General features: G+C 67.4%; 55 protein-coding genes (2 of these 55 cut by a window edge). 30 read left to right on the plus strand and 25 right to left on the minus strand.

Annotated elements, in window-relative coordinates; all coding sequences use genetic code 11:
• On the plus strand, positions 1-306 hold the end of the coding sequence (locus ATJ93_RS17245; RefSeq protein WP_120245887.1) for a S8 family peptidase. It extends 1,056 nt beyond the left edge of the window; only the last 306 of its 1,362 coding nucleotides appear in the window; the start codon falls outside the window, past its left edge; its stop codon occupies positions 304-306.
• 42 nt (positions 307-348) lie between these two features.
• Here ATJ93_RS17245 and ATJ93_RS17250 read toward each other — a convergent pair whose 3' ends face one another.
• The 4 genes from ATJ93_RS17250 to hisA form a co-directional block, all read right to left on the minus strand.
• Positions 349-1,461: a pyridoxal-phosphate-dependent aminotransferase family protein gene (locus tag ATJ93_RS17250; protein ID WP_120246044.1), complete on the minus strand. Its 1,113-nt coding sequence runs from the start codon at positions 1,459-1,461 to the stop codon at positions 349-351.
• Positions 1,462-1,737: 276 nt separating this feature from the next.
• Positions 1,738-2,241 carry a cupredoxin domain-containing protein gene (locus tag ATJ93_RS17255; protein WP_120245888.1) on the minus strand — a complete coding sequence of 168 codons (504 nt, stop codon included), beginning with the start codon at positions 2,239-2,241 and terminating at the stop codon, positions 1,738-1,740.
• Positions 2,242-2,410: 169 nt separating this feature from the next.
• The gene (locus tag ATJ93_RS17260) at positions 2,411-3,643 is read right to left on the minus strand and encodes an MFS transporter (RefSeq protein ID WP_120245889.1); all 1,233 of its coding nucleotides are present in this window, start codon (positions 3,641-3,643) and stop codon (positions 2,411-2,413) included.
• A 72-nt stretch (positions 3,644-3,715) separates the two neighbouring features.
• Positions 3,716-4,474 carry a 1-(5-phosphoribosyl)-5-[(5-phosphoribosylamino)methylideneamino]imidazole-4-carboxamide isomerase gene (gene hisA, locus ATJ93_RS17265; protein ID WP_120245890.1) on the minus strand — a complete coding sequence of 253 codons (759 nt, stop codon included), beginning with the start codon at positions 4,472-4,474 and terminating at the stop codon, positions 3,716-3,718.
• A gap of 173 nt (positions 4,475-4,647) precedes the next feature.
• Here hisA and ATJ93_RS17270 point away from each other — a divergent pair, with 173 nt between their 5' ends.
• The 4 genes from ATJ93_RS17270 to ATJ93_RS17285 all read left to right on the plus strand — a co-directional run bounded on the left by ATJ93_RS17270 (position 4,648) and on the right by ATJ93_RS17285 (position 9,339).
• The gene (locus ATJ93_RS17270; protein ID WP_120245891.1) at positions 4,648-6,498 is read left to right on the plus strand and encodes an SLC13 family permease; all 1,851 of its coding nucleotides are present in this window, start codon (positions 4,648-4,650) and stop codon (positions 6,496-6,498) included.
• 122 nt (positions 6,499-6,620) lie between these two features.
• A complete protein-coding gene (locus ATJ93_RS17275; protein WP_120245892.1) occupies positions 6,621-7,013 on the plus strand; it encodes a hypothetical protein in 393 nt (130 codons plus the stop codon).
• 161 nt (positions 7,014-7,174) lie between these two features.
• Positions 7,175-8,353 carry an inorganic phosphate transporter gene (locus ATJ93_RS17280; RefSeq protein ID WP_120245893.1) on the plus strand — a complete coding sequence of 393 codons (1,179 nt, stop codon included), beginning with the start codon at positions 7,175-7,177 and terminating at the stop codon, positions 8,351-8,353.
• A gap of 212 nt (positions 8,354-8,565) precedes the next feature.
• Entirely contained in the window at positions 8,566-9,339 is a 774-nt protein-coding gene (locus tag ATJ93_RS17285) for a universal stress protein (protein WP_120245894.1), read from the plus strand.
• A 22-nt stretch (positions 9,340-9,361) separates the two neighbouring features.
• Here ATJ93_RS17285 and ATJ93_RS17290 read toward each other — a convergent pair whose 3' ends face one another.
• Together ATJ93_RS17290 and ATJ93_RS17295 are read right to left on the minus strand one after the other, a co-directional pair.
• The gene (locus ATJ93_RS17290) at positions 9,362-10,096 is read right to left on the minus strand and encodes a universal stress protein (protein ID WP_120245895.1); all 735 of its coding nucleotides are present in this window, start codon (positions 10,094-10,096) and stop codon (positions 9,362-9,364) included.
• Positions 10,096-11,517: an APC family permease gene (locus ATJ93_RS17295; protein WP_120245896.1), complete on the minus strand. Its 1,422-nt coding sequence runs from the start codon at positions 11,515-11,517 to the stop codon at positions 10,096-10,098. Before ATJ93_RS17295 ends, ATJ93_RS17290 begins: the two co-directional genes overlap by 1 nt.
• A 131-nt stretch (positions 11,518-11,648) precedes the next feature.
• Between ATJ93_RS17295 and ATJ93_RS17300 the strand changes: the two genes are divergently transcribed.
• The 3 genes from ATJ93_RS17300 (at position 11,649) to fer (ending at position 14,143) form a co-directional block, all read left to right on the plus strand.
• On the plus strand, positions 11,649-12,074 hold the full coding sequence (locus ATJ93_RS17300) for a universal stress protein (protein ID WP_120245897.1): 426 nt from the start codon (positions 11,649-11,651) through the stop codon (positions 12,072-12,074).
• Positions 12,075-12,242: 168 nt separating this feature from the next.
• The gene (locus ATJ93_RS17305) at positions 12,243-13,424 is read left to right on the plus strand and encodes an inorganic phosphate transporter (RefSeq protein ID WP_120245898.1); all 1,182 of its coding nucleotides are present in this window, start codon (positions 12,243-12,245) and stop codon (positions 13,422-13,424) included.
• A gap of 329 nt (positions 13,425-13,753) precedes the next feature.
• A complete protein-coding gene (gene fer, locus ATJ93_RS17310; protein ID WP_120245899.1) occupies positions 13,754-14,143 on the plus strand; it encodes a ferredoxin Fer in 390 nt (129 codons plus the stop codon).
• 218 nt (positions 14,144-14,361) lie between these two features.
• Here fer and ATJ93_RS17315 read toward each other — a convergent pair whose 3' ends face one another.
• The gene (locus ATJ93_RS17315; RefSeq protein ID WP_120245900.1) at positions 14,362-14,763 is read right to left on the minus strand and encodes a hypothetical protein; all 402 of its coding nucleotides are present in this window, start codon (positions 14,761-14,763) and stop codon (positions 14,362-14,364) included.
• Positions 14,764-14,890: 127 nt separating this feature from the next.
• On the opposite strand from ATJ93_RS17315, the gene ATJ93_RS17320 reads away from it, so the two are divergent.
• The gene (locus ATJ93_RS17320; protein WP_211334079.1) at positions 14,891-15,769 is read left to right on the plus strand and encodes a methyl-accepting chemotaxis protein; all 879 of its coding nucleotides are present in this window, start codon (positions 14,891-14,893) and stop codon (positions 15,767-15,769) included.
• Positions 15,770-15,845: 76 nt separating this feature from the next.
• A complete protein-coding gene (locus tag ATJ93_RS17325; RefSeq protein ID WP_120246045.1) occupies positions 15,846-16,871 on the plus strand; it encodes a prepilin peptidase in 1,026 nt (341 codons plus the stop codon).
• A gap of 40 nt (positions 16,872-16,911) precedes the next feature.
• On the opposite strand, the gene ATJ93_RS17330 is transcribed toward ATJ93_RS17325, so the two are convergent.
• Both ATJ93_RS17330 and ATJ93_RS17335 read right to left on the minus strand, forming a co-directional pair.
• Positions 16,912-17,157, minus strand: coding sequence for a hypothetical protein (locus ATJ93_RS17330; protein ID WP_120245902.1), 246 nt, complete (start codon positions 17,155-17,157; stop codon positions 16,912-16,914).
• Positions 17,158-17,265: 108 nt separating this feature from the next.
• Positions 17,266-17,685 carry an HIT family protein gene (locus ATJ93_RS17335; RefSeq protein ID WP_120245903.1) on the minus strand — a complete coding sequence of 140 codons (420 nt, stop codon included), beginning with the start codon at positions 17,683-17,685 and terminating at the stop codon, positions 17,266-17,268.
• Positions 17,686-18,412: 727 nt separating this feature from the next.
• Here ATJ93_RS17335 and ATJ93_RS17340 point away from each other — a divergent pair.
• The 3 genes from ATJ93_RS17340 to ATJ93_RS17350 all read left to right on the plus strand — a co-directional run bounded on the left by ATJ93_RS17340 (position 18,413) and on the right by ATJ93_RS17350 (position 20,943).
• Complete coding sequence (locus ATJ93_RS17340; protein WP_120246046.1) at positions 18,413-19,408, plus strand: hypothetical protein; 996 nt, start codon at positions 18,413-18,415, stop codon at positions 19,406-19,408.
• Positions 19,396-20,076 carry an NTP transferase domain-containing protein gene (locus ATJ93_RS17345; protein ID WP_120245904.1) on the plus strand — a complete coding sequence of 227 codons (681 nt, stop codon included), beginning with the start codon at positions 19,396-19,398 and terminating at the stop codon, positions 20,074-20,076. Before ATJ93_RS17340 ends, ATJ93_RS17345 begins: the two co-directional genes overlap by 13 nt.
• A gap of 171 nt (positions 20,077-20,247) precedes the next feature.
• A complete protein-coding gene (locus ATJ93_RS17350; protein WP_120245905.1) occupies positions 20,248-20,943 on the plus strand; it encodes a glycerophosphodiester phosphodiesterase in 696 nt (231 codons plus the stop codon).
• 83 nt (positions 20,944-21,026) lie between these two features.
• On the opposite strand, the gene ATJ93_RS17355 is transcribed toward ATJ93_RS17350, so the two are convergent.
• On the minus strand, positions 21,027-21,638 hold the full coding sequence (locus ATJ93_RS17355; protein WP_394338801.1) for a uracil-DNA glycosylase: 612 nt from the start codon (positions 21,636-21,638) through the stop codon (positions 21,027-21,029).
• 270 nt (positions 21,639-21,908) lie between these two features.
• Between ATJ93_RS17355 and ATJ93_RS17360 the strand changes: the two genes are divergently transcribed.
• From ATJ93_RS17360 to ATJ93_RS17370, 3 genes are all read left to right on the plus strand, one after another.
• The gene (locus ATJ93_RS17360; protein WP_120245907.1) at positions 21,909-22,151 is read left to right on the plus strand and encodes a hypothetical protein; all 243 of its coding nucleotides are present in this window, start codon (positions 21,909-21,911) and stop codon (positions 22,149-22,151) included.
• Positions 22,152-22,344: 193 nt separating this feature from the next.
• A complete protein-coding gene (ileS, locus tag ATJ93_RS17365) occupies positions 22,345-25,551 on the plus strand; it encodes an isoleucine--tRNA ligase (RefSeq protein WP_120245908.1) in 3,207 nt (1,068 codons plus the stop codon).
• A gap of 151 nt (positions 25,552-25,702) precedes the next feature.
• On the plus strand, positions 25,703-27,898 hold the full coding sequence (locus tag ATJ93_RS17370; protein WP_120245909.1) for a CARDB domain-containing protein: 2,196 nt from the start codon (positions 25,703-25,705) through the stop codon (positions 27,896-27,898).
• Positions 27,899-27,920: 22 nt separating this feature from the next.
• Here ATJ93_RS17370 and ATJ93_RS17375 read toward each other — a convergent pair whose 3' ends face one another.
• From ATJ93_RS17375 to ATJ93_RS17390, 4 genes are all read right to left on the minus strand, one after another.
• Entirely contained in the window at positions 27,921-28,472 is a 552-nt protein-coding gene (locus tag ATJ93_RS17375) for a heme NO-binding domain-containing protein (RefSeq protein ID WP_120245910.1), read from the minus strand.
• 196 nt (positions 28,473-28,668) lie between these two features.
• Complete coding sequence (locus ATJ93_RS17380; RefSeq protein ID WP_120245911.1) at positions 28,669-29,532, minus strand: ribose-phosphate diphosphokinase; 864 nt, start codon at positions 29,530-29,532, stop codon at positions 28,669-28,671.
• A gap of 81 nt (positions 29,533-29,613) precedes the next feature.
• On the minus strand, positions 29,614-30,225 hold the full coding sequence (locus tag ATJ93_RS17385) for a hypothetical protein (RefSeq protein ID WP_120245912.1): 612 nt from the start codon (positions 30,223-30,225) through the stop codon (positions 29,614-29,616).
• Between the two features lie 88 nt (positions 30,226-30,313).
• Positions 30,314-31,222 (minus strand): HVO_0234 family beta-propeller protein, encoded by a 909-nt coding sequence (locus tag ATJ93_RS17390; RefSeq protein WP_120245913.1) that lies wholly within the window; start codon positions 31,220-31,222, stop codon positions 30,314-30,316.
• Between the two features lie 155 nt (positions 31,223-31,377).
• Here ATJ93_RS17390 and glmM point away from each other — a divergent pair, with 155 nt between their 5' ends.
• Entirely contained in the window at positions 31,378-32,742 is a 1,365-nt protein-coding gene (gene glmM / locus ATJ93_RS17395) for a phosphoglucosamine mutase (protein WP_120245914.1), read from the plus strand.
• A gap of 117 nt (positions 32,743-32,859) precedes the next feature.
• On the plus strand, positions 32,860-34,005 hold the full coding sequence (locus ATJ93_RS17400; protein ID WP_245977629.1) for a hypothetical protein: 1,146 nt from the start codon (positions 32,860-32,862) through the stop codon (positions 34,003-34,005).
• Positions 34,006-34,033: 28 nt separating this feature from the next.
• Here the strand turns inward: ATJ93_RS17400 and ATJ93_RS17405 are convergent, their stop codons facing one another.
• Together ATJ93_RS17405 and ATJ93_RS17410 are read right to left on the minus strand one after the other, a co-directional pair.
• The gene (locus ATJ93_RS17405; protein WP_120245915.1) at positions 34,034-34,543 is read right to left on the minus strand and encodes an HPP family protein; all 510 of its coding nucleotides are present in this window, start codon (positions 34,541-34,543) and stop codon (positions 34,034-34,036) included.
• 69 nt (positions 34,544-34,612) lie between these two features.
• Positions 34,613-35,026 carry a universal stress protein gene (locus tag ATJ93_RS17410; protein WP_120245916.1) on the minus strand — a complete coding sequence of 138 codons (414 nt, stop codon included), beginning with the start codon at positions 35,024-35,026 and terminating at the stop codon, positions 34,613-34,615.
• 137 nt (positions 35,027-35,163) lie between these two features.
• On the opposite strand from ATJ93_RS17410, the gene ATJ93_RS17415 reads away from it, so the two are divergent.
• Entirely contained in the window at positions 35,164-35,364 is a 201-nt protein-coding gene (locus ATJ93_RS17415) for a hypothetical protein (protein ID WP_120245917.1), read from the plus strand.
• A 57-nt stretch (positions 35,365-35,421) separates the two neighbouring features.
• Here ATJ93_RS17415 and ATJ93_RS17420 read toward each other — a convergent pair whose 3' ends face one another.
• Both ATJ93_RS17420 and hisI read right to left on the minus strand, forming a co-directional pair.
• Entirely contained in the window at positions 35,422-36,609 is a 1,188-nt protein-coding gene (locus ATJ93_RS17420; RefSeq protein ID WP_120246048.1) for a DUF7118 family protein, read from the minus strand.
• 6 nt (positions 36,610-36,615) lie between these two features.
• Positions 36,616-36,993, minus strand: a complete 378-nt coding sequence (hisI, locus tag ATJ93_RS17425; protein ID WP_120245918.1) for a phosphoribosyl-AMP cyclohydrolase — start codon at positions 36,991-36,993, stop codon at positions 36,616-36,618.
• A gap of 174 nt (positions 36,994-37,167) precedes the next feature.
• Between hisI and ATJ93_RS17430 the strand changes: the two genes are divergently transcribed.
• Positions 37,168-38,190 carry an SGNH/GDSL hydrolase family protein gene (locus ATJ93_RS17430; RefSeq protein WP_120245919.1) on the plus strand — a complete coding sequence of 341 codons (1,023 nt, stop codon included), beginning with the start codon at positions 37,168-37,170 and terminating at the stop codon, positions 38,188-38,190.
• Positions 38,191-38,355: 165 nt separating this feature from the next.
• Positions 38,356-39,306, plus strand: a complete 951-nt coding sequence (locus ATJ93_RS17435; protein ID WP_120245920.1) for a hypothetical protein — start codon at positions 38,356-38,358, stop codon at positions 39,304-39,306.
• Positions 39,307-39,434: 128 nt separating this feature from the next.
• Here the strand turns inward: ATJ93_RS17435 and serA are convergent, their stop codons facing one another.
• Positions 39,435-41,021, minus strand: a complete 1,587-nt coding sequence (gene serA / locus ATJ93_RS17440; protein WP_120245921.1) for a phosphoglycerate dehydrogenase — start codon at positions 41,019-41,021, stop codon at positions 39,435-39,437.
• 255 nt (positions 41,022-41,276) lie between these two features.
• Positions 41,277-42,905, minus strand: a complete 1,629-nt coding sequence (locus tag ATJ93_RS17450) for a PAS domain S-box protein (RefSeq protein ID WP_120245923.1) — start codon at positions 42,903-42,905, stop codon at positions 41,277-41,279.
• Positions 42,906-43,062: 157 nt separating this feature from the next.
• On the opposite strand from ATJ93_RS17450, the gene serB reads away from it, so the two are divergent.
• From serB to ATJ93_RS17470, 4 genes are all read left to right on the plus strand, one after another.
• A complete protein-coding gene (gene serB / locus ATJ93_RS17455; protein WP_120245924.1) occupies positions 43,063-43,710 on the plus strand; it encodes a phosphoserine phosphatase SerB in 648 nt (215 codons plus the stop codon).
• A gap of 108 nt (positions 43,711-43,818) precedes the next feature.
• Positions 43,819-44,580, plus strand: a complete 762-nt coding sequence (locus ATJ93_RS17460) for a helix-turn-helix domain-containing protein (protein ID WP_120245925.1) — start codon at positions 43,819-43,821, stop codon at positions 44,578-44,580.
• 227 nt (positions 44,581-44,807) lie between these two features.
• Positions 44,808-46,382, plus strand: a complete 1,575-nt coding sequence (locus ATJ93_RS17465) for an amidohydrolase family protein (RefSeq protein ID WP_120245926.1) — start codon at positions 44,808-44,810, stop codon at positions 46,380-46,382.
• 175 nt (positions 46,383-46,557) lie between these two features.
• On the plus strand, positions 46,558-46,902 hold the full coding sequence (locus ATJ93_RS17470; RefSeq protein WP_120245927.1) for a hypothetical protein: 345 nt from the start codon (positions 46,558-46,560) through the stop codon (positions 46,900-46,902).
• A 132-nt stretch (positions 46,903-47,034) separates the two neighbouring features.
• Here the strand turns inward: ATJ93_RS17470 and ATJ93_RS17475 are convergent, their stop codons facing one another.
• The 3 genes from ATJ93_RS17475 to ATJ93_RS17485 all read right to left on the minus strand — a co-directional run bounded on the left by ATJ93_RS17475 (position 47,035) and on the right by ATJ93_RS17485 (position 48,608).
• On the minus strand, positions 47,035-47,685 hold the full coding sequence (locus tag ATJ93_RS17475) for an L-threonylcarbamoyladenylate synthase (protein ID WP_245977638.1): 651 nt from the start codon (positions 47,683-47,685) through the stop codon (positions 47,035-47,037).
• A gap of 102 nt (positions 47,686-47,787) precedes the next feature.
• On the minus strand, positions 47,788-48,297 hold the full coding sequence (locus ATJ93_RS17480) for a redoxin domain-containing protein (RefSeq protein WP_120245928.1): 510 nt from the start codon (positions 48,295-48,297) through the stop codon (positions 47,788-47,790).
• Positions 48,297-48,608, minus strand: coding sequence for a glutaredoxin family protein (locus ATJ93_RS17485; RefSeq protein WP_120245929.1), 312 nt, complete (start codon positions 48,606-48,608; stop codon positions 48,297-48,299). Before ATJ93_RS17485 ends, ATJ93_RS17480 begins: the two co-directional genes overlap by 1 nt.
• A 110-nt stretch (positions 48,609-48,718) precedes the next feature.
• Here ATJ93_RS17485 and ATJ93_RS17490 point away from each other — a divergent pair, with 110 nt between their 5' ends.
• The gene (locus tag ATJ93_RS17490) at positions 48,719-50,161 is read left to right on the plus strand and encodes a hemolysin family protein (protein WP_120245930.1); all 1,443 of its coding nucleotides are present in this window, start codon (positions 48,719-48,721) and stop codon (positions 50,159-50,161) included.
• A 62-nt stretch (positions 50,162-50,223) separates the two neighbouring features.
• On the opposite strand, the gene ATJ93_RS17495 is transcribed toward ATJ93_RS17490, so the two are convergent.
• Positions 50,224-50,958: a hypothetical protein gene (locus ATJ93_RS17495; RefSeq protein ID WP_120245931.1), complete on the minus strand. Its 735-nt coding sequence runs from the start codon at positions 50,956-50,958 to the stop codon at positions 50,224-50,226.
• Positions 50,959-51,048: 90 nt separating this feature from the next.
• Entirely contained in the window at positions 51,049-52,242 is a 1,194-nt protein-coding gene (locus tag ATJ93_RS17500; RefSeq protein WP_120245932.1) for an inorganic phosphate transporter, read from the minus strand.
• A gap of 186 nt (positions 52,243-52,428) precedes the next feature.
• Between ATJ93_RS17500 and ATJ93_RS17505 the strand changes: the two genes are divergently transcribed.
• The 4 genes from ATJ93_RS17505 to ATJ93_RS17520 form a co-directional block, all read left to right on the plus strand.
• Entirely contained in the window at positions 52,429-53,352 is a 924-nt protein-coding gene (locus ATJ93_RS17505; RefSeq protein WP_120245933.1) for a transporter substrate-binding domain-containing protein, read from the plus strand.
• Positions 53,353-53,363: 11 nt separating this feature from the next.
• Positions 53,364-54,266 (plus strand): amino acid ABC transporter permease, encoded by a 903-nt coding sequence (locus ATJ93_RS17510; protein ID WP_120245934.1) that lies wholly within the window; start codon positions 53,364-53,366, stop codon positions 54,264-54,266.
• 131 nt (positions 54,267-54,397) lie between these two features.
• Entirely contained in the window at positions 54,398-55,126 is a 729-nt protein-coding gene (locus ATJ93_RS17515) for an amino acid ABC transporter ATP-binding protein (protein WP_120246050.1), read from the plus strand.
• A 21-nt stretch (positions 55,127-55,147) separates the two neighbouring features.
• Positions 55,148-55,536, plus strand: partial view of an amino acid ABC transporter permease gene (locus ATJ93_RS17520; protein ID WP_120245935.1) — the beginning only. It continues 727 nt past the right edge of the window; only the first 389 of its 1,116 coding nucleotides appear in the window; the start codon lies at positions 55,148-55,150; its stop codon lies beyond the right edge, outside the window.

Raw genomic sequence — 55,536 nt, forward strand, 5'->3', positions numbered from 1 at the left:
TGTCCGTTCGTCACCGGCGTCGCGGCGTTGGTCTGGGAGCGCAGCGAGGCGGACGGTCCGGGCCCGAACGAGGCGGTCCGGCAGACGCTCGCAGAAACGGCGGAACCGGTCCTCGAGACCTGCGACGCGCACGGCCTCGTGGACGCTCGCGCGGCACTCGGGAAGGACGGCGCGGTCGACGACGAACCCGCCAGCGCCACAGATCAGGACGGCGAACGCGCCGGAAACCGACTCACGGCGGCGCTCGAGTGGCTCGCCGACGCGATAACCAGTTTCCTCGAGTGGCTCCGGGGAGTGGTCCGCTAAGAGTCTGCGAACGCAGCCGCATTGGGAGTTCGACGCGATCGACTACAGTCCGGCGACGTCCTCGATCGCGTCGGTCAGTTCCTTGATCGACTCGAGGTCGTGTTCGCCCATGTGGCCGATGCGGAACGTCTGCTCGCCGAGTTGGGAGCCGTAGCCGTTCGAGAAAACGAAGTCGTACTCCTCGCTGACGGCCTCGATCGTCTCGGCGACGTTGATCCCCTGGGTGTTCTCGATACAGGAGACCGTCTGGGACTCGTAGCCCTCCTCGGGGAACATATCGAAGTGTTCGCGGGCCCACTCGCGGGTGTACTCGGCCATCTCGCGGTGGCGCTCGTCGCGGGCGTCGTGGCCTTCCTCGAGCATGTGTTTCATCTGCTTGCGGTAGGCGAGCATGATCGGGATGGCGGGCGTCGAGTGGGTCTGGCCCTTCCGGTCGTAGTAGTCGAGGGTGCGCTGGAAGCCGCCGTACCACGACGCCGAATCCTTCTCGAGTTCCCGTTCGTAGGCCTCGTCGCTGACCACGCAGACGGCCAGTCCCGGCGGCATGGCGAAGGCCTTCTGTGTCGAGGCGAAGATGACGTCGATGTTGTGCTCGTCGATGTCGACGTTGTCGCCGCCCAGCGCGGAGACGGCGTCGACGACGAAGTAGGTGTCCGGGTACTCGGCGACGACGTCGCCGATCTCCTCGATCGGATTGCGGACGCCGGTCGAGGACTCGTTCATCACGGTCGCGACGACGTCGTAGTGCTTGTCGCTGTTCTCGAGTTCCGCGCGGATGTCTTCGGGTTTGATCGCCTGGCCCCACTCGTACTCGAGTCGGTCGACGGTCTTGCCCAGCCGCTCGGCGACGTTGGCGTGGCGCTCGCTGAAGCTGCCGCAGGTCGGGACGAGGATGTTCTCGTCGACGAGGTTGAGCGTCGAGGCCTCCCAGAACTCGGTGCCCGAGGCGGTGAGGATGATGACCTCGTTGTCGGTGCCGAGGAACTCCTTCGTGTCCTCGACGATGGTCGTATAGAGGTCGGTCATGCGGTCCATCCGATGGCCGAACATCGGCTGGCTCATCTCCTCGATGACGTCCTCGCGCACTTCGGTCGGACCGGGGATGTACAGCGTCTTGTCGGGGTAGTCGTCGGTATACTCGCGTTTCTCGGTCACGGAAACCACCTGAGTACGGCTTACTGCGTCACCCGATGGTATGGTACTTTTGATGCCGTGTCGAAATCGAGTTGTCCGTCAGGGCGTCGTCGCTGCGCTCGAGCCGCTGCGCATTCGGCGTCTATCGATCGGTTAGACGGCGTTTCCGATAACCGACCCATTCAGTTCGGTCGCGGGGAACGGGCGGCGACGAGAGTGCGGCCGCTACCCGACGGTAGGCCAGCGGAAAACCGCGAGAAACGGTAACGGAATCGAAGCGGTGTCGCGGTCGCGTCGTTATTCGACCTGGATCTCGCCGACCATCTGCGACTCGTGGGGTCGGCAGACGTACTCGACGATCTCGCTGGTGGCTTCGAACTCGATCATCTGGCTGTCGCCGGGCTCTTCCTCGTTGGTCGTCTCGGTCTCGTAGTCCTCGACGACCTCGCCGCTGTCGTTGCGGAGTTCGATGTTGTGAGTGCCGCCGTCGCCCTGTGGCCAGCCGATCGTGTAGGTCTCGCCCTCCGTGAGAATCAGCGTCGGGTTGGACGCGTCCGCGATGCTGTCCGGAGCGATACCGGTCCATTCGGTCGTCTGGGCGTCGAGTTCGATGGTCGTGCCCGGCTCGATCTCGGTGCCGTCGGAGCCGCCACCGTTGCCGCTGTCGTCGCCGTTGCCACCGTCTTCGCCGTTACCGTTGCCGTTACCGCCACCGCCACAGCCGGCGACGAGCGCCGTCGTTGCTGCTGCGCCGGTTACCTTGAGCGCTTTTCGGCGGGAAACCGCGTTCTCTCGTGTCATCACTCCAGGGTTAGGGCTGGCCACATAAAAATGGACACCCTCTTCCCCTACAAAGTTATGCACTCACATACCACAACTGTCGAAATCGAACGGCACCAGATACCTTTTTATCGACTCGATCGGCGTCGCCCGATCCCCGGCACGGTCGACCGGGAGTGGTGCCGATCAGTTACTCCGTCGTCTCGTGATCGCGGCCGAACCGCGTTCCCGGCTCGAGCGAGAGTTTGAGGAAGATCGGGACGGTGACGACGGCGATCGCGATCTCGAGGCCGCCGACGGCGAGAAACGCGAGGCCGTAGCCGTAGTTGCTGGCAACGGTGCCGCCGATGAGATAGCCGCCGAGGAAGCCGAGGCTGCCGGCGAGGTTGAAACCGGCCATCGCGAGGCCGCGTTCGCTCTCGTCGGCGAGATCGGTGACCAGCGCCATCGTCGTCGGCGACACCAGCGCGCCGAGGACGCCGATGCCGACCATTCCGACGGCCGCCGTCGCCACCGACGGCGCGGCGCTGACCGCGAGGATGCCGACGCCGTAGCAGATCGAGCCGACCACGATCGGAATCGTCCGGCCGATTCGATCCGACAGCGCGCCCATCGGATACTGCAGGAGCGCGAAGGGCGCGAAGAAACACGCAAGCAGGAGGCCGGTCGTCCCGGCGTCGACGCCGAAGACGTCCTGGAAGTACAGCGTCCCGACGAGCGCGAAGAAGCCGGCGGTCATGCGGTCGACGAACCCGAACGCGTAGGGAATCGACAGCGTCGGCTGGCGGCGCACCCCCTCGAGCAGCGCGCGGGCGGTCCGCTTCTGTGTCGGCGTGCGGTCCTCGATCGTCGAGACGACCGCTCCGACGACGACGAGCAGGCCGGCGGCGACGACCAGCGGCGCGAGCGGATTGACTTCGGTCAGTTGGCCGCCGACCGGCGCCCCGATCGCGGCCCCGAGCCCGATGGCGATTCCCGCCGCGCCCATGTTCCGGCCGTGGCCGCCCTCCAAATCCATCAGCATGGTCATCGTCAGCGAGAACGCGCCGATGGTCATCGCACCCTGAAAGAGCCGCAGGAGGAGCACGCCCTCGAAGGAGATCGAGCCGATCGCGGGCACCGCGGCCAGCGACGCGTAGCCGACGGCCCCGGCCAGCGCCCCGGCGACGATAAACGGCGTCCGCCGGCCGGTCACGTCGCTCGCGACGCCCCAGACGCCGACGAAGGCGACGTAGGCGGCGAACTCCGCGACGAGGAACCACATGCTCGCGTCCAGCGGCGTCGCCGCGAACGCCGAGGTGGACGCGTCGGCGCCTAACGTCTCGACGAGCGTCGCGACCCCCGGATAGAGCAACAGCTGGGAGAACAGCACGGCGAACACGACCGCGGCGAGTACCAGCCGGTCCCGATCGCTCGAGTGCACGGCCGCCCCTACGTACTACGGGCCCATCAAGGCGTCTGTCCCGGACGATAGCGGTAGCGCGGGCCGCCCGGTTCAGTCGTCGCCGTCGCCGTTGCCGACCGCCGCCTGCGCCGCCTCGAGCGTGAAGTTCCCTTCGTAGAGCGCGCTGCCGACGACCACCGCCGCCGCACCGGCATCCGCGAGCGCGCGGACGTCCTCGAGCGTCGCCACGCCGCCGCTGGCGATCACCGGGATGTCGGTCGCCGCGACGAGGTCTCGGACGGGCTCGGTCGCGACGCCCTCGAGTTGGCCCTCGACGTCGACGTTCGTGAACAAGATTGCGGCGGCGCCCAGATCCTCGTAGCGCTCGGCGGCTTCGACGGGTGAGACGCCGGCGCCTTCGGTCCAGCCCTCGACGACGACCTCGCCGTCTTTCGCGTCGAGACTGACGACGACGCTGTCCGGATATTCGTCTCTGATCTCGCGAACGATTTCGGGGTTCTCGACGGCCGCGGTGCCGAGGATGACCCGGTCGACTCCGCGCTCGAGCAGGTCGGAGGCGTCCTCGACGGTTCGAATCCCGCCGCCCAATTGGGTGGGCACGTCGACGGCCTCGAGCACCCCCTCGATCGCGTCGGCGTTCGCGCGCTCGCCCTCGAACGCACCGTCCAGATCGACGAGGTGCAGCGACTCCGCGCCGGCGTCGATCCACCGCCGGGCGGCCTCGACGGGGTCGCCGTAGGTCTTCTCGGTGCCGCGCTCGCCCTGAACGAGTTGGACGACCTCGCCGTCCTGGATGTCGACGGCGGGGATGACCTCGAACTCGGCGCCGGACTCGAACTGATCGTGCATACCCGTGTGGGCGCGCCCGACTCGAGTAAAGGCGACGGTTCCGACCGCCGCGTCGCCGCCGGGCCGCTGGTTCCGACCGCCTGTCGGCGCCGATGGTCGTCATCGGTCCGTTACAGTTCGCTTTCCTTGCGGAGTTATTACATATTCGCTCGGTGTGGTTCCCACTACGAACGATGGTGGGGCTCGCGCCGCTGGTTCAGGAGTCGGCGGCTCAACCCGCGTTGACGACCGACATTCTCGTCGTGTTCGGCGTCGTTCTCCTCGCGCTCGTGCTCTTTCTCACCGAGCGCCTCCCGATCGACGTCACCGCAATCTTGCTGATCGTCGTGTTGGTCGTCTTGGAGCCGTGGACCGGCATCGATCCCGCGACGGGTATCTCCGGGTTCGCAAACGAGGCCACGATCACCGTCCTCGCGATGCTCATCCTGAGCGGCGGCATCAGCCGAACGGGGCTCGTCCAGGAACTCGGCCGGCGAATGGCCGCGTTCGCGGGCACCAGCATTCGGAAGCAGTTGTTCGCGACCGTCGCCGCGACCAGCCCCGTCTCCGGCTTTCTCAACAACACGCCGGTCGTCGCCCTGCTGGTGCCGGTCGTCACCGACGTCGCCAACCGGGGCAACACCTCCCCGTCGAAGCTGCTGATCCCGCTGTCGTACGCCTCGCAGATGGGCGGGATGCTTACGCTCATCGGGACCTCGACCAACATCCTCGCCAGCGACGTTAGCGGTCGGCTCGGGAGCCAGTACCCCGAACTCCACCGGTTCTCGATGTTCGAGTTCACCCAACTCGGCGCCGTCGTCGTCGTCGTCGGCTCGCTCTACCTGATCTTCGTCGGCCACTACCTCCTCCCCGAGCGCGTCCCGCCGCGCGCGGACTACCTCGAGGAGTACGAGGTGGGGAACTACGTCGCCGACGTGGCCGTCGTCCCGGGCTCGCCGCTGGTCGGCGAGACGGTCGGCGACGCCGTCGAGTTGCTCGCCTCCGACGTCGACATCGTGCAGGTCGTCCGCGACGAGGATCACTCGATCGCGCCGCGACGGGAGACCCGGCTGCACGAGGGCGACGTCCTCGTCGTTCGCACGAACCGGGACGCGATCACGGCGCTCGAGGACGCCGCGGGGATCGAGCTGGTCGGGTTCCCGCGGTCGGATACGGACCTCTCGACCGACGAGGGAATCATCACCGAAATCGTCGTCTCGCTGGATTCGCGGCTGGTCGGCGAACGGCTCGATCCCGAGGGGTTCCGCGAGGAGTTCAACGCCGCCGTCCTCGGCCTGCGACATCACGGCGAACTCATCGCCGAGCGCATCGTCGGGACCCGCCTCGACGTCGGCGACACGTTACTGGTGCAGGCGCCACCTGAGACGCTCGATCGGCTCTCCCGCCGGGACGACGTGATCGTCGCCCGGGAACCGCCCCGCTCCGAGTACCGCGCCGACAAGGCGCCGATCGCCGTCGCCATCATGGTCGGGGTCGTCGCCGTCGCCGCCCTCGAGATCTATCCGATCCTGATCTCGGCGCTCGCGGGCGTGGTCGCGATGATCGCCACGGGCGTCTTAGAGCCCAACGAACTGTACGACGCCGTCGAGTGGGACATCATCTTCCTGCTGGCGGGCGTGATCCCGCTGGGGATCGCTTTAGAGCAGTCCGGTGCGGCGGCGTACCTCGCCTTCCTCGTCGTGCAGTCTGCGGGCTTTCTACCGACGATCGTCGTGCTCTGGCTGTTTTACATCCTTACGGGGCTGCTCACGGAGGTCATCAGCAACAACGCCAGCGTCGTCCTCCTGATCCCGGTCGCGGCGGCCGCGGCGGCGGGGATCGGTGCGAACCCGTTCGCGTTCGTGCTGGCGGTGACCTTCGCCGCCAGCACGGCCTTTCTGGGCCCGATCGGCTACCAGACGAACCTATTCGTCTACGGACCCGGCGGCTACCGGTTCAGCGACTACTTCCGGATCGGCGCGCCGCTCCAGTTGATACTGTCGGTGGTGACCGTGCTCGGGATCGCGTTCTTCTGGGGCGTCTGACGTCGATTCCCCAAAGTAATTTCACACGCTGCGCTAAACTACTGGTAGATGCTGAGTTCCCGTCAGGATCGCGTTCGAACCTACCTGGACACCGCGACCGCGCTGGTGGAGGTGGCCGAACGATGAATCCGAGTCGTATCGACGCGATCATCGATCTCGCCTACGGCGTCCTGATTTTCGTCTCGGTCGTGCTGATCGTCATCGAGGGCACGCGGGTCGGGGTCGCGCTCGGGTTGGGCGTTCTCGTCTCGTACGCCTTACACGTCATCTGGAAGATGGCGCGTTTCGACCCCGAGTGGATGACGAGGGAAGTCGAAGAGACGGTCGAAGAAGCCGTCGAACAGACGATCGGCGAGCAGGTCGGCGCGGTCCAAGACCAGATCGAGACCGTCGACGAGCGTATCGATCGCCGGCCCCGCGAAGACGAGATCGAGGACCTCCTCGAGGAGACGGTCGCCGACGATGCGACCGACGACGCGGCGGGCGGGGACGGCGCCGAAAGGTCTGGTCGATAACCCCCCGGTTCCGATCTCGGTCCCGGTCGGGGCAGGTTCTGGCTCTGACTCGGGCCCCTCACGCAACGGACCCGAACTCGAGTTCTCGTCCACCGGTCCACGCGACCGAGAGAGCACAACGAATATCCGAATCCGCGTAAAATCGCATAGCAGATCTCAGTATGGTGTCCGTACTGCTGCTCGTCGGGATTCTCGTGGCGGTCTTCGTGGGATTCAACATCGGCGGCGCCACGACGGGGCCGGCGTTCGGGCCGGCCGTCGGCGCCGACGCCATCTCGAAAACCGTCGCCGGGCTGTTGATGGCGGTGTTTTTCTTCGTCGGGGCGTGGACGATCGGCCGACAGGTCGTCAACACGCTCGGGAACGAACTCGTCACCGATCCCGGCGTGTTCACGCTCGAGGCCAGCGTCGGCGTCCTCTTTTTCATCGGCATCGCGCTGTTCGTCGGGAACTTCTTCGGCGTGCCCGCGTCGACGTCGATGACGGCCGTCGGCTCGATCGCGGGGCTCGGACTCGCCGCCGGCGAACTCGACTGGGCGGTGATGGGCGAGATCGCCATCTGGTGGATCGTCTCGCCCTTTATCGGCTTCTGGGTGTCGCTGATCATCGGCCGCTACTTCTACGCCGCCCTCAACCGCCGAATCGTGATCGAGCGCAGCCAGGGGCCGCTCTTTACGATCGATCGCTCTCGGGGCGTGCCGCTCCCGGTCCCGAGCGAAACCACGAACCGGCGCGAACTCGGCGGCGTGGCGATGGTGATCGCCATCGGCTGCGTGATGGCCTACAGTTCCGGCACCTCCAACATCGCGAACGCGATCGCGCCGCTGGTCGGCAGCGGCGAACTCGAGATGAATCCCGCGATCATCATCGGCTGTGTCGCGGTCGGGATCGGGACGCTCACCATCGCGCGCCGAACTCTCGAGACGATGGGCAGCGAACTCACGGAACTGCCGTTGACGGCGGCGATCGTCACCGCGACGGTAAGCTCGACGCTCGTCATCTTCCTCTCGGCGATCGGCATTCCCGCGAGCTTCGTCATCATCGCGACGATGTGTATCATCGGCCTCGGATGGGGGCGGGCGACGCGCCCGGTGACGGTGACCGACGCAGTTCGCGGCGAAGGGGAGACCCCGGTTTCGGTCGGCGCGCTGACCGCCGATCGAGAGGGCGACGAACTGCCGCCGATCGGCGAGGAGGAGCCCGAGCGGATCCCGAGCGCAGCCGACCTGTTCGATCCGGGGACGACGGCCCGCGTCGTCCTCATGCAGAACGTCGTGCCGGCTATCGCGACTATCGGGGCGTACGCCACGTTCCGATTCGTTCCGCTCTTCGGGATCTGACGCCGTCCGCCCGCGATCTCGGTGGTTGTTCTCGAGACGCCGGTTGATTCTCGCTTCTCGACTTTCGCTCTCGGCTCTCGGTTCTCGACCCCCGACTTTCTTCGACTCTCGACTTTCGACTCTCGACGACCGAACTGCGCCCCACTGAACCAACTGCGACCCGCCCGGACTATATTACGCGTCGGCCCGTACGTGACGCTGAGATACCGTCGATGCCCGACACCGACGACCACCGCGTGCTCGTTCCCGTCGCGGTGCTCCGCGGCGAGAGCGTTCCCACGACCGTCATCGACGCGTTCGCGTCGATTCCGGTCCTCCTGCTCGGCTACCACGAGGTCCCCGAGCAGACGCCGCCGGATCTAGCGCGCGAGCAGTTCCAGCGGCGAGCCGCGCGCGAACTCGAGGAGCGTCGCTCGGTGTTCGAGGCCGCCGGCTGTCCCGTCACCTCGCGGCTCGTGTTCACCCACGACCGCTTCAGAACCTTCGAACGCGTCGCGGTCGACGCGGGCTGTGACGCCGTCCTAATTCTCAACCCGGCCCCGATCCTCGAGTCGATGCTCGTCGCCATCCGCAGCGACGTCAACGTCGAACACAAGGCGCGACTCGTCGCCACCGTCCTCGAGGACACGGCCATCGACGTAACGCTCCTCCACGTCGTCGGGGACGAGCGCGACCGCGAGCGGGGCGAGGAACTGCTCGCGACGACGGCGACGGCGCTCGAGGACGCGGGACTCGATCCCGACCGCATCTCCCGGTCGGTCGTCGTCGACGACTCGCCGACCGCAGCGATCCTCGCGGCCGCCGAGGATCACGACATGCTCGTCGCCGGCGAGAGCCGCCCCTCGATTCGCCGCTACGTCTTCCGGGACCGCGCCGAGCGGCTCGCGAAGCGCACGGCCGATCCGGTCTTGGTCGTCCGCGGGGAGTACCGCGAGGACGAGGGCGCGGGCGACGACGAGGCGGCGCGAGACGCGACGCCGGAGTAAGACCGCCGTTGCTCGCGCCGTCTCACGGCTCCGAGGCCGCCGCCGAGTCTTCCGAGTGCCGAACGACCAGCACCGGGCCGACCGACTCCGCGGCGATCCGCTCGGCTTCGTCGCCGAACAGCAGCGACTGGAGGGAGGGCGCGCGTTCGCCGACGACGACGGCATCGTGGGCGGCGGCGTCCTCCGTGAGCGCGTCGAACGCGCGGCCGCCGAGCGCGTCGAGCGGCCCCTCGCTCACGACGAGCGTCGACTCGGTCTCGACGCCGCGACCCGCGAGCGTTTCGGCGGCCTCCTCGAGCAACAGTCGGCCGTCGGCCTCCGCGTCGGTCGCGAGAAACAGGGTGACGCCGATCTCGCGGTCGCCGATCAGGTCGGCGACGAACGCGAGGACGCGGTCGGCGGCGACGTCCCCGGTCAGGGGGACCAGAAGTCGGTCGATCGACTCTGCGATTCCCGGGAGAACGTACGCCTGCGAGCCGGTTTCCTCGGCGACGCGGTCGATCGTTCGATCCCGGTCGTGCGTGAACGCGAGCCGGGAGTCGGCCGCGCCCCCGGCCGCCTCGAACGTCGCCGTCAGGGTCTCGAGGGCGGCGGTCGCGCGGTCGCCGTACTGGACCCGCGCCTGATCCGGCGGCGTCTGCTCGGGCAGGACGTGGTAGCCCAGAACGGTCACGTCGGCGGGCGCGAGCAGGTCGACGAGCCCCGGCGAGACGGACTCGCCCTCGAGGACGGCCAGCGGGACGAGGACGCGGCTCATCACAGGACACCTCGCAGGGTGACGTTGCGGGCGTAGTAGACGTACCAGCCGGCGGTCGCGACCATCACCGCGACGCCGATGAGCTGCGACGTCGGCTGCATGAACGCGATGAGCCCGAAGCTGGCGACCGCCCCCACCGCCGGGACGACGGGGTAGCCCGGAACCCGGAAGTCAGGATCGTACCACGTCGGCTCGTCCCGGCGAAGCGCGACGAGGGCGACGCAGATGAGGCCGTACATAACGAGGTGCAGGAACGAGGCGACCTCCGCGAGGATCGTCACCCGACCGGTGGCGGTCAACGCCAGGATCGGCCCGCCGGCTAACCCGAGCGCGACGTGGGGCGTCCCGTACCGGAGGTTGATCCGGCTCGCCCATCGCGGGAGCAGGGCGTCCCGCGAGACGGCGTAGACCGCCCGCGAGGTGCTGAGAATCGACGCGTTGGCGCTCGAGATCGTCGCGAGGAGGCCGCCGAAGACGATCGCAACCGCGCCGATCGGACCGAGGTAGTGGCGGCCGACTTCGACCATCGCCGTCTCGCCGAGGTCGGCGAGGCGCTCGCTGCCGAACGCGCTCGTCGCGACGAAGATGGTCGCGACGTAGAGGACGCCGACGATGACCACGGAGCCGACCATCGACAGCGGGAGGTTCCGACCGGGATTGCGCATCTCGCCGGCGACGGTCGCGATCTGCGCGAAGCCGAGATAGGAGGTGAACACGAGCGCCGCAGTCGTCAACACGGGCACCGCGCCGAACGGCGCGAACCGTTCGGGCGCGGCCGGTTCGCCGACGAGACCGAGGGCGTCGAGTCCGCCGAATCCCAGAAAGAACGTCAGTATGGACAACAGCAGGGCGACGATCCCGTTCTGGAGTTTCGCCGCGTTCTCCGTGCCCGTGACGTTTAGCACCGTGAACCCGGCACCGAACAGCAGCGCCAGCGGGATGACCCAGCCGTTGCCGACGGCGATGCCGAGTTCCGCGAGCGTATCGACGGCGTAGTAGCCGAAGCCGACGAGGTAAAACGCCGTCGCGAACACGAGCCCAAGCCACAGCGACAGGCCGACGACGGTCCCGGCGAGCGTGCCGAGTCCGCGCGAGATGAAGTAGTAGCCGCCGCCGCTTTTCGGCATCGCGGTCGCCAGTTCCGACGCCGGCAGCGCCACGAACAGCGCGATCACCGCCCCGATCGCGAACGAGCCCGCGGCCGCGGGTCCCGCACGCCCCGCCGCCAACCCGGGAAAGACGAAGATGCCGGCGCCGATCATCGTCCCGATCCCGATCGCGAGACCGCCGGCAAGTCCCAGCGTCCGCTCGAGTTCGGCGTCCTCGGTTTTCGTCGCCGCGTCGGTTTCGACCGTCGGCTCGATCCGCGGCGCCTCGTTGTCGACGTTCGTGCCGCCGCCCCGCGGCGTATCGGTGTCCATAGTCGGTCCGTAGCCTGTGGGTGACTATACCACGCACGCTCTTGGTACTGGGGGGCGTCGGTTGCCGTCCCCGCCTGTCGTGCCATCCCAGTCACCCGCGCGCTTATCCCCGTCGCCGTGGGAGAGCGCGTATGGTCTCTCACGTCCTCGTCCCGATGGACGGCTCGGAGATGAGCGAACGCGCCCTCGAGTACGCGCTCGAGGTCTATCCGGACGCCGAGCTCACGGTCCTGCACGTCGTCGGCGAACCGTCGCCGATGTGGGCGGAGGCGACGGGACTCGCCCTCGCCGACGATCTCGAGGCGGAAGCCAGAGAGCACGCGGACGCGATTTTCGACCGCGCGCGCGAAATCGCCGCGGACGCCGACGGCGATGTGACGCTCGATACCGAGATCGAACTCGGCCATCCCGTCCGCGCGATCATCAATCAGGCCGACGACTACGAGACGGTCGTGATCGGGACCCACGGCGGAACCGTCGCCGACCGCGTTTTCGTTGGCAACGTGGCGGAACGAGTGGTTCGTCGCTCGCCGGTGCCGGTGGTCGTCGTTCGGTAGATCCCGTCGCCTCGAGCACGGCATCGGACTGCCCCTTGCCGAGGGTGTTGTACGTAGCCTGCTCGAGTCGGGCTCGCGCGCTTCGACCCGGTTCGACCCGTCGGTCGGACGACAACTGGAACCGCGAATGGGCGCGTTTTTTAGGCTTCAATCGCATGATCTCCTGTTGTGACGGAAGTACTACTTATCGTGGGAATCCTTACCGCAATCTTCGTCGGCTACAACATCGGCGGCTCGACGACCGGTCCGGCGTTCGGTCCGGCCGTCGGCGCGAACGTCATCACCAAGCTGATGGCTGCCGGCCTGATGTCGATCTTCTTCTTCGTCGGCGCGTGGACGATCGGGCCGAACGTCGTCGACACGCTCGGGAACGAACTCGTCCACACGACGGACGTCTTCACCATGCGCTCGAACGTCGCCGTCCTCTTTTTCATCGGCGGCGCCCTGTTCGTCGGCAACTACGCCGGCGTCCCCGCCTCGACCTCGATGACCGCCGTCGGCGCGATCGCCGCGCTCGGTCTCGCGACGGGCGAACTCAACTGGAGCATCCTCGGCGAGATCGTCGTCTGGTGGATCGTCGCGCCCATCATCGGCTTCTGGGTCGCCGGCGTCGTCGGCCGGTACTTCTACCCGCGGATCAACGAGTGGGTCGCTATCGAGGCCAACCGCGACGGCCGACAGATGATTACCGTCGACCGCTCCTCGATCGTCCCGCGGCTCCAGTTCCAGGATAACGCCACTCGTCGGGAGATCACCGGCGCGTTCGTCGTCGTGGGAATCGGCTGTCTGATGGGCTTTTCCTCCGGGACGAGCAACATCGCGAACGCGATCGCGCCGATCTACGGCACCGGCGCCCTCGACATGTACACGCTGATCCTGATCGGGTCGGCGGCCGTCGCGATCGGCTGTTACACGATCGCCCGCCGGACGCTGGATACGCTGGGTAACGACATCACGAACCTGCCGCTGACGGCGGCGATCGTCGTCGCGGTTATCAGTTCGACGATCGTTATCGTGCTCTCCTCGATCGGGGTCCCCGCGAGCTTCGTCGTCATCGCGACGATGAGCATCATCGGCCTCGGCTGGGGCCGAGCGACGCGCACCACGACGCTCTCCGACGCCCGCCGCGGCGAGGAGACCCGCGTCTCGGTCGGCGCCCTCACCGCGGAGGAAGAGGGCGAGCAGGCCCCGAGGATCGGCGAGGAGGAGCCCGAGGACATCCCGAAAGCTTCCGACCTGTTCGATCCCTCGACGACCGCCCGGGTGATCCTCATGCAGAACGTCGTCCCGATCATCTCGACGGTCGGCGCGTACCTGACGTTCCGGTTCGTGCCGGTCTTCGGCTTCTGAGTTCCACCGGCCCGGGACCGCCCTCCGACCGCTTTCGCTTCTGCGTCCGCCTCCGTCTCGCTCGTGCGGATCCGATACGTTTCGGCCACTTTTACCCAAATCGACACGTCTGGTATAGGCGGATACAGCCGCTGTACCGCTGGATTAGTGAACAATTGAAATCGCGCGATTTCGACCCGAATATGTTCTGAGTTCTTTTTTCTTTCCGGCTCGATCCCGATACTTCGCCACTCCTTCTCTTACTTTCCGTCGAATTGGCAATTCATGTGCAAAGACAATTTAGGACTGAACAGCAAGCTATACCAGTGCGGCCCGTGAATCATCGAGTGATGCCCACGGTAGAATACCTCAACTACGAAGTAGTGGACGACCAAGGCTGGGACATTTACGACGAAGAAGTCTTCGAGAAGGCCGCCGACGCCGGCCTCGACGACGAGGACTACGGCACGCTCGACGTCGCCGAGGGCGAGTACATCCTCGAGGCCGCCGAGGCACAGGGCTACGACTGGCCCTTCTCGTGCCGCGCCGGTGCGTGTGCGAACTGTGCTGCCATCGTCGTCGAAGGCGAAATCGACATGGACATGCAGCAGATCCTCTCGGACGAGGAGGTCGAGGAGAAGAACGTCCGCCTGACCTGCATCGGTTCGGCCGAGACCGACGAGGTCAAGATCGTCTACAACGCCAAGCACCTCGACTACCTGCAGAACCGCGTCATTTAAACTGACGCACCTGCCCGAGCTTCCGATTTTTTGCGCGCCCGCCCTGGTCCGCTCGAGCGGTAGCGCCGCTTCTCGTTTTCCTGCCGTCGTTCGTGCTGCTCGCTTCGGAGCCGCGTCTACGTGTCGACGCTCCGTGGCGGTCGAAAATCCCGTCTCGGTTTCGGTTCGATTCGTCCCGTCGTCGGTGGCCGGATCACCGCTGACGGGCTCGGTAACCGTTAGTAGCCGGCCATCCACTCGCGCGCTTCCTCGAGGTCCGCCGTGTGCATGAGCTTGTACGGCATGTCCTTGACGTCCTCGACGAACTCTTCCGTGTCCATCTGCGAAATCACGCTCTCCTGGTGGACGATCGCGGAGTACTGCAGGCCGGCGTCGACCATCTCCGGATACCACTCCGACTCGAGCCACGCCAGATCCTCGTCGTCGTGGGCCTGAATGCCGCTCGTGTCGTGGATGACCTTTTCGACGCTGTTGGACTGGACGTACTCGAGGAGCGCGTTCGCGCCGTCCTTGAACCGGTCCCCGCTGGCGAACTCGTCCCAGGTGAACGTGACGGTGTCGATGTCGTCGTCCCACTCGATCGTGTACAGGTCGGTGTCTTCCTCGACTGTTTGCGCCATGGCCGCAAATTCTGCGGAATCGAAGTAAGTCTTCTTGCCGACATATCGCGATCGCCAAAGTGCACAGTATATGATGATTCTGCAGCCGGCCGTTCGTTTTATGTCGGCTGCGCGGATGGACTCGCGTATGACCGACGAAACCGGGGGAAGCGACGCCGATTCGGCCGAGCAGACGCTGGCCAACGAGGTCGGCGACTCCGTGACGGAACTGTTGAATATCTCGAAGATGGTCTCCGGCAGTTCCGAGGAGATCAGCGAGCTGGCCGACGAGCAGTCCGAGACGATGCACGAGATCGCGGACGAGGTCTCGACCCTCTCGGCGACCGTCGAGGAGATCGCGGCCAGTTCGAACCAGGTCAAGGAAGTCAGCAGCACCGCGGAGGACCTCGCGGACGAAGGCTGTGACGTCGCCGAGGACGCCATCGACGCGATGGACAACGTCGACGACGCGAACACGGACGTCGCCGAGGCCGTCTCCCGGCTCCAGGATCGGATCGACGAGATCGACACGATCGTCGAGGTGATCAACGAGATCGCCGATCAGACGAACATGCTCGCGCTGAACGCCTCCATCGAGGCGGCGCGCGCCGGCGAGTCCGGCGACCGGTTCGCCGTCGTCGCCAACGAAGTCAAGAGCCTCGCGGAGGAGTCCCGCGAGAACGCCGAGGAGATCGAGGAACTCGTCGCCGATATCAAGGACGAGACCGACGAGACCGTCGAGCAGATCTCCACCGCGAACGAGGAGGTCGAAACCGGTATCGAGCACGTCACCGAGACGGTCGACATCCTCGAGGAGATCGACGACGCCGTCACCGAGGCGACCCAGGGGGCCGAGGAGGTGGCCGCCGCGACGGACGAACAGGCGTCCTCGACCGAGGAGGTCGCGACGATGGTCGATTCGACCGCCGAGAACGCCCAGACGGTCGCCGGCAAGATCAGCCGCGTCGCAGCGGCGAACGAGGAGCAGCGCGAGAAGATCCAGGAACTCGGCGAGCGCGTCGAGTGACCGGCGCCCGCTCTCGAATCCCCCGACCCCGGTCGAGCCGAAACAATAACACCACCGCGCTCGAGAGACAGTGAACGTGACACTCGCCGCCGTAGCCGCGACCGTGGCGACCGGTCCGGATCTCCTGCGACTCGTCGCCCTCCCGGTCTTCGCCTGGGTCGCCGTTCGCGACATCAAGACCAGGCGCGTCTCGAGTACCGTCTGGGTTCCGCTCGCGCTGTTGGGCGCCGCCCTGCTCGTCTGGGAGGCCCAACTGGCTCGAGCCGCGGGGCCACACGCGTGGACGACCGAGTTCCTCGTGCCGGCCGCGATCAGCCTCGGCTTCGTGGTGCCGATCGCGTACCTGTTCTGGTGGTTCGGCGGCTTCGGCGGCGCCGACGCGAAGGCGCTGCTCGTTCTCGCACTGCTCTTTCCAACTTTCCCGGAGTACGCCGTCGGCTCGTGGACGCTGCCGCTGACGACGTCGCCGCTGGGCGCGCTCTCGTTTACGATCCTGACGAACGCCGTCGTCGTCGCGGTCGCCATTCCGGTCGTGCTCGCCGTTCGCAACGCCCTCGCCGGCCGCATCGCGCCGGTCATGGTGCTGGGCTGGCCCGTCGCAACCGAGTCGCTGCCCGAGCGCCACGGCCAACTCCTCGAGACGCCCGAGGGCGTCTCCCTGAGCGGCCTCGACCTCGACGCCCTGCGGATGTACCTCCGCTGGCGCGGGCTCTCGCTGGCCGACGTCCGCGCCCACCCGAAGGCCTATCGCGACCCGGCGACGCTCCCCGAGGAGCCGAACCCGCCGACCGACGGGGCCGTCGACGCCGACGTCCGCGGCGACGGCGGGACCGCCGCCGGCGACCTCGAGCGGGAGCCGCCGCGGTCCTCGCCGGCCCGAAAACGCACGTTCGACGATCCCTGGGGCGCCGAGGCCTTCCTCGAGGACATCGAAGGGTCGGCCTACGGGACGACGCCCGCGAAGCTTCGAGCGGGGCTCGACGTGGTCGCGGCGGAAGAGACCGTCTGGATCTCGCCGGGGACGCCGTTTCTGGTCCCGGTATTCGTCGGGCTGGTGATCGCGGTGACCTACGGCCATCTGCTGCTGGGCGCGTTCTTCTGACCTTCTGTTTCTGTTTTCCCCGGTACCGATCCTCGTGCCCTCAGTCGAAGCCGACGACCCGCTCGTAGAGCGGCACGAGCGCCGTCCAGAAGACGACGAAAACGGTGCCGACGACGACGATCGCGAGCCACGGTCGCTGCGCACCGCTGCGGCCGGTCGGCGGCTCGTTCAGCAGGAGGACGAACGTGACGACGAACAGCAGACAACAGAGGAGGACGCTGCCCACCTCGAGCGCCGTGGCGACGGGGCGCTCCTGCAAGCGGGCGACGATACTGACGAGTGGCATACTCGAGGCTCACACCGGATCGGCAAAACAGTCACGGCGTCGCGTGGTCGTGGCGCGGTTCGGCGACGGCGTTGTCAGGCGCCGCAGCCGGCGAGCCGGCGAGCCGGGTCAGGCTCGAGACTCGATGTCGTCGGCGATGTCGTCGAGTTCGTCGTCGTCCAAGTCGGGTCGCTCACCAGCGACGGCGTGGATGGGGCCGCCGCCGTCGCCCTCGAAGCGGGGGACGATGTGGCAGTGGACGTGGGGCACTTCCTGGCCGGCGGCCTCGCCGTTATTGAAGGCGACCGTCGTCGCATCGGCGTCGACGGCCTCCTCGACGGCGGGAACCATTCGGTGGATCGTCTCGTAGAGGTCGGTTGCGACGTCCTCGGGGACGTCGTTCAGCCGTTCGTACTCGTCTTTGGGGATGACGAGCGTGTGGCCCGGCGCCAGCGGGTTGGCGTCGAGAAAGGCCAGCGTGGTCTCGTCTTCGTACACGACTCGAGCGGGGATCTCCCCCTCGACGATCTGGCTGAAGATCGTGCTCATACGCGAGTATGTGTCTGCTCGGCGTAAGAAGGTTACTCGGATCGACGGCGAAGGGCGCGCTTGACCAGCGGATCGATCGGTTCGAACGACAGTTTATCCCGGTAAACGATCGGCTATTCGCGATAACTCCGGTAAACTATCCGGAATTAGCGTGTACTGTCACTGTCTTCATTATCACGCCGTTCCTCGAGACGACGTGCCCACGCGGGCATCGTGGCGCTGGCGGGGGACGACACTCACGCATTGACACACCCACACCACACCACACCACACCACACCACCGATCACCCACCACGCACACTGCTGTGACCACCGCCACCGCAACGGTCCACGCTATCGATTCTTTCCGGTACGAACTCGCCGGACCCACCCGGCAACTGACGGAACCGTAACTCGTTACCGCCGCGCTATGCCGTCGATCACGTCGTCTCCCGGTTCGGAGCGGACCGACTCGAGCGCGGACGCTGCGCCGGACCGTCCCAGACAGGGGTCCCTCCCGGCCATTGTTTATCAACTAGACGGCGTTTTGAACCCGATACTATTACCTATCCAACAACCATTTATAAAATATTTTTGCATTTTGGAGTATATAGCACTATAAATGTTAATTGACCTCCGGGTATAGATACTGTATGTCGTTCTTCCGTTGCACTGCGATTCGAAACCGGCACGCGCTATCGACCGATCCGACAGTCCCTTCGATCGTGCCGAATCGGAGGGCCGACACGTGGTAGCGGTGCTGTACGCCATCGAGCGCCCGTTCATGCGAAAGACCTTCGAGGCGATCGATCGACACGTCACTCTCGAGTCGGCGTTCGTCCCGGTTCGAGCGGACGCGCGCGGCTGTAGCGACCGGATCGCCGAGATCGAGGTCGACGACCCCGGTGCGGTCGACGAGAACGTCCGAGCGATCGACCCGTCGGTCGTCGTGTACAACCACCGGTTCGGCATCGATCGATTCTCGTTTCCGACGGAGTATCCGCTCGTCCACGTCCGCCACGGCGCGTCGATCGGTCGCGGCGAGATCGCTGTCACGACGGAGACGATCCTCGAGCACGTCGCCGTCGCGCTCGCGCCGGGCGAACGCTGGGCGGCGGCGTACCGGGCCGCCGCGCCGCCGGACGTTCGGGTGACCGTCGTCGGGATTCCGGAGGCCGACGCGCTGGTCGGCGCGCCGCCGCCCCGCGAACGCCGGGTGCTGTACGCGCCGACCAACTACATGGTCGGTCGCGGCGCGTACGTCAACACCGCCCGCTCGGTCGTCGAGTGCTTCGCGAACACGGCGTACGAACTCCTCTTTCGGCCGCATCCGACCGATCGGCGCGAGGGACCCGGACTGGCCGTCACTCAGGAGTGCAGAGCGCGGATCGCCGATCTCCCGAACGTCGTCTTCGATACGGCGACGACCCCGACCGAGAGCATGCGTCGATCGGACCTGCTCGTCTCGGATTACTCCGGTTCGATCGCCGAGTGGCTCCACACCGGTCGGCCCCTCGTCCAGCTGACCGCCATCGACGCGCCGGACCGCGAGGTGCCGCCGATCGGCGTTACGACGGACGCGATCGACCTCGAACTCGTCGACGACCTGTACCGCAACGGCGAGCCCGCCGACGTGCGCGACCGTCGCGCGGCCTGGCTCGAGGCCCTCGGCATCCCCATGGACGGCCGAGCCGGCGAGCGCGCCGCCGCGGCAGTCGAGGAGGTGTGCCGATGCGCGGCGTGATCCTGGCCGCCGGTCGCGGTCGACGCATGGGCCACTACACCGACGACGTCCCGAAGGCCTTCCTCGAGTTCGACGGTAGGACGCTGTACGACCGCCAGCGTGCCCTTCTCGAGCCCCACGTGGACCGAACGAGCGTCGTCCTGGGCTATCGTCACGAGACCGTCGTCGACCGGTTCGATCCCGCGGATCCGATCGTCCTTCACGACTGGGAGCGGTACGAGAACGCCGCGTCGCTGTTGCTGGCGCTCCGGCGCATCGACGACGACGTGCTCGTGCTCAACGGCGACGTGCTCGTCGACGCGCGCGAGGTCGGTTGGCTGACGGACCAGTTCGACGCCCTCGCGGGCCGTCTCAACCTCGTCGGGTGTATCCCGGGGCTGCAGAACGGGGAGACGGCGATCCGCTGGGACGAGTTGGGTCGCGTGACGGACTACGGACTCATCGAAGGCCACCAACACGCCGGCGTCGGAATCGTGAGCCGTCGCCACCAGGAGACGGCGATACGGATCCTGCGAGAGCGAGTAGACGACTGGTACCCCTGCGTCTACCCCCGAACGCCGACGCGGCCGTCGTTGCTCCCGGCCGATCACCACGTCGAGATCAATCGCCCGACCGACCTCGAGCGCGCTCGAGCGTGGCTCGCGTCAGACCAGATCCGGTGTTCGTAACCCGGCCGGACCGGACGCAGTCGCGAACGCGGATCCCATCGCGGCGCCGCGACCCATTCGCCGAGTGCTCTTTGACACAAATTCAACTTTCAGCGAATTTCAGCCAAATTGTCGGGTATTCGACGCCAGAACCAAAATGTTGATGCGTTGTGGCTCCCCCGAACCGGATAGATGGAGATTATCGGCCATCGCGGCTGTGCAGACCAGTTTCCGGAGAACACCCTGTTTGCGCTGCGCGAAGCCGCCCGCCGACTACCCGCGGTCGAAGTCGACGTTCGACGGTGCGGGTCGGGCGAACTGGTGGCGTTTCACGACGACACGCTCGAGCGCGTCACCGGCGTCGACGGTCGCGTCGCCGAGACGCCGTGGTCCACCCTTCGCGAACTCGACGTACTCGAATCGGGCGAGTCGATTCCCCGCCTCGAGGCGGTGCTGCAAGCCGTTCCGGACGACGTGACCGTCCAACTCGAACTGAAAGAGCGAGGAATCGCGTCGGATACGTTGCAGTTGGCGATGGCGGCCGGGGCCGACGTCCGCGTCTCGTCGTTTCTCCCCGAGGCGCTCGCGGAGATCGAGTCGAACTACCTGGACGTGCCCAACGGGCTACTCTTCGGCGACGAACCCGAGGAAAACCTCTCGCGGGCCGTCGACCTCGACTGTACGCACGTGTTCCCCCACTACGACCTCTGCGTCGAAACCGACGTCGTGTCCGCCGCCCGCGAGCACGGCTTCGACGTCATCGCCTGGAAGGCCGCCCGGACGGCCGCCGACGTTCGGGCGCTTCGCGACGCCGGCGTCGACGGGGTCACCGCGGACCGCTGGGACGTCGCGCCGTCCTCGCCTCGAGTGACCGTCGAGTCTCGGTGATCGGAACGGCGGCGTCGCGAAACCGGCTCTCGCGTCACCGACGCTGAAATCGCTCCGCAATACCGCGCCGACGGCCGAATCCGTTACTCGTCGGCGCGTCCGCACAGTTCCTCGAGCGTCTCGCCGATCGCCGCGAGGTACTCGTCGGGCTCGTAGCCGAGTCGGCCGATCCAGACGTCCTGATACGAGGGGTGGAGGATCGGCACGAGCCAGACGTCCAACGTTTCGCAGCGAACCGGCTCGAGCACGCAGTCGACGAACCCGTCCAGTTCCTTCCCTTCGGCCGCCAGCACGGTCGTCGTCGCGTGCTTGCCGGTTGCGAGGACGACCGCCGGATCGACGGTCTCGAGTTCGCTCAGCAGGTGCGGCCGGCAGTTCGCGCGCTCCTCGGGCGTCGGCTCGCGGTTGCTCGAGGGGTCCTCGGGGTCGGCGGGGAAGCACTTGACGGCGTTCGTGTAGTAGGCTTCGTCGTCGTAGCCGACCTGGGCCAGCATCCGCCGGATGCGCCGGCCGGAGTGGCGCGAGGTGTAGCCCTTCCCGGTCCAGTTGCCGCCCTTCCAGCGGTCGGCGTCCGGGTTGCCGGGACCCGGCGCCTCGCCGACGACGACGACGCTCGCGTCGAGGGGGCCGGTGCCCCACGAGATGCACTCGCGGGTTTCGGCGAGCGCGGGACAGCGCGTACAGTCGGGTTCGATGACGTTGCGCGACTGCGGGAACGGCGGGTCGGTCGGCGGACTCGAACCCGTCTCCGAGCCCGAGTCGGTGGCATCGCTCGAGTCCGCGTCCGCGTCGGCGCTCGAGTCGGACGGAGAAGCGTTCGGTGGGAACACGCCCGCGTTTCGGTACTCAGCGGGCTTAGGTTGCCCGGGTCGTGGCCCGTCGAGCGTGAATCGTCCGGGTCGCGGGTCTCGGCGAGCAGACACGATGGGACAAGTTTACGTTCTCCCAGCGGCATTTCAGCGCTAATGACGTCGCTCGACCCGGAACTCATCATCGAATCGCTGTCGGTCCTCTTCTACGCGGTCGCCGCCAGCGCGCTCACGATCGCCGGCATCGCCGCCGAGTACGCGAGTACGCAGCACCTCGGCGCCGGTGAACAGACGGTCGCGCTCTGGCTCGCTGCCATCGGCGCCGTGATGATCTACGCCGGCGTCTACGGGCTCGGGTACCAGAAACTGCTCGTGGAAGTGCGCACGCGACTGAACTGATCTCTGATCCGATCGGGTCGGTACTCGTTCTCGTCCGGTCTTCGTTTTCGACGCTTCGCCGTTTTCCGTTCGCTCCGCCTGCTCGACGTTGTCTGCCTCGAGGCTGCGCCGCTGCCTTCGCCTTCGCCTCCGCCTCCGCGTCCGCGCCTGCGGGACCGATTCCCCTTTAATGTCTGAGCGAATCACGTCACGTATGAGCAGGTTCGGCGAGGTCGACGACCAGTACGACCCCCACGAACTCGAGCAGCGGGTGTTCGAGTACTGGGACGAGGTCGACGCCTACGAGCAAACGGTCGAGCACCGATCGGACGGGGAATCGTTCTTCTTCGTCGACGGGCCGCCGTACACCTCCGGGTCGGCCCACATGGGGACCACCTGGAACAAGACGCTGAAGGACGTCTACCTCCGCTTCTTCAGGATGCAGGGGTACGACGTCACCGACCGCCCGGGCTACGACATGCACGGGCTCCCCATCGAGACCCGCGTCGAGGAGCGACTCGGCTTCGAGAACAAGAAGGACATCGAGGAGTACGGCGAGGAGAACTTCATCGAGACGTGTAAGGAGTACGCCGAGGAGCAACTCGAGGGCCTCCAGGCGGACTTCCAGGACTTCGGCGTCTGGATGGACTGGGACGACCCCTACAAGACCGTCCGGCCGGAGTACATGGAGGCCGCCTGGTGGGGCTTCTCGAAGGCCGCGGAACGAGGACTCGTCGAGAAGGGCCACCGCTCGATCTCGCAGTGTCCCCGCTGTGAAACCGCCATCGCGAACAACGAGGTCGAGTACGAGGACGTCGAGGACCCCTCGATCTACGTCAAGTTCGACCTCGCCGAGCGCGAGGGCTCGATCGTCATCTGGACGACCACGCCGTGGACCGTTCCCGCGAACACCTTCGTCGCGGTCGACGAGGACGGCGACTACGTCGGCGTCCGCGCCGAAAAGGACGGCGAGGAGGAACTGCTGTACGTCGCCGAGGCCAAACACGAGGAGGTCCTCCGCGAGGGCCGCTACGAGGACTACGAGGTCGTCGAGGAACTGTCCGGCGAGGAACTGATCGGCTGGTCCTACGAGCACCCGCTCGCCGAGGAGGTTCCGGACCACGTCGACGCCGAGGGCGCGTTCGAGGTCTACGACGCCGACTACGTCGACACGCACGGCGACGGTACCGGCCTCGTTCACTCCGCGCCGGGCCACGGTGAGGAGGACTTCGAGCGCGGCCGCGAACTCGGCTTCCCGATCTTCTGTCCCGTCGGCGGCGACGGCGTCTACACCGAGGAAGCCGGCAAGTACGAGGGCCAGTTCGTCAAGGAGGCCGACGACGAGATCATCTCGGATCTCGAGGACAACGACGCCCTCCTTGCCTCGGGCACCGTCGACCACAGCTACGGCCACTGCTGGCGCTGCGACACGGGCATCATCCAGATCGTCACCGACCAGTGGTTCATCACGATCACCGACATCAAGGACGAACTGCTGGAAAACATCGAGGACAGCGAGTGGCACCCCGACTGGGCCCGCGACAATCGCTTCCGGGACTTCGTCGAGGAGGCGCCCGACTGGAACGTCTCGCGCCAGCGCTACTGGGGCATCCCGCTGCCCGTCTGGACGCCCGAAGATCGGGACGACGACGAGGACATGATCGTCATCGGCGACCGCGAGGAGCTCGTCGACCGCGTCGATCAGGACGTCGATCCCGATGCGGTCGACCTCCACAAGGACACGGTCGACGAACTCACGATCACCGAGGACGGCACCACCTACACCCGCGTCCCCGACGTCTTCGACGTCTGGCTCGACTCCTCGGTCGCCTCCTGGGGCACCCTGAACTACCCCGAGGACGACAGCCGGTTCGACGAGCTCTGGCCCGCCGACTTCATCCTCGAGGCCCACGACCAGACGCGGGGCTGGTTCTGGTCGCAGCTCGGCATGGGAACCGCCGCGATCGGCGACATTCCCTACGAGGAAGTGCTGATGCACGGCCACGCGCTCATGCCCGACGGCCGCGCGATGAGCAAGTCCAAGGACATCCTCATCGACCCCCACGAGGCCATCGATCAGCACGGCCGCGACGTCATGCGCCTGTTCCTGCTCTCGAACAACCCGCAGGGCGAGGACATGCGCTTCGACTGGGACGGGATGCAGACGATGGAGAACCACCTCCGCACCCTCTGGAACGTCTTCCGGTTCCCGCTGCCGTACATGCGGCTCGACGACTTCGACCCGCAGGAGACGACGCTCGAGGACGTCGATTCGGACCTCGAGCTCATCGACGAGTGGGTGCTGGCCCGCCTGCAGTCGACGAAGCAGGAGATGACCGAGCACTTCGAGGACCGCCGCCAGGACAAGGCCGTCGACGCCCTCATCGACTTCGTCGTCGAGGACGTCTCGCGGTTCTACGTCCAGGCCGTCCGCGAGCGCATGTGGGAAGAGGAGGACAGCGCCTCCAAGGAGGCCGCCTACGCGACGATCTACCGCGTCCTTCGCGAGACCGTCGCGCTGCTGGCTCCCTACGCGCCGTTCATCGCCGAGGAGATCTACGGCACCCTCACGGGCGACGCCGAGCACGACACCGTCCACATGTGCGACTGGCCCGCGATCGAGGAGTACTGGCAGGACGAGCAACTCGAGGAGGACGTCGCCTTCCTGCGAGCGATCGAGGAAGCCGGCGCGAACGCCCGCCAGCAGGCCGGCCGCAAGCTCCGCTGGCCCGTCCCGCGCGTCGTCGTCGCCGCAGACGACGAGCGCGTCGCCGACGCGGTCGAGCGCCACACCGACCTGCTCGAGGACCGGCTCAACGCCCGCGAGATCGAACTCGTCTCCGCGGAGGACCGCTGGGAGGAGCTCCAGTACAGCGCCGAGGCCGACATGAGCGAACTCGGACCCGCCTTCGGCGACCGTGCCGGGCAGGTCATGAACGCGCTCAACGAGGCCCGCATCGACGACCCCACGCTCGAGGCGCTCGAGGCGGCCGTTGATGACGTGCTCGAGGACGGCGAGTCGCTCGAAGAGTCGATGGTTTCCTTCGTCACCGAGACGCCCGACGACATCGCCGGCACCGCCTTCGGCCTGAACGGCGACGACCGCGGCGTCGCCTACGTCGACGCCTCGCTGACCGAGGACATCGAGAGCGAGGGCTACGCCCGCGAGGTCATCCGGCGCGTCCAGGAGATGCGCAAGGACCTCGACCTCGATGTCGAGGAACGCATCGCGCTGGACCTCGAGATTGCGGACGACCGCGTGGCCGACCTCGTTTCCGAGCGCGAGGACCTGATCCGCGAGGAGGTCCGCGCCGACGAACTGCGGGCGGTCGAGGACGGCCACCGCAAGGAGTGGGACGTCGAGGGCGTCCAGATGGAGATCGCGATCGAGCCGCTCGCGGCGGCCGAGGCGTCGGACTGATCCGATCTACCGTCGCAGCGTGAGCGCTCGCTGACTTTTCTTTCGTCTCGCTCGAGCCCGCGACGCTCGAGTCCGTGACGTGACCGGTGTAGCCGCCACTCCGGCGGCCGACACCACAAAGGACTTGACGGTCAGTTTCAAGCGTACGTTCATGCGCGCCCGGGTTGCCGTCGTCTTCTTCGTCGTTCTCCTCGTTGGCTCACTCTCCGCACCTGTCCTCGGACTCGCCGCCGGCGGGGACTCGAGCGGTGCCGTCGCCGAACCGACCGGTACCGAGACCGCTTCGATCGGGGCGGCGAGTTCGTCCGCTTCGTCGCTGTCAGCCGCCTCGTCGGCCTCAAGCGCGACGCTCCACCGGACGACGACGTTGCGCCAACTTCCCGACCGACCGGGGACGTACGAGGCCGAATTCAGCTTCCGGGTTCCCGACGCGGTCACCGAACTCAACGTCCTCCTCACGCCCGATGCGACCGTCCAGTCGGCTCGAGGGTTCGAGGGAGGAGACGAGAAGGGGACGGTCCGGTGGACCGAGATGACCGACGAGCCGACGCTTCGGGTGACGCTGCCGGCGAACCGGACGGCGGTCGGTCGGAGTGCCGTCGCGGCGACCGGCCCGTCGGGTTCGACCGCGAGCGCAACGTCGAACGCGTCACCGGCGACGGCCGCCACGTCGCGGGACGGCTACTCCTTCGTCGAGACCGGCGACTGGGGTATCGTGCAGGTCCCCGGCGGCTTCTCCTACCGCTACACCGCGCCCGTCGCCCTCGAGGAAACAGTACAAGTCGACGGCCCGGGAGCGACCGGCGGCGACATCGCCGTCTTCGGTCCGGTGACGGAGTACGAACGCGCCGTCGACGGCGGCTCGGGGACGATCAGGTTGGTCGTTCCCGACGCGGCCGACCTACAGGAGGAGCCAGAGGCGATCTTCGACGAACTCGAGGCAGCACGGAACGGGCTCGACGTCGGTTCGGCCAGCGATGAACTGTTCTTCGTCGCAGCGCCGACCGACGCTGACTGGGGGCCCAGAGGGGTCCAGTACGGCCGCGCTGACGCGTGGGTCGCTGCCGACGCCGAACTGTCCGACCCCGGCAGCGCCTGGCTCCACGAGTACGTCCACGTTCGCCAGGGGTACACGCGTTCGTCCGTCGGCACGACGAGCGAGACGGCGTGGCTCGTCGAGGGCCAGGCCGACTACCACGCCGCGACGTTGGCCCTCGAGCACGGGTTGATCGACTACGCGGACGTTCGGGAATTCCTCGCGGACGGCGAGCGCTCGCCATACGATACCGACGTCCTCGCCGAGCCCGACAGTTGGTCGGATGACCGGACGCCCTACGTGAAGGGACGGCTCGTCTACGGCGAACTCGACCGGCAACTCCGGCTCGCCACCGACGGCGACCGAACGCTCGCGGACGTCTTCCGACGGCTGAACGCCAGGGAGGAGCCGGTGACCGAGGACGCGCTGCTCGCGGCGCTCGAGGACGCGGGCGGCGAAGACGTCCGCGCGGCCGCGGAGAAGTACACGCGGACGAAAGCGGTACCCGAGATGTGGGATCGGGACGGCCATCAGCAGGCCTTCGACCAACCCGTCGCCGAGTTCGAATACGGGATCGACGCGGACGGGATTCGCGTTGCGGGCGAACCGTGGGGCGCGTGGCGACACGGGAGCGGCGAGAACGGGTCGTTCGGATCCGTGGACGAGCAGGGCGGGGAACGTACGATCGCCGTCCCCGCCGACGAATCCGTTCGAATACCCGCGACGATCGCCAACACCGGAGATCGGAACGGCACCGACGACGCGACGCTACAGGTGAATGGGGACGTCGTCGACTACCAGCAACAGCGCCTCGAGGCCGGCGCGGCGACGACCGCGAATCTCTCCTGGACGCCGACGAAACTCGGCACGTACGACGTCCGCGTCGGCGCGGAGAAACTGACGGCGGTCGTCGTCGGCGACTCGAGCGTCCGGGTGACGGACCTGACTCTCGAGCCCGAAACCGCTGCGCCCGGCGACCCGATCGTAGCGTCGGCGACGGTCGAGGCGACCGGCGACGGCCCCGGTGCCACCCTCCTCGAGTTTCGGACGGCCGAAGGGAAAACTACGATCCCCGTCGCAGTCGCGGCCGACGAGACCGCGACGGTCGAGCACGAACTGCGGTTCGAGTCCCCGGCGCGGTACGAGGTCGCCGTCGGACAGCAGTCCGCAACCGTTACCGTCGAGAACCGATCGCGGCCGCCGGCCGACCTCGAGGAAGTTCCCGGATTCGGCGCGCCAGCAGGGATTGCAGCGCTGGTCGCACTTCTGGCAGTCGCACACGTACTCTCGCTGCGGTCGCGGCGCCCGTAACGGCGGCGTCGCAGTCGTCGAATTACTCCTCGTCCTCGATCGTCACCAGAAACCGGCAGGCGTCGATGTCGTCTTCCCGATCACACGCCTGCTCGGTGACGGTCCCGTCCGCGTCGAAGGCCGCGAGCAGCCCTTCGAGAACCCCGTGGGCCAGCCCGCAGTAGGTCGTCTCTCGGTGCGTCTCGTAGGTGACGGTCACCTCGTCCCCGTCGCGCCGACTCGAGACGTCCGGCAGGGACGCTTTCTCGGTCGCCGCGTCGATCTCGGCGGTGACGGTCTCGAGGTCGGCGAGCAGCTCGAGGATATCCCGATCGGTCCGAATGTGGGCGTTGAACGTCGAGAGCAGTTCGGGGGCGAGGGTCCGGCCGAATCCCCGTTCGATGGTCCGCCGGTCCTGCGGCGCTAACTCGGTCAGCGTCTCGAGGACGGCGTCGATCTCGCGGTCGTCGTAGTGAGACACCTGCAGGTACAACTGCGGCTCGAGGTCGGCGCGGTCGACGACGCGCTCCCACGTCTCCTCGTCGGTCCGATCGACGACGTACGTTTCGAGCGTTTTGTGGACGATTCCGTGCATGCTTCGGGGGCGGCTGGTACGACGGGTGCGGCGGCGGTCGGTCAGCGGACGGTCGGCACTCGTCTGCAGTTGCCGGTCGCCCCGCTTCGTTCTATCGGCCCGCCGGTTTCCCGCTCGAGTCCGGGACGGTACGGATTCGCCTCGCTTTCGTATTTATTTCCTCCCGCGCTCGAGCCGCGACCGATTGCCACACGCCTCAGAGGTGTGACGCCAGTACGGGCGCGACCGAGACGGCGCTGGCACCGCGTTCGATCGTGTCGGTGCCGTAGATCGCCTCGACGCCGGCCCGCGAGAGCTTCGCGTACGCGTCGCGGGCGAGCAGCGGATGGACGCAGGTGACGAAGACGCGGCCGACGCCGCGGTCCGCGAGGACGCCGACGGCCTCGCTCATCGTCGACCCCGTCGCGATGATGTCGTCGGCGACGACGACGTCCCGCCCGCTCACGTCGACGTCGCTGGGCGTGATCTCGACCTCGGTCCCAGAATGACGGGTCTTCTCGAAGTAGTCCGTCTCGCCCTCGCCGTAGGCGTCCCGGACCGTCTCCGCGAGCTCGATCGCACCCGCGTCCGGAGAGAGGAAGACCGGATCCTCGAGATCGGCCGGCAGCGGCTCGGCCAGCCGGCCGGCGGCGTCGACGGCGGTCGCCGTCGGCTCGAAGAACTCGCAGACGGCCTCCTCGTGGGGATTGACGGTCAGCACGCGGTCCGCGCCGGTCGAGATCGCCCGTGCGACCGCCCGCGCGGAAACTGGATGGCCCGCTTCGAAGGCCTCGTCCTGGCGGCCGTAGCCCATGTACGGGAGGACGGTGACGACCTCCTCGGCGCCGGCCTCGCGGGCGGCGTCCTGCAACTGCAGGAGTTCGACGTGGGCGTCGCTCGAGACCGTCGAGGCGACGATTACCGCCCGGTCGGGATTCGAATCGGCATCGGCGAGGCCGGGGACGGCCGCGAGCAGTTCGCCGTCGGGAAACCGGTCGTACTCGACGGCGGCGAGCGGTTCCTCGAGTTCGGACGACAGCGCCGCGGCGAGGGCCTGCGACGCGGATCCGCTAACGATCATATTCGGGAGGACAGTGCGCGGGGTAAACCCGCTTTCGTTCTCGCGGTCCGCGTTCTCGGCGGGCCGAACTCGAGCGGTGGCTCACTCGTCGTCGCCGGTCGCAGTGTCGGCTGCTCCATCGCTGTCGAAGCTAGTGCCGCCGTCGCCGCAGGGACCGCCGTCGGTGTCGCTCAACATCTTGAGCGCGCCGCTGCGATCGATCATGGCGACGAGGTTGAGACAGGCGGGATCGTTCCACTGCTCCGGTTCGACCTGCGTGAGGTCGGCGCCGTCGAGGCGGGCCATCAGCCGGAACGAACCGGCCTCGGTCGGCCAGTCGCGCTCGAGTGTGGTGCCGTCGCCGGCCGCGAGTTCGTGGGTGGTCCAGTGTTCGATTTCGCCGTCGAACTCGACGAGGACGTCGACCGTGTGCGAGCGGTCGTGGACGTTCTCGATGCTGATCTCGCCGAGGGCGGTACCGTCGGCCGCGGAGTCGCCACCGTCGTCGGTGTCGGTGTCGCCGCTGGAACCGGACTCTCCGCCGGAATCGGCGGCCGAGTCGGCGTCGCCGGTTCCATCGTCGTCGTTTTCGCCCTCGTCTTCTGGGTTGGTTCCGTCGGAGTCGTCGCTGGCGTCGCTCGAGCAGCCGGCTATCACACCCGCGAGTGCAGTGCCGGCGCCGGCGAGCAGTCGTCGACGCGGTAGCGCTGGCATGTACGAGTCACTGCAGTTCGGGTAGTTAACTTCCCGTCAGACGCGCGGCTGACGACACGGTCACTCGAGGACGCGACTGACGGCCCGGTCACTCGAGGACGGGCGCGCCGATTGCGAGCCCGGTCGCGTCGGTTACGCCGATGGGATGGGGGCGCCACGCTACCGGCCCGTCGTCGCTCTCGTCCTCGTCGAGCGCCAGAAACGAGCCGCGGTCCGTGACGGCGTAGACTGCGTCGCCGTAGCCGACGGCGACGATCGACTCCTCGGGTCCCTCGCGTTCGGTCCACTCGTCGTCCGCGAGCGTTCGGACCGTACCGGCCGCCGAGACGGCGATCGCGCGCGTCAGTCGGCCCGGTTCCGTCCGCGGATCCGCGGCGACGGCGTCGAACGCGCCCTCGGCCAGTTCCATCCAGCCGTTGCCGAGTTTGTACAGCCCCTCGGCGGTCGCCGCCAGCGGGACGCCCGCCGCGGAGACGTCGCGGACGTCGGTCAGCCCGACGTGATCCAGCCCGCCGCCGTGAACCCGGTAGACGCCGCTGTCGGTCCCGATCAGATCGCCGTCGATCGCCCGCACGGTCGCGACGGTCTCGTCCTCGAGCGTCTCCCACTCGCCGCCGTCGCGCTCGGGGTGCCAGCAGGCGACGGTCCCCTCGGGACCCGCTGCGACGAGGTCCGTCCCGTCGTAGCCGACGGCGACCGCCTCGCCGAAGCCGGTTTCCTCGAAGGTGAGGCCGTCGTTTCCATCCCTCTTTTCTTCGGCTGCGTCCGCAGCCGACTGGGACGAGGCGACGCGTACGTCCGTATCGGTCGCGATCGCGACCGCCTCGCCGTCTACTGTCGTCGCGACATCGCGTGCGTCGCAGCGCTCGCAGAGGCTGAATTCGCCGACGGCGTCTCCGGCGACGCGGACGCGGACGACGCCCATCGAACTCGCGACGTACGCCTCGAGCGCGCCCCCGCGGTCGCCGTAGACCCGCTTCTCCTCAATCGAATCCATACGAATACGTGGGCGGCGGCGCCCGAAAGCGTTCCGTCTGCGTCGTCCACGCCGTCATCGCTCGTCGCTGCGGCCGATCGCGGTCCGTGGTGACGCGCTGCGCACGCTGTGGCGCTCCGGAATTCCTTTGAGGGGGCCGGTAAGACTAGCGCCTGATGGAAGTGTTCGGATCCAGCGGGACGCGCGGCGTCGCGAACGAGGAGCTGACGCCTGCGTTCGTCCTGCGCGTCGCGAAAGCAGCCGGAACGGCGTGGGGGGCCGACCGGGTGGGGATCGCCCGCGACACGCGATACACCGGGCGGATGTTAGCCGATGCGGCGGCAAGCGGCCTCGCCAGTACGGGCACCGATGTCGACCGGCTCGGCATCATTCCCACGCCGGGTGCACAGTCCTACGCCGAACGCGAGGGCGTCCCCGTCGTCGTCATCACGGCCTCGCACAACCCGCCGCAGTACAACGGCGTCAAACTCGTCGGCCCCGACGGCATCGAGCTCTCGATCTCGGATCTCGAGACGATCGAGGAGACGCTGCTCACGGAGTCGTTCGCGGTCGCCCCGTGGGACGAGACGGGCCGCGTCCGCGAGGTCGACGGCGTTACCCGCGACTACGTCGACGAACTGCTCGCGGCGGCCGACCGCGAAACGATCGCGGACGCCGACCTCACCGTCGCGCTCGACCCCGGCCACGGCGCCGGCGCGCTCACCAGCCCCGAGTTCTTCCGCGAACTGGGCTGTCGCGTCGTCACCGTCAACGGTCAGCCCGACGGCCACTTCCCCGGCCGCGACCCCGAACCCGTGCCGGAGAACCTCGCGGACCTCGGGCGGCTGGTCCGGGCGACCGACGCCGACATCGGTATCGCTCACGACGGCGACGCCGACCGCGCGATCTTCTTCGACGAAACCGGCGAGTACGTCGAGGGCGACGCCACCCTCGCCGCGCTGGCGGCCGCCGAACTCGAGGCCGGCGACACCACGGTCTCCGCAGTGAACGTTTCCCAGCGGCTCGTCGACGTCGTCACCGACGTCGGCGCCGATCTCGAGCTGACGCCGATCGGCTCGACGAACATCATCACCCGCATCCGCGAACTCGAGGCCAAGGGCGAGCGCGTCCCGATCGCGGGCGAGGGCAACGGCGGGGTCTTCTTCCCCGGGTTCCGCCTCTCGCGCGACGGCGCGTTCAGCGCCGCCCGGTTCCTCGAACTCGTCGCGGAGCGGCCGGTCAGCGAGATCGTCGCACCCTACGGCGGCTACGCCAATATCCGGCGCAACATCGAGTACGAGTCGACCGCGGAGCGCGACGCCATGCTGGATGCGGCCGCGAACCACGCCCACGCCGCCGACGCCGAACTCAACACGCGCGACGGCTACCGGCTGGATTACGGCGACGCGTGGGTGCTGGCCCGCCCCTCCGGCACGGAACCGCTCGTGCGCATCTACGCCGAAGCCCGCGACGCCGACCGCGCGACCGAACTGGCCGACGAGATGTACGAGACGCTCGCCGACGCGAAAGCCGACGCGTAATCCCCGTTTTCTTTGCCTGCAGTAGGTCTTTCCGTCCGTTCGTCGTGTCCGCAACTGAGGAGACCGTGTGGATCGTGATCGGAACCGGACGGGACGGACTCGAACGGCTCGAGGCGGATGACCGACCGCGATAGTCAGGGGGCAGCCGACCTCGACAACGGCGGTCACGATGACGGTAGCAGTCACAGCCCCGACAGCGACGGCGACGGGGACGGACGAACTCAGACTGATAGCCCGCCGGCATCACAGCCCGATTCGCTGCACGCCACGGACTCCCGATTGGATGACCTGCTGCAGTGGCTGTTCCTGTACGGGAATCGGATCGCTTTCTCGAGCGCGCTGCTGGTCGGCGTCTTCGTCGCCTGCCTCCTGTTGATCCGCGTCCAACTCATCACCCCGGCCGAGGCGGACGATATCACCGCCATCGCCGCTGCGCTGATCGGCGGCATGCTCCCCTTCATCACCGTCGTCCTCGCGATCAACCAACTCATCCTCTCCGCGGAGTTCGGTACGACCGGCGCGTTCTTCGAACGTCTCGAGGCGACCCGCGACTATCGGCGGACGATCGAGGATCACACCGGCACCCAACCGAGTCCGGCGGAACCGTCCGATTTTCTGCGAGTGCTGATCGAGGCGAAGCGGCGGACGGCGCTCGGACTCCAGAACATCTGTCGCGGCGCGCCCGACGCCCTCCGGGCCGACGTCGAGGCGTACGTCTCGATGACGATTCCGCGAGACGCCGAGGCCATCGCCGCCCTCGATGATGCCACGTTCGGCACCTTCGACGTGATCTCGGTCATCCTCCACTACAACGATCCCTGGCAACTCCAGGAGGTGCGCCAGCTTCGGTCGACCCACCGCCACGCGCTCTCGGCGGCCGCCGAGAACCAACTCGATCGGCTCGAGGACCTCCTCGGCGACATCCACGTCGCTCGGCAGTACTTCAAGACGGTCCACATGCAACAGGAGTTGGCGGACCTCTCGAAGCTCCTGCTGTACGTCGGCTTTCCGACGCTGCTGGGCGGCTCGTTCGTCGTCGTCGCCTACGGAAACCTCCTCGCGCTGGAGCTACACCCCTGGGTCTACGTCGCGGTCGTCAGCACGACGATCACGGCGCTGTTCAGTCCCTTCGCCGTGTTGCTCGCGTACGTCCTGCGGATCGCGACGGTCGCGCGCCGCACGGCCGCCGACTTCGGCCCGTTCGTCCTACAGGAGCGGGTTCCGGGCGAGGACCTCGAGACCGAGAGGAACGACGGAGAATAATGGACTCGAGCCTGGCGCGTTGGCCTCGTCAAGACCGCAACTCGCTCCCGTACCGCGCGCCGACCCGCTCGGTCGCGAGCAGGATCCGGTGCGCGATCACGAGGACGACGACCGTACAGACGATCAGCGCACCCTCGAGCGGCGCAGAGAGCAGGCCGAGCGAGACGATCAGGGTCGTCGCGCAGGCGGGCGGGTGGCGGGTGTCGGTCGCGAGCATGCCGCCGGCGGTCAGGGTCGTCGCGACGACGCCGCTGGCGGCGAGGCGCAACCCCGCGAGCGAGCCGGGATCGGTCGCCGTCGTCATCGAGACGCCGGCCCCGAGCAGGTGATAGGCGAGCAGGCCGGCGGCGACGCCGATCGCGTGGCCGCCGATCACCCGGCGGGGCGACGCGGCCTCGCTGTCCTGAAAGAGCGCGAGTACGAACGCGGAGGGGCCGAGGCTCGGAAACAGCATCGGCAGCCCGGTGAGCCACGCCAGCGCGGCCGTCGTCGAGATGAGCAGGCCGGTGTGGAGCGTCGTCCCCGTCCGGTCGTCCATACCGGCCCCTTGTCGCTCGACGTGAAAACCTCGGCGTTTCACCCTCGAGTCCGGCCGCTCCGCCGATCGCTACGGAACGATCGTCACCGGAACGGTCGCCTGCCGCGTCACGGTCTCCGCGACACTGCCCAGCAACATTCGGGAGACGCCCGAGCGGCCTTCGCTCCCCATGACGATCTGGTCGACGCCGCGCTCCTCGGCGAACTCGAGGATCGCCTCCGGCGACTCGCCGCCGATGACGGTCGCTTCGACGGACCGCCCGTGATCGTCGGCGATCGAGCGGACGTCCTCGAAGAGGGCGGGCTCGGCCCCGCCGTTGCCGTCGGCGTCGGTTAGCTCCGGACCGCCGCCGTAGCCCGCCTCGAGGTCGTCGACGGCGTGGACGACCGTGATCTCGTCGTCCGGGTGGATCGAGAGCGCGTGCTCGAGGGCTGCGCGGGCGGTTTCGGAGTCGTCCATCGGGACGAGCAAGTGACGGGTCATACACCGCCTTTCGAGCGCGATTCGGAAAGTGATCGGGGTGACCGAACCGTTCCCGGTGCGATCTAGTTGCTGGATTTAAGAAAACCGCACCCGAACTGGCCGAAACGACCCGTTCGACCGCCCGCTACCCACGACCGATGACCGACACCGGCCCCACACCCGATTCGAGTTCGAGTACCGCCGATGCCGACACCGAGACCCACTGGTCGGATCACGTTCGTATGCTGGCGTACGTGACGTTCCTCCCGGCGATTGTGTTTCTCGGCCCGCTCGTCGCGATCGCCGTTTTCGCGCTCGTCTGGCTGTTGCTTCCCGATCCGAACGCGGAAGAGCAGTGACCACCACACCTGCACCCGCACCCGACCGGATTCCCGTCTCGCGAGCGCCGGTCCGGACTACACCGGATCGTCGACCTCGAGCGCCGCTTCGAGCGCCCGCTTTTCCTCGCGGAGCGCCTCGAGTTCGGCCGCGACGCGGCCGTCGGCCAACCGCTCGCGTTCTTCGGGTGTTAGCTGGACGACCGCCTGCGCCGCAGTTTGGAGCCGCGCGTAGTCGATATCGGGATCGGTCAGCAACGCCCGAACGTCCCGAAGGGCAGCGACGGTGTCTTCGTCCGCGACGCGCTCGACGAACGGTCGGTACTCCCGCGTCCGGCGGCGGAGGACGCCCGCCGGCCCCGGCGGCCAGTCGATCGTCAGCGGTTCGGCGTCGATTCCATCGAGGAAGGTTCGCTGGGTCGCGACGCGGCGCTTGAGCCGGTCCGCGTCCGCGACGTAGTGTTCGAGTTTCGACCGCGAGTAGTCGGCGTACTCGAGCAGTTCGGGGATCGTGTACTCGCCGTCGGCGCTGGTGTCGACGTACTCCTGCAGATCCTCGGGTGGCTGGTGGTACTCGACGAACGGGTACCACCGGCTCCGCTCGAGCAGGGCGAACACCTCGCGAACCGACGCTTCCTGACGGTACTGCGCGAACGCCTCCTGAACCGCGTCGTTGTAGGTCTCGATCGGCTCGCGGAGGCGCTCGACCGGCGCGTCGAGGTCCGCGTCGCCCAACTCGAGCAGCCGCTCCTTGGACGCGATCTCGTCGCCGATATCGCGGCGGCGCTTGGCGGCGTCTTTCCGCGCCGCAGCGAGGGCCTCGCGGGCGGCCTCGCGCTCGTCGAGCAGGTCGGCGAACGTCGCCGCCGGCTCGAGGGCCTCACGGGCGCGCTCGAAGTCGGACTCGCTGAGCCGGCGCTTGTCGATGGCGTCTAACGCGTCCTCGAAGGCGCCGCGAGCGGGGAGGTCCTCCGGCAAGTTTTCGACGAGCGTGGCGAACTGGCCCTCGAGTTCGACGTAGGCCTTGAAGTTCTCCTGGCCGGTTCCCGTCGCGCGGTCGACGTAGTCCTCGAGGAGTTTCGTCGCCGAGCGGTAGGCGTCGGCGGCCGTCTCGACGGTGTCCGCGCCGCGGTCCTCGATGCGTTGCTGTGCGTGGTCGAACCGCTCGCGAGCCGCCTCGAGCGCCTCGAGCGGCGTCGCGTCGGTCGTCGGTTCACCGGCACCGACGGCGTCGCCGGTGCGGTGAGACCCGTCGCGGTCGCTCATCATCCGTTACTCGTGGTCATCGTAGACCGCATCGGGGTCGAACACCTGCTCCCCGACGTTCTCGCCCTCGATCGTCCGGTAGAAACACGACCGGTGGCCGGTGTGGCAGGCGCCGCCCGCCTGCTCGACGAGATAGAGGATGGTGTCGGCGTCGCAGTCGACGCGGATCTCCTCGATCGTCTGTCCGTGGCCGCTCGTCGCGCCCTTCTCCCAGAGTTCGTCCCGGCTGCGGGAGTAGTAGTGCGCGCGGCCGGTTTCGCGGGTTCGCTCTAAGGCCTCCGGGGAGACGTACGCGAGCATGAGCACCTCGCCTGTCTCGGCGTCCTGTGCGACGGCGGGGACGAGTCCGTCCTCGCCGAAATCGACCGCAACGGCGTCGTCCATGTCCGTGTGGATGTTCGTCGGAGCGATAGGTCTTTTGCCGCGATCAACGCGTGGTCGCTTCCTGCCGGCGGCGATCACGCGTCGTGGTGACCTCCCCGTTCAGCCGCAGATGCGTCGAAGTGCAGCCAACTCCAGTAGAATCATGTAGACCCTATTCGATGCTCTCCATAATTGATGATCGGGGATCGCTATCCCGCCGTGTCGCTGCACAACGTCGCCGAACTCGCCGCTCCGGAGTGGGCCGCGGACGGCGACCAACTCTGTCGCGTTCCCGAATCGGTGGGCGCGGCGTTAAACGTCAGCGCCCGCGAACGGGTTCGCGGCCCGACGAACAGCGAACTCCGCTTCGTGCCCGAGCACGACGAAGCGGCGATCGAAGTCACGCTCTCCGCGGCCGACCGAACGCGAGTATGGCCGTTCTGGGGCGAGTTCCGGCCCTGGCAGCCGTTCGAAATCGGCCCCGAACCCGCGACGCACGCGTTCAGCGTCCCCGACCGACTCGCGAAACTCGAGGCCGGTCCCGATGTCGACACCGGCCGATTCGACCCGCGGGTCTGTCGGCTTCGCTTCGAGCGCGCCCCGTCGGTCGCCGTCCACGACGTCGCGGGCGACTGCCGGCCGCCGACGACCGCCGAACTCCCCGAGCGGCGGTACCTCGCGTACGGCACCTCGATCACCGAGGGGGCCGCGTCCTCGGCGCCGCACCTGAACTACGTCAGTCACGTCGCCCGCGAAATCGACGCCGACCTGCTGAATTTCGGCTGTTCGGGCTCCGCGTACTGCGAGCCGGCGATGGCCGACTACCTCGCGAGCCGCGACGACTGGGACGTGGCGACGCTCGCGCTCTCGGTGAACATGGCGAACCGCGGGTTCACCGTCGACCAGTTCCGCGAGCGAGCCGACTACTTCGTGAACCGGATCGCGGCGGCCCACCCCGAGAAACCGATCGCGTGCGTGACCCTGTTCCCGTACTTCGCGGACGTCATCGAGGGCGGTGACGCCCGGCGGGCCGGCGACTTCCGCGCCGCACTGCGCGAGGTCGTCGCCGACTCCCCGCACGAGAACCTCTCGCTGGTCGAGGGGACCGAGTTGATGGACTTCACCGGCCTGGCCGCGGATCTGCTCCACCCGGGCGACACCGGCATGGAAGCGATCGGCGAGGGACTGGCCGCTCACCTCGAGGCGCGACTCGAGTAACGGGCCGGCCGATCACGCAGCGATTCTGGGCGGCCCGCTCGGTGCGTCGCTTCGACTGTCACCGGGTTCGAACGGTATTCGATCCGTTACAGTCACGACTCGATTACCTCTCACGCAGCGAGACAGTCGCCAGCCGTTATCAGTGCCCTCGTGGTCCCGGCACGTATGAGCGACTCGCGGACCAAACTGACACGGCGCGGCGTCGTCGCGCTCGCGGCGGCCGGGCTCGCCGGCTGTATGAACAGCGACGAGACCGCAGACGAGGGCAACGGCACGGAGAACGGAACCGACGCCGAAGCCGATACCGGCGATGGCGACGGTGACGAATCGCCTGACGGGATCGACAACCCCGCAGACGCAGTCGGTGGCGAAACGCCACCGGAGCTGGACGTGCCGGCGCTGCACGCGTGGCTGGTCGACAGCGAGTTGGTCACCGACGGCAACTGCCGATTCGATTACACCCGCACGATCCCCGAGGACTTCGGGTCCAACATGCCGTCGTTCCTCAGTGTTTCGCCCGCGACCGTCGACGCCCACCTGTTCCAGTCGTTCAGCCAGGTCTTCATCGGTTCGTTCGACGCGGAGACGATCGTCGAGAACGCCGCCGACGCCGACGCGTTCACGGTGACCGGCGGCTACAGAGGGTACGGCGTCGTCGAGCACGACGGCGACGGCCCGCCCATCGCCGTCGGCCGCGACGCCCTCGTCGTCGGCGGGGACTACGAGCAGCGGATCGACGCCCGCTACGGCGACGGCGAACGCCTGCCGGAGCAGGATCCCGAGTTCCAGCGGCTCTTCGAGGAGTTGCCCCACGAGAACACGATCTCCGGGCAGTACGACAGCCCCGCGGACGAGGACGTCACCGTCGAGGAAATCTACCTCTGGGGCGTCTCGGGCGAATCACCCGACGCGGAGACGATGACGTGGGTGTTCCTCTTCGAGGACGAGAGCGCACTGACCGAGGACGTGCTGGCGGAACTCGAGAACATCTCCGGCGGCGTCGAGTCCTCGGCGATCGACGGGCGGATCGCGCGGGTCGTCGGCGCGCCGCCGAACCTCGAGTCGGCGTACGGGGACGGTGCCGCCGGATCCGGTGCGGGCAACGAATCCGAGTGAGACGGCCCGACTGAAACGGCCCGGTCGAGACGCTCCCGACTCGATGTCGACTCGAAACGCCGCAGGAAAATCGCGATCCGATCGGGTTAGATCGACGGAGACCCGTTATCGCGGTTAACTCGTGACGATCAGGACTGGCCGTTCAGCGTGATGTAGTTGACGCCGATGATCCGCTCGTCGTCGTTGAGCTCCGCCTTCGCCTCGTCGGGGACCTCGCTGTCGACGTTGTAGACGGTCAGGGCCTCGCCGCCGTGGGCTTCGCGGGCGTTGAACATGCCGGCGATGTTGACGCCGTGCTTGCCCATGACCGAGCCGATGAGGCCGATGACGCCGGGTTCGTCGGTGTTGCGCGTGACGACCATCTTGCCGTGCGGGATGGCGTCGACGCGGTAGCCGTCGACGCGGACGATGCGCGGGTCGTCGCCCGCGAACAGCGTTCCGTCGACGGTGACCGCGTCGTCGTCGTTGCTCACCGTGACGGAGATCAGGCTCTGGAAGTCCTCGGCCTGCCGCGTTTTCGATTCGGTGACGTCGACGCCGCGGTCTTCGGCGATCTGGGGCGCGTTAACCGCGTTAACCTGCCACTCGAGCGGTTCGAAGACGCCCTTCAGGGCGGAGGCGGTGACGAACTCGACGTCCTCGTCGGCGATGTCGCCCTCGTAGGTGACTTCGACGTTCTCGATGCGGCCCTCGAGCAGTTGGGCGGCGACCTTGCCGGCGGTCTCGGCGATGTCGATGTAGGGCTCGACGCGCGGGAAGGCGCTCTCGTCGATCGAGGGCGCGTTTAGAGCGTTCGCGACGGGTTCGCCGACGAGCGCGGCGTTGACCTGTTCGGCCGTCGAGGTCGCGACGTTCTCCTGGGCCGCCTCGGTCGAGGCGCCGAGGTGCGGCGTGACGATGATCTCGTCGTGCTCGAGCAGCGGAGAGTCCGCGGACAGGGGCTCCTCGGCGAAGACGTCCAGCGCGGCGCCGGCCAGCGTGCCGTCCTCGACCTTCGCCGCGAGGGCGTCCTCGTCGACGACGCCGCCGCGGGCGCAGTTGATGAGGTAGCCGTCGCCGAGCATGTCGAGTTCGTCCTCGCTGATCAGCCCCTCAGTTTCGGGCGTCAGCGGGGTGTGGACGGTCAGGAAGTCGGCCTGCTTCAGGCTCTCCTCGAGGTCGACGAGTTCGGCGCCGATGCGCTGGGCGCGTTCCTCGCTGATGTAGGGGTCGTAGGCGACGATGTCCATACCCAGCGAGTCGAGTTTCTTGGCGACCTCCTGGCCGACGCGGCCGAGGCCGACGACGCCCAGGGTCTTGCCGTTGAGTTCGGCGCCGAGGTAGTCGCTTTTGGCCCACTCGCCGTCCTTGAGGCGGATGTGGGCCTGCGGGATCGATCGGGCGGTCGCGAAGGCCATCGCGACGGTGTGTTCCGCGGCCGCGCGGACGTTGCCCTCGGGTGCGTTCGCGACGATGACCCCGTGGTCGGTCGCGGCGTCGATGTCGATGTTGTCGACGCCGATGCCGGCGCGGCCGACGATCACTAACTCGTCGGCGGCCTCGAAGACCTCCTCGGTGACTTCCGTCCCCGAGCGGACGATCAGCCCGTGCGCGTCGGAAACCGCCTCGAGGAGGTCCTCGCCCTCGAGTTCGTAGCCCGTTTCGACCTCGTGGCCGGCGTCTCGGAGTGCGTCCAGACCCGCGTCGTCGATGGGGTCCGTGACCAGAACCTTCATGCGCGAGACAATCAGGTCGAGCAGGTAAACCCTTCCGTTGTGTCCCCAACTGGCAAAAACTACCTCGCAGCGGACAGTATTGATGCGGATCCGAGTTACAATTCCGCGCAGGCGGCGGGTCGCGCACCCGACCGCGAGTCGGGCGATTTCGAACGACCCGGCGACGCGACGGCTCGCGGTCGCTCGCCGACGCCGCCGCTGGGTCGTACTCGAGTCAGGATCTCGAGATGAAACGGGCGGGTCCAGCCGTACGGATCAGTCTCGAGTCCGCGTCTCTTCGCGGCCGTCATCGCCACCGTTCCATCCGTCTTCGTCGTCCGTCGCCCGCGGAACGCGGATGGTCACGCAACTGCCGCCGCCGGTTCCGTCGACGCCCGACTCGTACTCGAGGTCGCCGCCGTACTCCTCGAGCACCAGCCCGACGAGCCAGAGGCCCAGGCCGTTTCCGTGGTCGAGTTGCGTGATCGGTTCCTCGTTGAAGATCCCTGTGCGCTCGGGTTCCGGAATGCCGGGGCCGTTGTCGATGACGCGGATTGCGATGTCGGTCTCGGCGGTGGCCACGTCGACCTCGATCTCCGGCCGTTCGTCGGTGTGGCGGACGGCGTTATCGATCACCTCCTCGAGAACCGTCTGGAGTCGGGAGTCGGCGGCTGCGATCGTCGGCCCCGCCGATTCGGTGCGGTCAGTCACCGAGATCACGCTTTCAGGGTATTGATCGCGGAGGTCAGCAATGACCTCGGCGAGGACGTCCTCGAGGACGACCGGTTCGCGGGGTTGCTCGCCGCCGAGAGTCGCGGCGGCCAGTTCCTTCGCGGTTTCGTTCGTCTCGATCAGTTCGGTTGCGGTCGCCGCGATCTCTGCGACGTACGCACAGAGATCGTCTGTACGGTCGACGGGCGGTGAGTTTGCGTCCGCCTCTCCGTCTGCACTCTCGCCGTCGACCTCGCACTCGAGTTCCTCCAGCAGCAACTCCGCGAAGCCGTGGATCGCGTTGAGGTCGTTTCGCAGGTTGTGCCGGAGCAGCCGGTGGAGAACCTGCAGGTGCCGCTCGCGTCGCTTGAGGGCAGTCACGTCCCGGCCTTCCACGACGAGCAGTTGCGGCGCACCGCCGTCGTGGTCGATCGGCCGGATCGAGAAGTCGATGACGGCGGTCCGGTTTTCTCCCCGGACCCGAAGCTCGTCACGGAAGAAATCGCCGTCGCTGGCCCGGTCGACGCCCGTCCGAGCGACCGTTCGTCCCGCCTCGTTCGCGGCGAAACAGGGCGCCTCCCACAGCGGGTTCCCGACGACTTCCCCGCGCTCGACGCCGGCGAACTCCAGGGCCGTCCGGTTGACCTCGAGGATCGTCCCGTCGGGCTCGAGGAGACCGGTTAGCTGGTACGTGTTGTTGAAAACCGCCTCGAACCGCCGTTGGCGCTCCTTCCGGTCGGAGATGTCCCGGAAGAGGCCGGTGAAGATCCGCTGGCCCTCGTAGCTGTGCTCGCGGAGGCTCACCAGCACCGGCACTTCGTGGCCGTCCTTGTGCAACGCCGGGAGTTCGATGCCGCCCCAGTCGATGTGCTTCTCGCCCGTCCGGAGGTACTTCTCGAGGCCGGCGGCGTGAGCCGGGCGGAGCCGCTCGGGGATGAGCACCATCTTCGACTCCCCGATGAGTTCGGCGGGCTCGTAGCCGAGGATCTCCTCGATAGCCGGATTCGCAAAGAGGATTCGGCTGTGTTCGTCGATGGTCAGCAGTCCTTCGGAGGTGTTCGCTACGAGCTGTCGGAAGAAATCGCCCGCGTCGAACGGCGACGGCGGCGACTCGAGGGAGTCGGCCGCAGGCTGTTCGGCGGATGGTGGTACCCCGTCGTCAGTCACGCAGGAAGTACTCCCTGCAGCAGTCATATACTTGTGGCTTCAGGTCGACTCGTCGCGGGGTCGAACTGTCGTCTCCGTCTCTCGCTCTCTCCCTCTCTCGAGTCCGTACTCCCCTCGCCGTCGCGAGTCGGGCGCGAACGAGAAACCTGAACTGGTTTATTCCGGGCCGCACAATCGGCGGTCGATGACAGTCGTCGCTTTCGACTTCGACGGAACGCTTTCGGACTCCGAGATGACGGTCCTGCTCGGGCAGCGCTGCGGGGTCGCCGAGGATATGGCCGAGATCACGGAACGCGCGATGAACGACGAGATCGGCTACGCCGAGAGCCTCCGCGAGCGCGCGGCCCTGCTCGAGGGCCTCGCCGCCGAGGAGGCCGAAGCGGCCTTCGACGAGGTCGTCCTCCGCGAGGGCGCGGCCGACCTGATCGCCGAGCTGAACGCGGCCGGCGTCACGACGGCCATCCTCACCGGCGGCTTCGAACGGGGCGTCGCCGCAGCCCTCGAGCGCGAGGGCGTCTCCGTCGACCACATCGTCTCGAACCGCCTGCCGATGAACGCCGACGAAACCGAACTGACCGGCGCGGTCGAGGGGCCGCTGATCGAGGGCACCAAGGACGACGCCCTCGAGGACCTGGCGGACGACGTCGGCGTCGCCCTTGAGGACACCGTCGCGGTCGGTGACGGCGCGAACGATCTCCCGATGCTCAAGGTCGCCGGCCTCGCGATCGGCTTCGACCCGAAGCCAGCGGTCGAGCCCCACTGCGACGTCGTCGTCACCTCGATGGCCGACGCCCGCGAGGAACTCGTCGCGGACGGCGTGCTCGAGGACTAACGCTCTCCGGCCGCTCTCGCGTTCTACTGGGCTTTTTCTCTCGGATACCGACCGACGTTGGGATATGCCAACGGTGCGTTCATTGGTTCGCTCGCCGATACCTCTCGTATGCGCGAGTTCGCTTTTACGATCACCTACGAGCGGGGTGCGGACCATCTGATGGACGTCTTCATCGAGCACCCCGGACTGTACGCGCGGACGATCTCCTGTCACGCGACGACGGACACGATGTGGCGACTGGACGAGGTGACCGGCCCTGCCGAGGCGCTATCGGTCTACGACGACCGCCTCGCGGACCTCTCGCGGTGTTCCAGCCTGCGCGGCATGGGCGGCTGTCCGATCGACTGGCACTACGAGACCCTCGCCGAACGACCGACACGACGGCTCATCTACTCGCGCCAGTCGGAGGGCGAGGGCTGTCGCTCCGTCCCGTACCTCGCCGCGAAACACCTCGGCGACGGCGCACTCTGTCGCGCCGAACAGCACGGCCACGAGTACAAGTGGCGGATCCTCGCCGAAGACGACGCCGCGGTCCGTCCCGTGTACGAGGAACTCGACGCCAATCTCCGGGACGGCCTCTCCCTCGAGTTCGAGCGCGTCACCGGCGAGACGGAGTGGCCCGACGACCACGCCGGGGGCGCCGAACTGCCCTACAAACAGCGCGAGGCCCTCGAGTTGGCCGTCGAGCACGGCTACTACGAGACGCCGCGCCGGATGTCGATCCAGGAGATCGCCGAGGCCGAGGACATCCCGACCTCGACGCTGCAGTACCGACTGACCCGTGCGGAAGCGTGGCTCGCCGAGACCTTCGTCTCGACCGACACCGGCGATCCCGTGGTGCAGGCGATGACGTCGGCGAGCGACGACTGACGGCTCGAGGGCGAGGGCTGCCGATCTCGAGGCCCATCCGTCATCGCACCCGATCGCTCGTTTTCGACTGCTAGTCTGATGCCCCGGTAACTACCGACGTCGCTAAACCGCCCGCTGAGCACGCTATTGCCGAACGTTACCGAACGTGATACCCCTCCGGAACGAGTTGGAATGTGCCGAACCAATCTCCATTCCGATGCAGCCGGTACGGTAACTCGAGTCAGATCATGTCAACTGACGACCGATCGACGGACGAGTCCGGCGTCTCGCGACGCAACTACCTCGGCCTCGGCGCCGGCGCGCTGGCGGGCCTGTCGTTCGCTTCCGTCGGCAGCGCTGACGAAAGGGAGAAGAGCGGGACAAACAAGGGCAACGCCCGCGGGAACGGCGCGGGTGACCGCCTGCTGATCACGAACGGGACGATCGTCACCGTCGACCCCGACCTCGGGATCCTCGAGAACGCGGATTTGCTCGTCGAAAACGGGCAAATCGAGCGCATCGACGGCAACATCGATGCACCCGCTGCGGCGACGATCGACGCCGGCGACGCCATCGTCGCGCCCGGGTTCGTCAACGCCCACCTGCACACCTGGCAGGCCGGCGTCCGCGGGGTCGCCGGCGACTGGTCGTTCATGGAGTACCTCGAGACGATGCTCGGGGAGATCAGCGGCCACTACGAGCCCGAGGACGCCTACCTGGGCAACCTCTTCGGCGCGCTCGAGCAGCTCAACGCCGGCGCGACGACGATCCTCGACTGGTTCCACATCGCCAACTCGCCCGACCACACCGACCGGGCGATCGACGGCCTCGAGGACGCCGGCGTCCGCGCCGTCTTCGCGCACGGCCCGCCGGGGGACGACAGCGCGACGTGGTGGGAGCAGAGTACGGAGCCCCACCCCGACGATATCCGCCGGCTCCACCGGGAGCGGTTACCGGCCAACGACGGTCTGCTGACGCTGGCGATGGGCATCCGCGGCCCCGACTACTCGACGGACGAGGTCGTGACGCAGGACATCGAACTCGCGCGCGAACTCGGGATTCCCGCGTCCATGCACATCGGCTCGCTCGGCCCCGGCGGGGTCGAGACCCTCGAGGAACTCGGGCTGCTCGGCGACGACCTGAACTACGTCCACGCCAACCGGCTCACCGAGCGGGAGTTCGAACTCGTCGGCGACTCCGGCGGCTCGGTCTCGGTCACGCCGGAAGTCGAGATGCAGATGGGGATGGGGATGCCGGCGCTCCGCCAGACGCTCGACGCCGGCGCGATCCCGTCGCTCGGCGTCGACATCGTCTCGAACGTCAGCGGCGACATGTTCGCCCAGACCCGCACGGCGCTGCAGACCCAGCGCGCGCTCGACAACCAGCCGACCGTCGAAGCCGGCGAGCAGGTCGCCGACCTCTCGCTGACCGCGCGGCAGGCCCTCGAGTTCGCGACGATCGAGGGCGCTCGCGCGCTCGGCCTCGAGGACCAGGTCGGTTCGCTGACCCCTGGCAAGCGGGCGGACGTCGTGCTCTTCGAGACGGACGACATCACCACGACGCCGGCCCACGATCCGGTCGAAACGATCGTCTTCCAGTCCGGCATCGAGACCGTCGATACGGTGATCGTCGACGGGACCCTCGTCAAGTACGACGGCGACCTCATCAACCCGGCCGCCGAGCGCCGGCGCCACCAGCTCGTCCGCTCCGGCCGCCGCATCCTCGAGGAAAGCGGCCTCGAGACGCTGGCGGAGTCCGTCGGAACCCGCGGTCGAGGTCGCGATCGTGGACGGGGACGCGGCTGGGGACAGCACGACTCCTAATCGAGAACTACCCGACGGTCCGGCGTGGTAACCCGATGTAATAGCAGGTTATTCGCCGGCCGTCCCAGCCGATCCGGATCGCTCACCGAACCCTCCGAAATCGGCGACAATCAGGCCTAATTACCCATTTCAATACCGAGCGAGTTATTAACTCGTGACCGAGTAAGTAGTTTTGATGATGTGGCAAGATCTCGTCTTCATGCTCGGAAGCGGCCTCTCGATCGTCTTCCTCGCACCGACCCTCCGAAACGCGAACGCGAACGTCCCCCTCGGGACCAGCATCCCCTCGATGGGCATCGGGTACGTCTACGCGACGACCTTCTTCACCCTCGGGATGACCTTCTCCGCCGCCGGCGCGTTCGCCGCGGGGACGATGTGGTCGCTGATCGCCCTGTTCCGCTCGCCGGCGTCCCACCAGTTCCGGACCTCGGTCGCGCTCTTCGCCCACGACCTCTCGCGCTGGTTCGACCGCCGTCGCTCCGAGCACACCGTCGCCGCCGAACAGTACTACTCCGAATAATCCGACTCCCGTCGCTCGCCGTCTGCGGTTCTCCGCCGCCGCTTCGCTCGCTTTCCTCTCCCTCTCTCGCTTCCTACTCTTCCTCACCCACCGACCTCGAGCCTCGACCCGTCGCAGTGTCGCTTCGACGCGCTATTCCGCCGTCTCCTCGAGCCACGCCTCGATCTCGTCGGCCAGCGCGCCGCGGCGGTGGATCGTCCCCGTCGAGAGATCGACGACGGTGCTCTCGGTGCCCTGCGTCTCGCCGCCGTCGAGGACGACGGCTTCGTCTCGCACCTGCCGGCCGATCTCCGCGACCGTGCGGGCGCTGGGCTCGCCGCTGACGTTGGCGCTGGTCGACGTGATCGGGCGCTCGGCGGCCGCGAGCAAGGCCATGGCGGGTTCGCAGTCGGGCACGCGGATGCCGACCTGTTCGCCGCCCGCGGTCAGCACGTCCGGGACGACCTCCCGGCGCTCGCAGAGGACCGTGACGGGTCCCGGCAGGAACTCCGCGGCGAACGCGCGTTCGCGCTCAGTCGCCTCGATGTATCCCGCTTCAATCGCCGTCTCGAACGTCGGCACCGCCAAGGAGACGGGTTTCGAGCGATCCCGGCCTTTCACCTCGAAGACGCGCTCGACGGCGTCGGCATCGAGCGCGTCGGCAGCGAGGCCGTAGACCGTCTCGGTCGGGTAGACGACGAGGCCACCCTCGCGGATCGCTTCGCCTGCGCGCTCGAGCGTCTCAGCGTCGATGTCGGGGTCGCCGTCGAAGTCGAACTCGAAACCGGATTCGTCGGCGTTCATACGCGGTACTCGCGTCGGTGCGGCCAAAAGCGTACCGTCACGCGGTGCCGCGAAACGGCAGAATAAGCCCCGCGCAGCGCTCGGATCGCCGCTACCCGCGGATCACTCGAGGCCGAACCGCTCCTCGAGGTCGTCGTAGTCGGGGAAGTCGGGCCAGTCGGTCCCGACCCAGGCGTCCTCGACGGTCAGGTCCTCGCCGACGGCGAAGACGGCGGGTCGGGGCTCGGTGATGCCTGCCATCCCGTCGAGGTCGTGGTCGATGCCGTAGTCGCGGGCGACGTCGGCGGCCGGATCGGCGAAGACGGTGAACGGATACTCGTTGTCCTCGAGGAATCGCTTGACGCCGTAGGGGGTCGACGCCGTAACGCCGACGACGTGGGCCTTCTCGTCCCAGCCGCGCTCGGCGAGTTCGTCCCAGACGTACTTCGCGAGGAACGACCCGGTCATCGGCGTAAAGACGACGATTGTGCGGCCGTGTTCGGCGACCAACTCCGAGAGGCTGCGGTTCTCCCAGTACTCGTCGGTGACCAGCGGCCGGGTGAAGTCGGGCGCCTCGTCGCCGGCCTCGGGGTTGTCCGCGGGGCCGAGATCGACGACCTCGAAGTCGGGCATCAGACCTCACCCCCGTCGGTTGCGGTCGCGCCGTCGCCGTAGGTCGACTCGAGGTACTCCACGATATTCGCGCTTTCCGCCATCGTGATGCCGGTGTTCTCGTCGACGACGACCGGCACCGTCCGGACGCCGGCGACGCGCTTGACGACGTTCCGGTCGGAGTGCATCGGTTCGACGAACCGCGACTGGTACTCGAGGTCGAACTCGTTCAGCAGGCGGGCGACGCGCTCGCAGTACGGGCAGCCCTGCAGCCGATAGAACGTGATCGGCGGGTCGTCGCTCGCGGTGGTGGGAGCACTGGTGCTCGACATGTGCGGCCGTTCGGCCACAAGCGGCGTAAACGTGTCGTCGCCGGTGATCGACGCGGGCGAACCCGGAAATGGTAAACGGTTAACCGATAGGGTTCCAATGCACACCATCAATGGCGTTGTCTCCGCTGCTCGAGGCCGTGCTAGCCGTCTACGATGTCCCGATCGTGGACGTTCGACTCGCGCTCGACGAGTCGACGGTGACGATCGTCGGGACGATCGCAGTCGCCGTGCTCATCGCGCTCTCGGGATTCTTCTCCTCCTCTGAGATCGCGATGTTCAACCTGCCGAAACACCGCATCGAGGGAATGGTCGAGGACGGCGTCGAGGGTGCGTCCCTCGTCAGGGATCTGAAGGACGATCCCCACCGGCTCCTCGTGACGATTCTGGTCGGCAACAACATCGTCAACATCGCGATGTCCTCGATCGCGACGGCGATCCTCTCGATGCACTTCGGCGGTCTGGTCGGCGTGTTGCTGGCCACGTTCGGGATCACCGCGCTCGTGTTGTTGTTCGGCGAGAGCGTCCCCAAGTCCTACGCGGTCGAGAACACGGAAACGTGGTCGATCCGCATCTCGAAGCCGCTGAAAGCCACGGAGTACTTCCTCTATCCGCTGATTATCGTCTTCGACTACCTCACCCGGCAGGTCAACCGACTCATCGGTTCGACCGGCTCGATCGAGTCCCCCTACGTCACCCGCGACGAGATCCAGGAGATGATCGAGTCCGGCGAGCGCGAGGGCGTCCTGGAGGAGGAGGAACACGAGATGCTCCAGCGCATCTTCCGATTCAACAATACGATCGTCAAGGAGGTCATGACCCCGCGGCTGGACATGACCGCGGTCCCGAAGGACGCCAGCATCGACGAGGCCATCGAGACCTGTATCCAGAGCGGCCACGCCCGTATCCCCGTCTACGAGGGCAGCCTCGACAACGTGATGGGCGTCGTCCACATCCGCGACCTCGTGCGCGATCTCAACTACGGCGAGACCAACGACGGCGACCTCGAGCTCGCGGACCTCATCCAGCCGACGCTGCACGTCCCCGAGTCGAAGAACGTCGACGAACTCCTGACCGAAATGCGGGAAAACCGGATGCACATGGCCATCGTCATCGACGAGTTCGGCACCACCGAGGGGCTGGTGACGATGGAGGACATGGTCGAGGAGATCATCGGCGAGATCTTGGAGGGCGGCGAGGAACAGCCGATCGAGGAGATCGACGACCGCACGGTCCTCGTTCGCGGCGAGGTCAACATCGAGGACGTCAACGAGGCCCTCGAGATCGACCTCCCCGAGGGCGAGGAGTTCGAGACCATCGCCGGCTTCATCTTCAACCGCGCGGGCCGACTGGTCGAAGAGGGTGAGGAGATCACCTACGACGGCGTCCGGATCACCGTCGAGGACGTCGAAAACACGCGGATCATGATGGCTCGGCTGACGAAACTCGAGCAGGAGCGAGCCGAACCGGGGGCGGATGGGGACCCGGCGGAGGCGAGCGAGTCGTCGAACGGCAACGCCGATACCGGCGACGTGACGGACAGTACGGTCGAGTAGCGGTCCGATCGCAGTTCTCGCAGCCGAGTTGACGCAACGAAATAGACGCGCGGCCGCGCTCGTCAGGCCTCGGGCGCGCTCGAGTTCCGCTCGACGTACGATTCGATCTCGGCGGCGATCGCCGGCGGCACGACGATCCGTCGCGGCCCGGCGACGTACTGCCCGCCCGGCTGGGCGTAGTCGAGCGTCACGACGACGGCGTCGCCGACCGGTCGCGTGGAGACGGTCCGAATCACCGAGAGATCGATCGCCTGCTCGGGTTCGTAGAGGTAGATCACGCCCTCGTCGGGGTCGAACGCGCCGACCGACTCGAGGAACGACGAACACACGAGCGCGCCGAGCGCGAGCGGAATCGTCAGCGCCGCCAGCCCCGTAAACGGTCCCGCGCCGAGGTCGCCCAGTAGGTTGTTCTGCGAGACGTACCGACCGATGCCCATCAGGGTCACGATGATCGCACCCATCGCGATCGCACCCAGTGCGGCGTCGGCCGCCCGCTGGAGGGCCGGCCCCGACGGGGTCGAGAACGGGAGTCGCTCGAGGTGACTGCCCGTATTATCGCTCACAACGAGCGCGAAGATCGTTACGAGAATCGCCGCGAACAGCGCGACGACGATGGATTGTCCGCCGATCTGTCCGGTGAGGTCGTAGAGCCGCCAGAAGACGATAATCGTGATGACGGCGAAGAAGGTGCCGACGCCGAGCGACCACAGGAGTCGGATCGCGCGCGACGTCGTGGCGTCGCGTCGCCACTGAAGCAAGTCGTCCGGATCAGCGGGGGCGTCCGCGTCCACGTCCATATCGGAAGTCGCCAGCGCGCAGGTAAAGACCGTTCGGTCCGCGCACACGTACCCCCGGTAGTCGCGGGCCGGACGACGACCACCGGCGCCCTACAGCAGGAGCATATCGGCGGCGGCGAACCCGGCGTAGGACACGATGATCGACCCGGCCAGCGACCCGATCCACGCGAGGACGGTGTAGGCCATCTTGCGGCCGCTGACGCCGCCGCCCGCGCCGGCGGCCGCGTAGCCGCTCCCGATGATCGCGCTGACGATGATCTCGTTGAACGAGACCGGAATGCCGAACAGGACAGCGGTCTGGGCGATCATGAAGGAGGGGATGAGCGCGGCGATCGATCGGCGCGGCCCCAGCGAGGAGTAGTCCTGCGAGATCGCCTTGATCATCCGCGGCGCGCCGGTCCACGAGCCAAGCAGGAGTCCGAATCCGCCGCCCACGAGGAGCGCGGGGAGCGGCAACCCGACGTCGCCCGACAGCGGAATGAGCGGCCCGACGGCCAGCCCGACCTGACTGCCGCCCGCGGAGAACGCGACCAGTCCGCCGAGCACCAGCAGGAAGTGGCGCTCGCCGCGCTCGAGGCCCCCGCGGAGGTCGAGCGCGATGACGCCCGCCCACAGCGCCGCGATCACGACCGTCACCGCGGCGGCGCCGACGAGCGCCGAGCCGGGGAGCAGGTCGGCCGTCGCGCCGGCGATCGAGTCGCCCCCGGCCTGGCCGGGCTCGAGGATCGCAAACTCGATGTTAGCGACGAGGACGCCGACGAACGCCGCCAGCGCCATGATCAGATACGATTCGTCGACAGGTTCGGCGCGGAGCACGCGCGCGATCCCGTACGCGAGGCCGCCGCCGACGAACGGCGTCAGGATCCACAGCGCGGCGATTTCGGTGTACTTCGCCCACGCCGGCGCGCCGCCCATCGCGAGTCCGACGCCGATGACCGCGCCGGTCACCGTGAAGGCGGTCGCGATCGGATACCCCGCGAAGACGCCGATCGCGACCAGCGCGGCCGCGATCGTCAGCGCGATCGTCGCGGCCGGCGGGGACAGCGTCACGCCCTGAATAAGCTCGGCGCCGACCGCCTCGGAGACGTTCGCTCCCTGTAACACTGCCCCGACGAAACCGAGCAGCCCGACCAGAAAGCCGGCCCGCATCACCGAAATCGCGTTGGCCCCGACTGCCGGCGCGAACGGCGTCGAACCGCTCGAGCCGGCGCCGATCGCCCAGGCCATAAATAGACTGGCGACTGCGGCTACCAGAAACGTCGCAATCGTCGCGGGTTCGACCATCTACGGGGTTCTATTTGTCGATCCTACAAGTGTGTGCCGACCTCGAGGCGCGCGAAGCGGGTCGAATCGTGTCACTGAAAGGTGACGATTCAGGTCACCACCCCGGTTTTTCGGGATGATCGGGCAGAAACGACGGTATCGAATCTTAACACCTAAACCACCTCCTCGGTAGTATTACATAGAGCAATGGTGGACGAGACTGAGCAGTTCGATCGACGCACGTACTTGAAACTGACCGGAACCGCAGGCGTCACCGTGACCGGCCTCGCCGGCTGTCTCGAGGACGCCGGGAACGGCAACGGCGACGAGAGCGGCAACGGGAACGGCGATGGCGGCAACGGGAGCGGAAACGGTAACGGCTCCGACAACGACACCGACGAGAGCGACGGCTCCGACGGCTCCAGCGACATGCAGATCGTCGCCGGCACGGCGCCCGGCTTCGAGCCGTTCGAGATGACCCGCGACGGCGAACTCGTCGGCTTCGACATCGACCTCCTCGAGGCGGTCGTCGACGAGACCGAGTACGAACTGGCCGAGTGGAACGAGTACGAGTTCGACTCGCTGATTCCGGCCCTCGAGAACGGCAACATCGACGTGATCGCGGCGGCGATGACGATCACCGAGGACCGCCAGCAGTCGATCGCCTTCACCGAGCCCTACTACAGCGCGAACCAGTCGGTGCTCGTCCAGTCGGGCGGCGACTTCGCGCCGGAGGCCCTCGAGGACCTCGAAGATCGCGAGGTCGGCGCCCAGTCGGGGACGACCGGCGAAACGGTCGTCCAGGAACAGTTGATCGCCGAGGGACTGATCTCCGACGATCAGTACACCTCCTACGACAACTACGTCTACGCCGTCCAAGAACTCGAGCGCGGGCTGCTCGACGCGATCGTCATCGACGAACCCGTCGGTGCGACGTTCGCCGACAACCGCGACGTCGAGGTCGCCTTCACGTTCGAAACCGGCGAGGAGTACGGCTTCGGTGTCCAGCAGGACGCCGACGACCTCGAGGCGGCCCTCAGCGAGGGTATCGCCGCCGTCCGCGAGTCCGGCGAGTACGACGAGATCACCCAGACGTGGTTCGATAGCGACGGAACCGACTCCGAGGAGTAAGCTGACCGGCTATGCCCATAGATCCCGTCGTACCGCTCGTCGAGGCGTCGACGCTCCCGCTCGAGGCGGTTCAGGGACAGGGACACCTCCAGCTACCGCTGCAGTCCCAGCCGCTACAGGCGCTCTCCGTCGACCCGCTCTTGGTAACCGAGGAGCAGGTCGCCCGCCGCCTCGGTGAGGACTGGGCGTTCGTCTACCGCAACGCGGACTACATGCTGTGGGGCACGGTGATCACGATCGCCCTAACGCTGACCAGCCTGCTGCTGGGCTTTCTCGCGGGTTTTCCGGCCGGCGCGATCGAGGTCTACGGCGACGGCTACTCGCAGTCGTTCGTCCGGAAGGCCGGCGTCCTGTTGCGCGGGACGCCGATCCTCGTCATCATGCTGTTGACGTACTTCGTGTTGCCGATCGATATCGTCCTCGTCGCGCTCGAGCGGACGCTCGGGGCGATCGATTTCGTCCTCGGGCCGACGCCGTTTACCGCGCCGACGGACGTGCCGGACGCCTTCCTGGCGGCCACGCTCGCGCTCGGCTTCCGGAGCGCCGCCTACCAGTCCCAGATCTTCCGGGGCGCCTTACAGAGCATCGACGAAGGCCAGATGGAGGCCGCCCGCTCGATCGGCATGAGCCGCCTCGAGGCGATCCGTCACGTGATCGTTCCGCAGGCGCTGCGTCGCAGCGTGCCCGGCTTCCAGAACGAGTTTACCATCGTGCTGAAGGACACGTCGATCGCCTTCGCGATCGGGCTCGGGGAGCTACTCAAGCGCAGTCAGGACCTGTTCACCCAGCAGACGACCGCCGTCCTCGAGGTGATCCTGTTCATCAGCCTGGTCTACTTCGTACTGACCTTTACGACCAACCGGACGCTCGACTTCGTGAGCAACCGCTTCGCAATTCCAGGTGAATCGTCGTGAGCGACCATCACCCTACTGATACGGACGACCGACGTACCGAGACCGACGCATCGACCGCAGACCCGGCCGACGGCACGGCCAGTGCCCGAACGGACTCGGGCTCGAGGCCCCGGGCTGGGACCGGCGACCCGCTGTTGCGAATCGAGGACCTCCACAAGTCCTACGGCAACGAGGAGGTCCTGCAGGGCATCGATCTCGCGGTCGAGCGCGGCGACGTCGAGGTGCTGGTCGGCCCCAGCGGTAGCGGGAAGTCGACGCTGCTGCGGTGTCTGAATCTGCTCACGCCGGTCGACAGCGGGCACATCTACCTCGGCGACACGGAGGTGACGGCACCCGACACCGACCCGAACGAGATCCGCCAGCAGATCGGGATGGTGTTCCAGGACATCAACCTCTTTGCCCACCTCACCGCCCGTCAGAACATCACCCTCGGCCTCCGCAAGGTCAAGGGGATCCCGAAGGACGAAGCCCGGAAGCGGGCCGACGCCGAACTCGAGCGCGTCGGCCTCGCGGATCAGGCTGACTCCTACCCGGCCCAGCTCTCGGGCGGCCAGAAACAGCGCGTCGGGATCGCCCGCGCGCTCGCGATGGACCCCGAGGTCATGCTGTTCGACGAGCCGACCAGCGCCTTAGACCCCGAACTGAGCAACGAGGTGCTCGAGGTCATGGACGAACTCGTCGAGGGCGGGATGACGATGGTCGTCGTCACCCACGAGATGCGCTTCGCGCGCGGTGGCGCGACGAACATCACCTTCCTCTCGGACGGGCAGATCGTCGAGCGCGGCCCGCCGGACAAGCTGTTCGAGGACCCGGACCGCGAGCGAACCGCACAGTTCTTCCAGAGCATCCGCCATGAGTGATCGAACGGAGGCGGTACTCTGATGAGCGGCGCGAAACCCGGGTCCGGGTCCGGGTCCGGATCTCAGTCCACGCCCTCGATCGCCCTCGACCGGTTCCTCGCCTCGATCGCGAGCGGGGAGCGGTCGCTCGCGAGCCTCGGGTTCGTGCTCTTCTGGGGCTGGCTCGTCACCCGCTGGCTGTACGACTGGACGCTCGGCCGATGGGGAATCGGTCCCGGCGCCGGCGAACCGTTCCTCCCGTCAGCCCCGCTCGAATCCGTCGCAGCGGTATTCGAGGGCAAGCAGGTGGCCCTGCCTCTCGGGCCGGTCGCCATTCCGACGGACTGGATCGCGAGCCTGTTCGACGGCGCCGCGTTAGCGATCGACATCGCGCCCGCGCTGGCGTCGGGCGCGTGGTACACGATCCTCCT

This window comes from Halopiger aswanensis, from assembly GCF_003610195.1.
GTDB classification, from domain to species: Archaea; Halobacteriota; Halobacteria; order Halobacteriales; family Natrialbaceae; genus Halopiger; species Halopiger aswanensis.

Bases quoted from the DNA above. Each gene is read 5' to 3' on its own strand.
- ATJ93_RS17255 (WP_120245888.1), bottom strand. From the start codon at position 2,241: ATGACACGAGAGAACGCGGTTTCCCGCCGAAAAGCGCTCAAGGTAACC.
- hisA (WP_120245890.1), bottom strand. From the start codon at position 4,474: ATGCACGATCAGTTCGAGTCCGGCGCCGAGTTCGAGGTCATCCCCGCC.
- ATJ93_RS17270 (WP_120245891.1), top strand. From the start codon at position 4,648: ATGGTGGGGCTCGCGCCGCTGGTTCAGGAGTCGGCGGCTCAACCCGCG.
- ATJ93_RS17275 (WP_120245892.1), top strand. From the start codon at position 6,621: ATGAATCCGAGTCGTATCGACGCGATCATCGATCTCGCCTACGGCGTC.
- ATJ93_RS17280 (WP_120245893.1), top strand. From the start codon at position 7,175: ATGGTGTCCGTACTGCTGCTCGTCGGGATTCTCGTGGCGGTCTTCGTG.
- ATJ93_RS17285 (WP_120245894.1), top strand. From the start codon at position 8,566: ATGCCCGACACCGACGACCACCGCGTGCTCGTTCCCGTCGCGGTGCTC.
- ATJ93_RS17290 (WP_120245895.1), bottom strand. From the start codon at position 10,096: ATGAGCCGCGTCCTCGTCCCGCTGGCCGTCCTCGAGGGCGAGTCCGTC.
- ATJ93_RS17295 (WP_120245896.1), bottom strand. From the start codon at position 11,517: ATGGACACCGATACGCCGCGGGGCGGCGGCACGAACGTCGACAACGAG.
- ATJ93_RS17300 (WP_120245897.1), top strand. From the start codon at position 11,649: ATGGTCTCTCACGTCCTCGTCCCGATGGACGGCTCGGAGATGAGCGAA.
- fer (WP_120245899.1), top strand. From the start codon at position 13,754: ATGCCCACGGTAGAATACCTCAACTACGAAGTAGTGGACGACCAAGGC.
- ATJ93_RS17315 (WP_120245900.1), bottom strand. From the start codon at position 14,763: ATGGCGCAAACAGTCGAGGAAGACACCGACCTGTACACGATCGAGTGG.
- ATJ93_RS17320 (WP_211334079.1), top strand. From the start codon at position 14,891: ATGACCGACGAAACCGGGGGAAGCGACGCCGATTCGGCCGAGCAGACG.
- ATJ93_RS17330 (WP_120245902.1), bottom strand. From the start codon at position 17,157: ATGCCACTCGTCAGTATCGTCGCCCGCTTGCAGGAGCGCCCCGTCGCC.
- ATJ93_RS17335 (WP_120245903.1), bottom strand. From the start codon at position 17,685: ATGAGCACGATCTTCAGCCAGATCGTCGAGGGGGAGATCCCCGCTCGA.
- ATJ93_RS17345 (WP_120245904.1), top strand. From the start codon at position 19,396: ATGCGCGGCGTGATCCTGGCCGCCGGTCGCGGTCGACGCATGGGCCAC.
- ATJ93_RS17350 (WP_120245905.1), top strand. From the start codon at position 20,248: ATGGAGATTATCGGCCATCGCGGCTGTGCAGACCAGTTTCCGGAGAAC.
- ATJ93_RS17360 (WP_120245907.1), top strand. From the start codon at position 21,909: ATGACGTCGCTCGACCCGGAACTCATCATCGAATCGCTGTCGGTCCTC.
- ileS (WP_120245908.1), top strand. From the start codon at position 22,345: ATGAGCAGGTTCGGCGAGGTCGACGACCAGTACGACCCCCACGAACTC.
- ATJ93_RS17370 (WP_120245909.1), top strand. From the start codon at position 25,703: ATGCGCGCCCGGGTTGCCGTCGTCTTCTTCGTCGTTCTCCTCGTTGGC.
- ATJ93_RS17375 (WP_120245910.1), bottom strand. From the start codon at position 28,472: ATGCACGGAATCGTCCACAAAACGCTCGAAACGTACGTCGTCGATCGG.
- ATJ93_RS17380 (WP_120245911.1), bottom strand. From the start codon at position 29,532: ATGATCGTTAGCGGATCCGCGTCGCAGGCCCTCGCCGCGGCGCTGTCG.
- ATJ93_RS17385 (WP_120245912.1), bottom strand. From the start codon at position 30,225: ATGCCAGCGCTACCGCGTCGACGACTGCTCGCCGGCGCCGGCACTGCA.
- ATJ93_RS17390 (WP_120245913.1), bottom strand. From the start codon at position 31,222: ATGGATTCGATTGAGGAGAAGCGGGTCTACGGCGACCGCGGGGGCGCG.
- glmM (WP_120245914.1), top strand. From the start codon at position 31,378: ATGGAAGTGTTCGGATCCAGCGGGACGCGCGGCGTCGCGAACGAGGAG.
- ATJ93_RS17400 (WP_245977629.1), top strand. From the start codon at position 32,860: ATGACCGACCGCGATAGTCAGGGGGCAGCCGACCTCGACAACGGCGGT.
- ATJ93_RS17405 (WP_120245915.1), bottom strand. From the start codon at position 34,543: ATGGACGACCGGACGGGGACGACGCTCCACACCGGCCTGCTCATCTCG.
- ATJ93_RS17410 (WP_120245916.1), bottom strand. From the start codon at position 35,026: ATGACCCGTCACTTGCTCGTCCCGATGGACGACTCCGAAACCGCCCGC.
- ATJ93_RS17415 (WP_120245917.1), top strand. From the start codon at position 35,164: ATGACCGACACCGGCCCCACACCCGATTCGAGTTCGAGTACCGCCGAT.
- ATJ93_RS17420 (WP_120246048.1), bottom strand. From the start codon at position 36,609: ATGAGCGACCGCGACGGGTCTCACCGCACCGGCGACGCCGTCGGTGCC.
- hisI (WP_120245918.1), bottom strand. From the start codon at position 36,993: ATGGACGACGCCGTTGCGGTCGATTTCGGCGAGGACGGACTCGTCCCC.
- ATJ93_RS17430 (WP_120245919.1), top strand. From the start codon at position 37,168: ATGATCGGGGATCGCTATCCCGCCGTGTCGCTGCACAACGTCGCCGAA.
- ATJ93_RS17435 (WP_120245920.1), top strand. From the start codon at position 38,356: ATGAGCGACTCGCGGACCAAACTGACACGGCGCGGCGTCGTCGCGCTC.
- serA (WP_120245921.1), bottom strand. From the start codon at position 41,021: ATGAAGGTTCTGGTCACGGACCCCATCGACGACGCGGGTCTGGACGCA.
- ATJ93_RS17450 (WP_120245923.1), bottom strand. From the start codon at position 42,905: ATGACTGCTGCAGGGAGTACTTCCTGCGTGACTGACGACGGGGTACCA.
- serB (WP_120245924.1), top strand. From the start codon at position 43,063: ATGACAGTCGTCGCTTTCGACTTCGACGGAACGCTTTCGGACTCCGAG.
- ATJ93_RS17460 (WP_120245925.1), top strand. From the start codon at position 43,819: ATGCGCGAGTTCGCTTTTACGATCACCTACGAGCGGGGTGCGGACCAT.
- ATJ93_RS17465 (WP_120245926.1), top strand. From the start codon at position 44,808: ATGTCAACTGACGACCGATCGACGGACGAGTCCGGCGTCTCGCGACGC.
- ATJ93_RS17470 (WP_120245927.1), top strand. From the start codon at position 46,558: ATGATGTGGCAAGATCTCGTCTTCATGCTCGGAAGCGGCCTCTCGATC.
- ATJ93_RS17475 (WP_245977638.1), bottom strand. From the start codon at position 47,685: ATGAACGCCGACGAATCCGGTTTCGAGTTCGACTTCGACGGCGACCCC.
- ATJ93_RS17480 (WP_120245928.1), bottom strand. From the start codon at position 48,297: ATGCCCGACTTCGAGGTCGTCGATCTCGGCCCCGCGGACAACCCCGAG.
- ATJ93_RS17485 (WP_120245929.1), bottom strand. From the start codon at position 48,608: ATGTCGAGCACCAGTGCTCCCACCACCGCGAGCGACGACCCGCCGATC.
- ATJ93_RS17490 (WP_120245930.1), top strand. From the start codon at position 48,719: ATGGCGTTGTCTCCGCTGCTCGAGGCCGTGCTAGCCGTCTACGATGTC.
- ATJ93_RS17495 (WP_120245931.1), bottom strand. From the start codon at position 50,958: ATGGACGTGGACGCGGACGCCCCCGCTGATCCGGACGACTTGCTTCAG.
- ATJ93_RS17500 (WP_120245932.1), bottom strand. From the start codon at position 52,242: ATGGTCGAACCCGCGACGATTGCGACGTTTCTGGTAGCCGCAGTCGCC.
- ATJ93_RS17505 (WP_120245933.1), top strand. From the start codon at position 52,429: ATGGTGGACGAGACTGAGCAGTTCGATCGACGCACGTACTTGAAACTG.
- ATJ93_RS17510 (WP_120245934.1), top strand. From the start codon at position 53,364: ATGCCCATAGATCCCGTCGTACCGCTCGTCGAGGCGTCGACGCTCCCG.